Origin of the sequence: Pantoea rodasii, from assembly GCF_002095465.1 — a bacterium.
Classification (GTDB): domain Bacteria; phylum Pseudomonadota; class Gammaproteobacteria; order Enterobacterales; family Enterobacteriaceae; genus Pantoea; species Pantoea rodasii.
The window spans coordinates 1-57,287 of the sequence record NZ_MLFP01000011.1 but is presented as its reverse complement, the minus strand read 5'-3'; the positions used below and the strand labels follow the sequence as shown (position 1 = coordinate 57,287).

Genomic DNA, 57,287 nt, shown 5'->3' with positions numbered 1-57,287 from the left:
CTGCGCGATAGCGTGCAGCTGTCGGGTGGCATCAAGTTGGCGGCTTGGTTCAATAGCGGCGATCGTGTGACCAACCTCAGCGATCATCATACGTTGAGCCTGTATACCGCAGATGGCTACGACACCTGGCATAAAACCGAACACGGCTGGCGCAATGGTGGTGGACCGGACAGATTTTGTTTGATGCCTTCTGGCATTGAATCAACATGGGATCTGCGCGCGGATCTCTCATTTGTGCATCTTTACTGTACTGACGAGCATCTGCGCCATCTTGGCGAACAGATTTGGGATCGCAGTCCGGCACAGCTTAATCTGCATGAAAAATCTTTGCCGATGATGATCGCATCACGCAGCTTTATCGCCATTTTCTGTTGAGCGTGGACTGGCAGCAACCCGCCAACCAGCTGATGTTGAGCAGCGCCTCAACGTTGTTAATGACGCACCTTTTGCAGCGTTACAGCGAGGTGCAATGGCAGGCGCCACAGGTGCGCGGTGGATTAGCGCCAGCGGTGCTGCGCCGTGTGCTGGCGTTTATTGATGCTCAGTTAGATCAGCCTTTAACGCTGGCGCAATTAGCTGCAGAAGCTGCCTTGAGTGAGTATCACTTTGCGCGCATGTTCCGCAGCAGCGTGGGCGAAGCGCCCCATCAGTTCGTGATGCGCCGCCGTATGGACACTGCATTGCAACTGCTGAAGTTCAGTACTCTTCCGTTAACAGAAATCGCGCTACGCTGCGGTTTCCACTCGTCCAGTCACTTCAGTAACCGTTTCCGCCAGTTGCATGGCGTAACCCCTTCCGCATGGCGCCAAAACGCGCACCCGCTTTGATTTCACTGTAATTGCCTGGAACAGGCAGGTTCTAACTCCGAGAAACGTCTCAGATTCATTCACTCAATCGCTATTTATGGTGATTTCTTCTTCTATTTAGATAGAATTCCATCCATTAACATGTTGTTTTTAATGTGATAATTACATGTTCAGCTTATGCGGAGTGGTAACGATGGAAATGCGCGTGTCAAAGCTTGAAGCCGATGTATCTGAAATGAAGACAGATATTAAAACGTTGAAAACCGATATGGAAACGGTGAAAACCGACCTGGCGGTGATCAAGTCTAACTACGTAACGAAAGCCGATTTACATCAGGAAATCGCCAAAACGCATGTAGAGATCGCCAAAATTCATATAGAGATGACAAAACAAACCAAATGGATCTTGGGCGCAATAATGAGCGCAACTGGACTCAGCTTGGGTATAGCTCGCTGGCTGTTTTAAGGAGGGAGGAATGTCTGAACTGGTGTCCCCTGCAGGAATCGAACCTGCAACTAGCCCTTAGGAGGGGCTCGTTATATCCATTTAACTAAGGAGACGCGGCGCGCAGTATAGCGTACCAACCAGCAGAATTTAACCGCGTAAATCCTGTTTGCTCAATCTATCAACAATGTCGTGCCACATTTCACTGTTGTTTCTTCTGTGCTTTCTCTTTGCGCTTCTGCTCCGCCTTCGCTTTAGCCTTCGCCGCTTCGCTCATATCATTGCGAATTTGAGCATGGCTGATCAGCGCAAAAATCAACGTACCGCCGGTAATATTCCCCAGCAGCGTGGGAAGGGCGAACGGCCAGAGAAACTCCTGCCAGGGCAGGGTGCCGGCAAACACCAAATACAGCACTTCCACCGATCCGACCACAATATGGGCCAAATCGCCCAGCGCCACCAGCCAGGTCATCATCACAATCACCACGATTTTGCCGCGCCCGCATAAGGGAACATCCAAACCATGGTGGCGATGATCCAACCTGAAATAACGGCATTAGCAAACATCTCGCTGGGGGAGTTATCCATTACCTTCTCGCTGATCACGGTGAAGGCCTGCCGCGTCGCATCGTCAAAAATCGGCATGTGATTAAACGCCAATGCACCCAGCGCGGTGCCGATCAAATTTCCCGCCAATACCACGCCCCACAGGCGTAATAGCAGTAAGAAATTTCCACCGGTAGGTTTGTGCATAACCGGTAAAACAGCGGTGACGGTGTTTTCTGTGAACAATTGCTGACGCGCCATGATGACGATGACAAAGCCAAAGGTGTAACCCAGATTCTCTAGCAAAAAACCGCCCGGCACCTCTTCCAGATGCACATGGAAAATGCCTTTTGCCATCAGCGAAGCGCTCATCGAAAGCCCGGCCGCTATGGCAGACCACAATAAGGCCATACCATCACGCTCTAACTCCTTCTCCCCGTCCTGCCGAATCTCTTCATGAATCGCCGCAGCCCGCGAGGCAGGGCATCTTCATCCACTTCTATCTCTTTTCCCTGGTCCTTCTCATCGCTTTCAACATCGTTGTCATGTTCTGAAATGGATGGTGATTGCTTCATGTTTTCTCCCGGTGATAATGCCAGCGCGTAATAAGCGTAGACGGTTTTATCAAGGGCGAAATGTTACGAAGATTCAATTTAAGAGTAACAAGATTTTAACTGAGGCGATTTTTTGCGCAATTCCTTGATCTGATGCGCACGAATACCCCCTTTGAGGGAAGTGAGAGCCACCTCACAGACTTCGGCCCACAGATTCATTGTGGTATTATCCCCGCCTCTTTTCACTGCTGCGATTCCCTCTTTCATGCTCGAAGTCATTAATCTCTCATGCGTTCGTGATGAGCGAACCCTGTTTCATGGGCTGAGCTTCCATGTGCAACCGGGTGACATTGTGCAAATTGAAGGCCCTAACGGCGCAGGAAAAACCTCACTGTTGCGCCTGCTGGCCGGCTTAAGTCGGCCAGAAGAGGGTGATGTGATATGGCAATCGCAGCTGATTCGCCAGCAGCGCGAAATATGGCACCAAAACCTGCTTTATCTTGGCCATCATCCTGGCGTGAAGTCGGTACTCTCGCCTCTGGAGAATCTCCATTTCTGGCACGGTCATCGTGATGAAGAGGCCATTTTTGACGCACTAGAACACGTCAATTTGCTGGGATATGAAGAGGTGCCGGTTGCGCAGTTATCGGCCGGGCAGCAACGACGTGTGGCACTGGCGCGACTGTGGCTCAGCCCGGCAACGGTGTGGATCCTCGATGAGCCGCTCACCGCCATCGATAAAGGCGGTGTGGAAAAATTAATGGCGCGCTTTGCTGAACATGCCGATAACGGAGGCATCGTGATTTTGACCACTCATCAGGATTTGCCAGGTGACAATGGTCGCGTGCGCAAAATTCGTCTGACGACGGAGTGGGCTTAATGTTAGGCCGAGTGATTCAGCGCGAATTAAAAATTGCGTTCCGTAGCGGTGCAGAAGTGATTAATCCGCTGTGGTTTTTCCTGATTGTTATCACCCTGTTTCCGTTAGGTATCGGGCCGGATCCACAGCAACTGGCGCGCATTGCGCCGGGGATTGCATGGGTCGCTGCGTTATTAGCCTCATTGCTGGCCCTTGAACGACTGTTTCGTGACGATTTTCTGGATGGTTCGCTGGAGCAACTACTTTTGCTGCCAACGCCGCTACCGGTGACGGTGCTGGGAAAAGTGATCGCACACTGGCTGATCACCGGGCTGCCGCTGATTTTATTGTCACCGCTGGCGGCATTACTGCTGTCGCTGGATTTTCCCGGCTGGCGCGCGATGGCGCTAACCCTATTACTCGGCACGCCGACTTTGAGTTTCCTCGGTGCGATTGGCACCGGTCTGACCGTCGGGCTGCGGCGCGGCGGCGTACTTCTGAGTTTACTGGTATTGCCGTTGTCGATACCTGTCCTGATTTTTGCCAGCGCGGCGATTGATGCCGCCGGTCAGGGATTGCCGATCGGAGGTTATCTGGCAATTCTTGGCGCGATGCTGGCAGTGAGCGCAACACTTTCGCCGTTCGCAACTGCCGCGGCCTTGCGCATCAGTCTGCATTAATCCGTGCCGCCTCAGAGCAGCCGGAATCCGAATTCTTTTTATTGTGAGCTATGCAAATGTGGAAATGGTTACACCAGTGGGCAAAGCCTGAGCGGCTTTACCAGCTATGCGGTCGCTTAATTCCGTGGTTCGCCGTGCTTGGCGTGGCAACACTGCTGCTCGGTTGGGTGTGGGGCTTTGGCTTTGCTCCGGCAGATTATCAGCAAGGCAACAGCTTCCGTATTATGTACATTCACGTGCCTGCGGCGATGTGGTCAATGGGCGTTTACGCTTCCATGGCGATTGCGGCATTCATTGGCCTGGTGTGGCAGATGAAGATGGCCGATTTAGTGTCCACCGCGATGGCACCGATTGGTGCCGTGTTTACCTTTATCGCGTTGATCACCGGCTCCGCATGGGGCAAACCGATGTGGGGCACCTGGTGGATTTGGGATGCCCGCCTGACATCGGAACTGGTGCTGCTGTTCATCTATATGGGCGTGATTGCACTCTATCACTCGTTTGACGATCGCCGCACCGCCGGTCGTGCCGCCGGTATCCTGATTCTGGTCGGTGTAGTTAATCTGCCAATTATTCACTTCTCGGTGCAGTGGTGGAATACGCTACATCAGGGGTCGTCGGGCATTTTGCAGCAGGCGATTGCGCCAAGCATGCGAACGCCACTGCGCTGGGCCATTCTCGGTTATCTGCTGGTGTTTGGCGCTCTGACACTAATGCGCCTGCGTAACCTGATCCTGTTCACCGAGCGTCATCGTCCGTGGGCGATTGATGTGGCACAGGGAGGGCGCAAAGCATGACCCCAGCTTTCGCATCATGGAGCGATTTCTTCGCCATGGGCGGTTATGCCTTCTATGTTTGGCTCGCCGTTATCCTCACGTTAATCCCGTTGTTCGGTTTGGTGCTGCACACCGTGCTGTTCCGTCGCCGTTTGTTGGCTGAGATTCGCCAACGTCAATCCCGGGAGCGCCGCATCCGCGCGGCCAAATCGAAAAAACTGCCAGTGAAGCAGCAGGAGAATCCGTGTGAATATCCGTCGTCGTAATCGCCTGTATATGGTGGTGGCGATTTTGGTCGGCTTAGGCTTGGCCACATCGCTGGTGATGTATGCGCTGCGTTCCAACATCGATCTGTTTTACACCCCGAGCGAAATTCTGTACGGCAAAGGTGAAGCGCACCAGATGCCGGAAACCGGCCAGCGCCTGCGCGTCGGTGGCATGGTGATGCCGGGCAGCGTTAAACGCGATCCGAAGACCCTGGCGGTTTCTTTCAAACTGTATGACGCCAACGGCGTAATCAGCGTCAGCTACGAAGGCATCTTGCCGGATTTGTTCCGTGAAGGGCAGGGCGTTGTTGCTCAGGGCGTGCTGGAAGATGGCAACCTGGTCAACGCCAAAGAAGTGCTGGCGAAACATGACGAAAAATACACTCCGCCTGAAATTGAAGATGCAATGAAGCAAAACCACAAAGGACCTGCAGCGACATATCAGCAGGCAGGTGCCCAATCATGATGCCGGAAATTGGCAGCTTTCTGCTGTGCCTGGCGCTGGGATTAGCGCTGCTATTAAGTATTTACCCGCTATGGGGTGCAGCCCGTCAGGACGCGCGCTTGATGGCGATGGCTCGTCCGCTGGCCTGGGGCATGTTTACCTGTATCGTCGCCGCCTTCGTGTTATTAGTGCATGCGTTTATCGTTAACGATTTTAGCGTGGCCTACGTTGCCACCAACTCCAATACCCTGTTGCCGGTTTACTACCGTATTGCGGCCACATGGGGAGCGCACGAAGGATCACTGCTGCTATGGGTACTGCTGCTCAGCACCTGGACGGTAGCGGTGGCGATTTTCAGCCGCGGAATGCCGCAGGATGCGCTGGCGCGCGTGCTGTCGGTGATGGGGATGATCAATCTCGGTTTCCTGCTGTTTATCACGCTGACGTCTAATCCGTTCACCCGCACCCTGCCGAATTTCCCGGTTGATGGTAACGATCTGAATCCGATGCTGCAGGATATCGGCCTGATCTTCCATCCACCGTTGCTGTATATGGGCTATGTCGGTTTCTCTGTGGCGTTTGCGTTTGCTATTGCGTCACTGATGGCGGGGCGCCTGGATACTGCCTGGGCGCGTTGGTCACGTCCGTGGACCACGGCGGCCTGGGTATTTCTGACCATTGGCATCGTGCTCGGTTCGGCCTGGGCCTATTACGAACTGGGCTGGGGTGGCTGGTGGTTCTGGGATCCGGTAGAAAATGCCTCCTTTATGCCATGGCTGGCCGGCACCGCGCTGATGCACTCGCTGGCGGTAACGGAAAAACGCGGCAGTTTCAAATCGTGGACCGTACTGCTCGCCATCACCGCATTCTCGCTAAGCCTGCTGGGCACCTTCCTGGTGCGCTCCGGCGTGTTGGTCTCCGTGCACTCGTTTGCCTCGGATCCGGCACGTGGCATGTTTATCCTCGCCTTCCTGGTGATTGTGATTGGCAGCTCATTGCTGCTGTATGCGATTAAAGGTGGCAAGGTGCGCAGCCGCGTGCAGAGCGAAGCCTGGTCGCGTGAATCCTTCCTGCTGGGCAATAACGTGTTGTTGATTGCCGCCATGCTGGTGGTGCTGCTGGGTACGCTGTTGCCGCTGGTGCACAAGCAGCTTGGTTTGGGCAGCATCTCTGTCGGCGAACCGTTCTTCAACACCATGTTTACGTGGTTGATGGCACCGATGGCGCTGATGATGGGCATCGGTCCGCTGGTGCGCTGGCGTCGTGATGAGCCGCAAAAGTTGTGGAAACGCCTGGGTGTCGGCTTGCTGGTGACGTTGATTCTGTCTATCGCGCTACCGTGGCTGCTGCAGGATCGCATCGAAGCGATGACGGTGATTGGTTTGCTGATGGCGATCTGGGTGATTATGCTGACGTTGATGGAATTGCACGAGCGCGCGACCCATCGTCACAGTTTCTTCAAAGGCCTGCGCCATTTATCACGCAGCCACTGGGGCATGGTGCTCGGCCATCTTGGCGTGGCAGTCACCGTGGTGGGCATCGCTTTCAGCACGCAATACAGCGTAGAGCGTGATGTGCGCATGAAGTCCGGCGATACCGCAGATATTCACAACTATCACTTCATTTTCCGCGATGTGCACAACCTGCAAGGGCCGAACTACAGCGGCGGTGTGGCGGTTATTGACGTGACGCGCGACGGTAAATTTGAAGCGGTACTGCATGCGGAAAAACGCTTCTACACGGCGGCACGCACCATGATGACCGAGGCGGCAATCAGCGGCGGTTTCACCCGCGATCTCTATGCCGCGTTAGGCGAAGAGCTGGATGATGGTTCATGGGCGGTGCGCATTTACTACAAACCGTTTGTGCGCTGGATCTGGTTCGGCGGGGTGTTTATGGCGCTGGGTGGCTTACTGTGCCTGCTGGATCCGCGTTACCGCTCGCGTAAAAAAGTACCGCAGGAGGATCTGGCATGAGTAAGAAAATCCTGTTTATCCCGCTGGTACTGTTCTTGCTGTTGGCCGCGGCGCTGTTGTGGCAGCTGTCGCGCAATGCCAACGGTGACGATCCGACGCGTCTGGAATCGGCATTGATTGGTAAGCCAGTGCCGGTGTTCAAACTGGAAGCCCTCGACAAGCCGGGTAAAATCTACGATCAGCAAGTGCTGACCGACGGCAAACCGATCCTGCTCAACGTGTGGGCCACCTGGTGTCCCACCTGCCGTGCAGAGCATCAGTATCTCAACACGCTGGCCGAAAAGGGCATTCGCGTGGTCGGTCTGAATTACAAAGACGATCGTACTAAAGCCGTCACCTGGCTGAACACGCTGGGTAATCCGTACGCACTCAGTTTGTATGACGGCGACGGAATGTTGGGGCTGGATTTGGGCATCTACGGCGCTCCGGAAACCTTCCTGATCGATGGCCACGGCATTATCCGTTATCGCCATGCGGGCGATCTGAATGACCGCGTCTGGAACGAAGAAGTGAAACCGCTGTGGGATAAATACAACAAGGAGGCGGGCGCATGAAACGGCTGCTTCTTTTGTTAGCGGGCATTTTGCTCAGCACCAGCCTGTGGGCGGCGATTGACACTTATCAGTTCGACTCGGTGCAGCAGGAAGAGCAGTACCGCGATCTCACGGGCTCACTGCGCTGCCCGAAGTGTCAGAACAACAGCATTGCCGATTCCAACGCGATGATTGCCGCTGACATGCGCCTGAAAGTCTACGAGCTGATGAAGCAAGGTCAGAGTCGCCAGCAGATCATCGATTACATGGTGGCGCGCTATGGCAACTTCGTCACCTATGAACCGCCGGTGACGCCTTCAACGCTGATTCTGTGGGTCGGGCCTGCGCTATTCGTGGTGCTCGGCGCGCTGATTATTATTCTGCGCAATCGCAAAGGGAAAACCCGTAGCGATCTCGATGACGATGAACAACAACGCCTTGCGGCGATTCTAAAGCGTGACGGGAAGCCGTAATGACTGGATTCTGGATTACCCTGATTATTTTGCTGGTGGCGGCCTCAGCGCTGTTTCTCAGTGCGGGCTGGCGTCAACGTCAAGCCAGCAGCGGCGATCGCGATCGCCTGAATACCGACTTCTACCAGCAGCGTTTGCGCGAGCTGGAACGCGACGAAGAAGAAGGCGTGGTCGCCGAGCGCCCAGAGATGGTGCGTGAACTGCAACAAACGCTGCTCACCGATGTGCCGAATGAGCGCGCGGCGCGTATCCATCACAGTAGCCGTTGGGTGCTGTTACCGGGTTTAATCGTGTTGATTTTGGTGTCGGTGGGTTTTTACCTGAAAACCGGCGGTCTGGCGCAACTGGCGGGTTGGGTCAGCGTGCAGCAGGAGTATCCTCAACTGCGCGCGCGCGTGATGGATCCAAAAGCCGCGCCCTTAACCATGGAAGAGTTGGCGCGTTTACAGTTGGGCTTGCGGACTTCCCTGCAGGACGATCCGCAGAATCTGAATGACTGGACGATGCTAGGGCGCTTGGGCATGGTGCTGAACAACGCGACCAATGCCAGCCAGGCGTTCGAACGTGCATTGCAACTGGCACCAAACAATCTGGAACTGCAGCAGGATTATGCCGAAGTGTTAACGCGCTCCAGCGATCCGCAGGACAATCGCCAGGCCAATGTGATGCTGAAAGACCTGTTGAAACGCGAACACAGCAACGTGCGCACGTTGAGCTTATTGGCATTTAATGCTTTTGAGCAGCAGCAATATGATCAGGCAATTGGCGCCTGGCAGGTGATGCTGAAGCTATTACCCGCCGGTGATAAGCGTATCACCATGATCGAGCGCAGCATTGAACAAGCGAAAACGGATGCGGGACAGCAAAATAGTCATCTGGCATTGACGGTGAGTTTAGCCCCGCAGGCAGAAAAAATGTTACCGCAAGGCGGAGTGATGTATATTTCTGTGTCTGACGGTGTTTCACCGGTGCCCGTGGCTGTGAAGCGCTTACCGCTTAGCCACTTCCCGTTATCGCTCACGCTGGATGACAGCAACGCCATGATGCCCGATCGCCTGCTTTCGGCGCAGCATCAGGTGCAGGTCAGGGTGCGTATTTCGCGCGATGGTAGTGCTAATCCTCAGTCGGGTGACTGGTTTGGCTTAAGCGCGATTACCCCCTGGGATAGTCATCAGCAACTGGCTGTGGAAATTAATCAACAGCAGCCCTGAAGCGATACATTTTTCATCCGCACAGGGAGATAAGAATGAATAACCGCCTGACCGGTCTGGCGCTGGCCAGTTTGCTGTTAGTGGGTTGTGCCAGCTCGAAGCCGGCCGACCCAACACAGCCTGCACAGCGCAGCGATCCGCTCGAAGGCTTTAACCGCACGATGTTTAACTTCAACATGAACGTGCTGGATCCTTATGTGGTGCGCCCGGTTGCGGTTGCCTGGCGCGATTACGTGCCGGTGCCTGCGCGCAGCGGTATGAGTAACTTCCTCGGCAACCTGGACGAACCGGCGAGCATGTTGAACTCGATTCTGGTCGGTGAACCGCGCCAGGCCGGTATCCACTTCACACGCTTCTTCCTCAATACCGTATTGGGGCTGGGCGGATTTATCGATGTGGCAGGCAAAGCCAACCCAGAACTGGCGCGTGAAGTGCCGCACCACTTTGGCAGCACGCTGGGCCGTTATGGCGTGGGCTATGGTCCATATGTGGTGCTGCCAGGTTATGGCAGCTTCACCGTACGTCAGGATGGCGGCGACTATGTCGATACGCTTTATCCGGTGTTGAGCTGGCTCACCTGGCCGATGTCGATCGGTAAGTGGACGATTGAAGGCGTGGAAACGCGCGCGCAACTGCTGGATTCCGATGCCATCCTCAAACAGCAGCAGGATCCGTATGCGTTTATTCGTAATGCCTACTTCCAGCGCAATGACTTCCTCGCCAATGGCGGCAAGTTGAAGCCGGAAGAGAATCCAAATGCTGGTGCGATTCAGGACGATTTGAAAGACATCGATTCTCAGTAAAATTGAATGGCGGCTTTCTCAGCCGCCATTGTTTTATGCCTGCTTAACGGGCTGCTTAAGCAAAATCCCCACCACGATCGCGCATCCGAATGTGATGGCTGCCAGGCCATAAAGCAGTATCTGATACGCATGCTGCACGTTGAGTCTGAGCAGCGATGCAGAAATCTGCGGCAGTAATTCCTGTGCTTGATGAATATGACTTCCGGATAACCACACGGCAGCGTTGTCACGCGTGGCGCTATCCAGGTCAGGTAAGCGCTGCTGCAAACCAAAGCGATTGAGCAGTGCCAGCAGCGCCATGACGATTGCCAAAGCAATGCCTTCTCCGGCCACGCGCACCGTATTAAACAATCCCGCCGCCATGCCCGCACGATCCACGGATACCGCCGAGACGGCGAGGCCATCCATTAATCCCCACGGCAAGGCGGCTCCCGCACCGGTAATGGCCATAGAAACGGCAAGTAGAGTCAGTTCATTCAGAGTGATGGCATACGCCATGCCGATCAATCCCAGCGTGGCCAGCAACAGGCCTGCTACCGAGATTTTACCCGCGTCAAACCAACGCGTTAATCCAGCCGCACGCCCGGGAACAGCAACATCGGGGCCGTCAGAGACAGCAAAATAATTGCGCTCTGGGTTTCGCTGAGATTACGTGCGCCCATTAAAAAAAGCGGGATAACTATCAGCAAAACCACATAGCAATAGCAGGTTGCAACGGGCAACAGCAACACCCCAGCAAAGTGCGGCTGACGCAGCAATGCCAGGCTAAACACGGGATGGGCGACACGCTGCGTATGGCAAATGAAGCGCCAACCCGCCAGCAACGTCACGGCAATGCCGACGATCGCGGCTGAGGACGATACGCCATATTGGGGTAACAGGATCAGCGTGGTGGTGAGCGCAAAGAGGGCGAGGCTAAAAAGGGCCGTGCCGCGAATATCTGCCGGTGGGGAATGTGCCGCTGGCGCGGAGACCACACTGAACTGGCCCACCAAACCCACGATAGCCGCCAGAGCAGACAGCAGCGCATACACCCAACGCCAGCTAAGCGCATCGGTGATCACGCCCATTAACAGTGCACCAAACGCCAGCCCGACGCCAAACAGCGTACCAAGCAAACTAAATGCCCGCGTGCGTGCCGGTCCACTGTAAAGATGGGCCAGTGCCGTCGCTCCGCCGGCCAACGTGAGTGCCGCAGCGATGCCCTGTAATGCACGATAAATGCCGAGGGTAAACGTGCTGTCTGTCAGGGCAATCAGCAATGAGCTGAGGGAGAAAAGAGCCAGCCCTGCGATGAACACTCGCTTGTAACGCAGTTTGTCTGCCGCCACGCCCGCCGCCAGCAAACCGCTGCCGAAGGTCAACATAAAACCGTTGGTTAACCACGCCAGCGACAGTGGCCCGCCGTGCAATGCCTGGCTGATGGCGGGAGTGGTGACAACGCCGCCGGTAAACTCAAGGGGAGCAACAGCGCAGCCAACAAAATGGCCAGGGTTGCGCTGATTGTGACGCCTGAAACTGAGGGAGTGGTGATTTCCGCCATCGATTGTCTCGCAAAGAGTGGGATAGATGACGCCGCATATTATTGAGGATATAAAGGATGATAAATGGGCTAAGGCTCCATACTTTGCGGATGAAAGGTTTATTATCATGGACAGTCTCACCGCGTTAACTTCGTTTGTGCGCACGGCTGAAACACTCAGTTTTGTGCAGGCGGCGCAGCTGCTGGGAATTTCGGCCTCGGCGGTGGGTAAAAATGTCGCCCGGCTTGAACAGCAACTGGGCGTGCGGTTGTTCAACCGCAGCACACGCAGCGTGAGTTTGACGGCTGAAGGCGTACTGCTTCTGACGCGCACGCGCCCGATCCTCGAACAGTTGCGTGACGTCGAGGCGGAGATAACTCAAGCGGTGGCCCATCCGAGCGGTAAACTGCACGTGTCACTGCCGGTGGTGGGATATCGACTCATCACGCCACTGTTGCCACAATTTAGTCAGCTTTATCCTGATGTTGAACTGGATTGTGATTTCAGTGACCGTTTGGTCAATGTGATTGATGAAGGATTCGACGTGGCGATTCGCAGCGGCGAAATGCAGGATTCCCGGCTACAGGCACGAGCGTTGGGGCCTTTCCGCTTCGTGTTGTGTGCCAGCCCCGGCTATCTCGCCGCGCGTGGTGTACCCTTATCCAGCGCAGCGCTGATCACGCATCACTGCATCCTGTTCCGCTTTCCAGCAACGGGCTTGATTCAACACTGGGAACTGAACGATCTGCGTGTTACGGGAGATTTCCAACCGCTGAAAACACTGACGGTGAATAACATTGAAGCGATGGTGCAGAGTACGCTGGCCGGAATGGGGATCAGTTATGTGCCGGATTTCGTGGTATGGGATCTTCTGGATCAAGGCAGGCTGGTTGAGGTGTTGCCAGGAAGCTGCATCCGCGAAAGTGGATTTTCAGCAATTTGGCCCGGGCGCTATTTATCACCCCGCGTGCGCTGCTTTATTGATTTTCTGGCGGAGCATTGGCCGGTGTCGCGCCGGCAATAAAAACGGCGACATCACTGTCGCCGTTGTTCAAACTGCTTTTAGTATCAGAACTTGTAGTTAAAGTTCGCGCCGTACAGCCAGGCCTTACCTTCGGAGTTGAAGGTGTAAGGGCCTTCTTTCACCGTGACTTTCTGTCCGTGCATGTAAGAGATACCGAGGTCAACTGACGCATCTTCATTGAAGGCGTAAGAAGCACCGGCACTCAGCCACAGACGATCCTGGTCTGGAATCGAGATGGAACGCTTATCGGCAGGTACCGGGCTGTCATCAAAGGCGATACCGGTACGGAAGGTCCAGTTATCGTCGTAGAAATAAGTGGTACCCAGCGCGATGCGATACGCATCCTTGAAGCCTTCATCTTTATAGAACAGCGTCTGGCCGTTGCTGCCAGTGGCTTTCAGTTCCTGGAACTGGCTCCAGCTGGTGTAGGTCAGGCTGTAGTGCACGGCCCACTGCGGTGCCACTTTATGCCAGCCCGACAGTTCCCACATTTCTGGCAAGTTCAGCGTGAGTGAACCTGGAATGGTTTGGCCGCTGGTACCGTAAGGCAGACCTAAGGCAATCGCCTGCGGTGTGCCGTTGTAAGCGGTTGGGATGCTGCTCTTATAATCGCCGTCAAAGTCGATTTTCACTTCTGAACGATAGGTGAAGCCGAAGCGGTTGTTTTTATCCACTTCATACAGGATACCGGCATTCCAGCCGTAGCCCCATTCATCACCTTTCAAATGCGCAACCTGAGTATCGGCTGGCATGCCGACACGTGCCCCGGCTTCACCGGCGTAACGCTCGATTTTCGCTTTGGCATAAACCGCATCAAAGCCGACACCGAAGCTAAAATGCTCATTCAATCGATAAGCAGTGCTAAGGTTAAAGTTACCGGTCATCAGGTCGGTTTTACCGCCGTATCCGCCTGCGGCGTAACCGTCATTGAACTCCGTCGCCAGACCATAGTTGGAGGTGACAGATGCACCCACCCACCATTGGTCGTTAATCGGATGAACATAATGAAGGTTTGGAATCCACTGATTCGGTGCGATGTTTTTCGCATTGAGGCTGTTGCCGGTTGGGCTCTGGCCGCTGATATCCACTTCCGGATCAATATATACCGCACCGATGGAGAACGAAGGGCGATCCATCAATGCCATGGTGGCCGGGTTACGACTGGCGGATGCAGCGGTATCGCCCATTGCACCTTCACCTGAATAAGCGCGACCTAAACCAATTGCTGAGAATTCATTAAGTTGAAAGCCTGCGGCGTAAACTTGGGACGAAATGAGCGCTACTGCAGCTGCCACGGCTGACTTTGCAAACAGGTTTTTATGGTTCATGACCACAACCTCATCTAGATTTATTATTAAACGTTGTTACGTCGCGTAACAAAGGACGGCGGATTGTAGGGACTGATGACAAAGGCACATATCAGACCAGTGCGACGAGTATAGGTCCGACCTGTGTATTTGTTGCAATATTGTTTTTCAGATATTTCAAACTTGATCGATAAAATCAGATCTGCTTAACAAAATCTTGTCGATGCTCATCTAGCATAGCGGTCAAATTTGTTCTGGATCAATTTTTAGTGTGATATTCGTCACTTAGCAGCGGGGAGATAGATGCCAGGTCGCAGGGGGCGTACACTTTGCCTCAGAAAATGATCCGATTGTGTCGATTTATCGTCAGGAGAAAACAATGACTGATGCCATTAAAAAATGTAGTGCTAACGAAACGGCTGCTTGCTGCTGCGTGGATGTCGGCACCGTGATGGACAACACCGATTGTACCGCCAGCTGGTCGGGGGTATTTGCCGATCGTCATGCGGCTGAAGCGATGCTGAAGCACTTAACAGATAAAGCGCGTCAGGTTGAATCGGAACCCTGTGAGATCAGCGCTGACTTCGTTGAAGAAGCGCCAGGCGTGCGCCTCAATGTTGATTTCACTTTTTCCTGCCAGGCTGAGACCTTTATTTTCCAACTCGGCTTACGCTAATCCCGCTGCTGCCGAAAGCCCTTTCGGCAGCGTTATGCTTTTTTCGTGTCTTCCCTCGCACTTTTTTTTCTTCTGTTATTGGCGACTTAGCAACACCTGGTTAACACTGGTGATCAGGTCAGACCTGTTTGGCAATGATGCCACGGTCGTAAATTACAGGTGAGTGCAATGAGCAAAGCGCAGCCGCTGCTGACGCGTCAGGGCGAACGTATCGCCATAACCCACGGATTACGCACCCCTTTCGCCCGTCAGGCGAGTGATTTTCATGGCATCACGGCGCTGGAACTCGGGCGCATGGTGGTGTCTGAACTGATGGCGCGCAGCGAATTGCCGGTCGACGTTATCGATCAGCTGGTGTTTGGCCAGGTGGTGCAAATGCCGGAAGCGCCCAACATCGCGCGTGAAATCGTGTTGAGCAGCGGATTGAGCGTGCACACCGATGCGTACAGCGTCAGCCGCGCCTGCGCTACCAGTTTTCAGGCGGTAGCGAACGTGGCGGAGAGCCTGATGGCGGGCACCATTGATGCGGGCATTGCCGGTGGTGCAGACTCCTCTTCGGTGCTGCCAATTGGCGTCAGTAAAACGCTGGCGCGTGCACTGGTCGATCTCAATAAAGCGCGAACCTTCAGCAAAAAACTGCAAATTCTACGTCGCCTGCGCCCGCGCGATCTGTTACCGGTGCCGCCTGCGGTGGCAGAGTTTTCCACTGGCTTACGCATGGGCGATACGGCCGAGCAGATGGCGAAAACCCATGGCATCACGCGTGAGCAGCAAGACGCGTTGGCGTTGCGCTCGCATCAGCATGCTGCCCGCGCCTGGCAATCAGGCGTTCTGGCGCAGGAAGTGATGGCTGCCTTTGTGCCGCCATGGAAAGCACCGATTGAGCAGGATAACAATATCCGCTTTAATGCCAGTGCCAGCGACTACGCCAAACTGCGACCGGCCTTTGATCGCCGCCACGGTTCAGTCACGGCAGCCAATAGCACGCCGCTGACCGATGGCGCGGCTGCGGTGATTTTGATGCGCGAAGGGCGTGCACGAGAGCTGGGCATTACGCCGCTCGGCTATCTGCGCAGCTATGCGTTTACCGCGATTGATGTCTGGCAGGATATGTTATTGGGTCCCGCTTATGCCTCGCCGCTGGCGCTGGATCGTGCTGGCATCACCCTCAACGATCTCACGCTGATCGACATGCATGAAGCTTTCGCCGCGCAAACGCTGGCAAACCTGAAAATGTTCCGCGATGAACGTTTCGCTCGCGAGGTGCTAAATCGTCCCCATGCGCTGGGTGAAGTGAATGAAAAGCGCTTCAACGTGCTGGGTGGTTCGATTGCTTATGGGCACCCGTTTGCCGCCACCGGCGCGCGTATGATCACGCAAACGCTGCAGGAACTGCGGCGGCGTGGCGGCGGATTAGGATTGGTGACTGCCTGCGCAGCGGGCGGATTAGGCAGCGCAATGGTTCTGGAGGCCGAATAATGAGCGCATCTGCATTCCATTTACACATGCGGCTCGATCATGTCGGCATCATCACCATCGACGTGCCGGGCGAAAAGATGAACACGCTTAAGGCGGAGTTTGTCCCACAAATAAAAGCGGTGTTGGCTGAAGCGCGCAGCAATCCGAAGTTGGCGGGACTGGTGCTGATTTCGGGTAAAAGCGACAACTTTGTTGCCGGTGCGGATATCAGCATGATCGCCGAGTGTCAGACGGCAGAAGAGGCGGAAGCGTTAGCGCGTCAGGGGCAAGAAGTGATGGCGGAGATTGCCGCGCTGCCGTTTCCGGTGGTCGCAGCGATCCACGGTGCCTGTCTCGGCGGTGGGCTGGAATTGGCGCTGGCTTGCAGTGCCCGTATCTGCACGCTGGATGATAAAACCCGGTTGGGCCTGCCAGAAGTACAATTGGGTCTGTTACCTGGCTCAGGCGGTACACAGCGTCTGCCAAAACTGATTGGTGTGCCGCAGGCGCTGCCGCTGATCCTGAGTGGTAAACAGCTGCGCGCTAAACAGGCATTGAAGCTTGGCGTTGTTGACGATGCCGTGCCGCAGTCCATCCTGCTGGAAACAGCAATTGCTCGAGTACATAAAGGAAAGATCGTCCGCCGTGAACTGTCCCGCCGCGATCGCCTGATGCAAGCGCCGCTGGCGCGTTCTCTGCTGTTCACCATGGCAAAGCGCCAAACCGACAGCAAAACCCAGGGCAATTATCCGGCAGCCGAACGCATCTTACAGGTGGTGCGTATTGGGTTGGAGCAGGGCAGCCAGGCTGGACACGCGGCAGAGGCGCGCGCTTTTGGCCAGTTGGCAATGACACCTGAATCTGCGGCTCTGCGCAGTCTGTTTTTTGCGTCGACCGCGATCAAGAAAGAGGCGGTGGCTGAAGCAGAACCGCGTGCATTGAAGCATATCGGCGTACTCGGCGGCGGTTTGATGGGTGGCGGTATTGCCAGTGTTACCGCGCTGAAAGCCGGGTTACCGGTGCGTATCAAAGACGTTAACCTCAATGGTGTGAATCACGCGCTGCAGTACAGTTGGGATCTGCTGAGTCAAAAGGTCAAGCGACGCCAACTTAAGCCAGCGGAACGGCAGCAACAGATGGCACGCATCAGCGGTGGAGTCGATTATCAAGGCTTTAGCCAGCGTGACCTGGTGATTGAGGCCGTGTTTGAGGATTTGGCGTTGAAGCAGCAAATGGTGGCGGAAATCGAAAACCACTGCCAGCCACACACCATCTTTGCTTCCAATACTTCGTCGCTGCCGATTGGCGAGATTGCCGCTAACGCGCAGCGCCCCGAGAATGTAATAGGTCTGCACTACTTCAGTCCGGTGGACAAAATGCCGCTGGTGGAGGTGATTCCGCATGTGGGCACATCGGCAGAAACGCTGGCGACCACGGTGAAGCTGGCACGCCAGCAGGGAAAAACAGCGGTGGTCGTGGCCGATAAACCCGGTTTCTACGTTAACCGTATCCTTGCGCCGTATATAAATGAAGCCATGCGCTGCTTGCTGGAAGGGGAGCCGGTCGATCATATCGACCGCGCACTAGTGAAGTTTGGCTTCCCGGTCGGGCCATTGCAGTTGCTGGATGAAGTAGGTATTGATGTCGGCAGCAAAATCAGTCCGATTCTGCAGCAGGCGTATGGTGAGCGTTTCAGCGCCCCCGACGCGGTTAACGCCATCCTCGCAGATGGCCGCAAAGGGCGCAAAAACCAGAAAGGGTTCTACCTTTACAACGCCTCTCGCTGGCCGGGCAAACGCAAAGTCGATGCCTCAATTTATGGCCTGATTAACGTCAAGCCGCAGGCAAAGCAGAGTGAAGAACAGATCGCGCAACGTTGCGTGATGATGATGCTGAACGAAGCCGCACGTTGTCTGGATGAATCCGTGATTCGTACAGCACGGGATGGTGATATCGCGGCAGTATTTGGCATCGGTTTCCCGCCTTTTCTCGGCGGTCCGTTCCGCTATATGGATCAACGCGGCGCCAGCGAAATCGTCAATACATTACGTGTATTAATGCAGCAACATGGCGATCGTTTCACGCCTTGTGACGCTTTGATGGCAATGTCAGAAGCGCAAACGAATTTTTACACTTCTGCACAAATATGAATAGGCGCACAGATTCAGCGGGTTACTTATGGTGCTATGGAGAAGCGGGCGCGGCACCATTCTTAGATATGCTTATTTAATAAACAACCGGTTGACTATACTGAAGCCATTGGGGTAAAACACAGCGTTCATTCGCAGAATGAAGCGTCTGGTGCTGTGGTACCCGACGATATCGACAAACAACAGCGGTGCTTTATGCAAGTTTTTATCATGCGTCATGGCGACGCAGCTCTGGAAGCAGCGAGTGATTCAGTACGCCCACTCACAATCTGTGGCTGTGACGAATCGCGCCAGATGGCGAGCTGGCTAAACGGCCAGGCGCTGGATATCGAAAGGGTGTTAGTGAGCCCTTATCTCCGTGCAGAGCAGACGCTCGCCACGGTACGCGAGGCACTGAAGTTGCCAGAAGGGCAAGACGTGTTGCCGGAACTAACGCCAGGTGGCGATCCGGGCATGGTGGCCTGTTATCTGCAGGCGCTGGCGCAGCAAGGGGTCAAATCGGCTCTGGTGATTTCGCATCTGCCATTGGTGGGATATCTGGTTTCTGAACTCTGCCCGCAGGAAGCGCCACCGATGTTCGCGACCTCAGCAATTGCCTATGTGAATTTTGATGCAGATGCCAGTGAAGGCAAGCTGGAGTGGCAGGTCAGCCCGTCAAAACTGGCCAAAGCGATGTAATGTCGCCAAAAGTGACATCTCTATGGGCCGCACTCTGCGGCCCTTTCCTTTTTCTGCGTTAAGGCAATTCTGGCGGTTGCCACTCTTCGACTTCAATCAGCACCAGCAGCGCGGCATCGCCGCCAAACAGTTTAGGTGCCTGATGAAATGCCATCACATGCGGATGTTGTGCCAGCCACAAAGGTGTTTGCTGCTTGAGGATGTGTTTGCCGTGCCCGGTCATGACGCTGGCGCAGAACAGGTGTTCGCGGCGACAGGCCGCAATCAATGCCCCTAACTCTTGCTTGGCCTGCTGCTGTCTTAATCCATGAAGATCGAGAAAAATCTCCGGCGTATAGTCGCCGCGTCGCAATTTTTTCAATTCATAATGGCTGACATCGGCGCGCACGTAGCGCATCGGCCCTTCGCTGGAGAGCAGTGGCTGAAACTCATCAGAAAAGTAGTGGCTGTTGTCGGCCTGCTCGGAAAGCAGTCGCTTTAGCGGTACTTCACGGGTTTTCACCACCGGTTTGTGCACGATGGTGTCCTGTTTTAACTTGCGCGTTCCCGTCATCAATTCACGAAATAGCGACTGGTCGTCCTGGCTTAGCGGCGTCTTCTTACTCATGGCTCGGGATTGTGGTTAAGAGGCTGAGGAACAGCCGGTGCCATACCTTAACGCTAAGCGTCAACAAATGTCAGCTTTTTCGCCTTGCCGCGCTGAATTCTGCCCGGCTTCGTGGCAAACTATCGGCCGATTGTTTTAAGGCCTGCGGAGGGCTACGTGGACAAGATTTTCGTCGATGAGGCAGTGAGTGAACTGCACACTATTCAGGATATGCTGCGCTGGGCTGTCAGCCGTTTTTCGGCGGCAGGCATTTGGTACGGCCACGGCACGGATAATCCCTGGGACGAAGCCGTTCAACTGGTCTTGCCTTCGCTCTGGCTGCCGCTGGATATTCCCGAAGATATGCGCAATGCGCGCCTGACGGCCAGCGAGCGTCATCGTATCGTTGAGCGCGTGATTCGCCGCGTCAATGAGCGCATTCCGGTGGCCTATCTCACCAATAAGCCTGGTTCTGCGGTCACGAGTTCTATGTCGATGAGCGCGTGTTAGTGCCGCGCTCGCCGATTGGTGAACTGATTGAAAATCGCTTTGCGGGTCTGATTAGTGAACAACCGCATCACATTCTCGACATGTGTACGGGCAGCGGCTGCATCGCGATTGCCTGCGCATACGCCTTCCCGGAAGCGGAAGTCGACGCGGTCGATATCTCCACTGATGCGCTGGCAGTGGCAGAACAAAATATTGAAGAGCACGGGCTGATCCATCACGTCACGCCAATCCGTGCCGATCTGTTCCGTGGTTTGCCGCAGCTGAAATACGATCTGATCGTCACCAATCCACCGTACGTGGATGCGGAAGATATGGACGATCTGCCGAACGAATATCGCCATGAGCCTGAACTCGGCTTAGCGGCGGGCAGCGATGGTCTGAACTGGTGCGTCGCATTCTCTCCTGCGCGCCAGACTATCTCAGCGAGCAGGGCGTGCTGATTTGCGAAGTCGGCAACAGTATGGTGCACATGATTGAGCAGTATCCGGATGTGCCGTTTACCTGGCTGGAGTTCGATAACGGCGGTGACGGTGTATTCATGCTAACACGCGAGCAGATCGTCGCTGCGCAGCACCACTTCTCTTTCTACAAAGACTAAAAATGGGGCGAGCACTCGCCCGCCACATCGCAACAAGGAACCACAATGGCCGGTAACAGCATTGGACAAGTTTTTCGCGTAACCACTTTTGGCGAGTCGCATGGTATTGCGCTGGGCTGCATCGTTGATGGCGTGCCGCCTGGCATTCCACTCACGGAAGCGGATATTCAGCACGACCTTGACCGCCGCCGTCCGGGCACATCGCGCTATACCACACAGCGCCGCGAGCCCGATCAGGTGAAAATTTTGTCCGGCGTGTTTGAGGGCGTCACCACTGGCACCTCAATCGGCTTGCTGATTGAAAATACCGACCAGCGCTCGCAGGATTACGGCACCATTAAAGATCTGTTCCGTCCCGGCCATGCTGATTACACCTATGAGCAGAAATATGGCCTGCGCGATTATCGTGGCGGCGGTCGTTCGTCAGCACGTGAAACCGCGATGCGCGTGGCAGCGGGTGCAATTGCTAAGAAGTATCTGCAGATGAAGCACGGCATTCAGGTACGCGGCTATCTGGCGCAGATTGGTGATGTGGCTTGCGAACTCAAAGACTGGAGCATCGTCGAAGAGAACCCGTTCTTCTGTCCGGATGCCTCTAAGCTGGATGCGCTGGACGAACTGATGCGCGGCCTGAAGAAAGAGGGCGACTCGATCGGCGCTAAAGTCACAGTAATGGCAGAGAATGTGCCGCCAGGACTGGGCGAGCCGGTGTTTGATCGTCTGGATGCTGATTTGGCGCATGCATTGATGAGCATCAATGCGGTGAAAGGCGTGGAAATCGGTGACGGTTTCGCGGTGATTAACCAGCGCGGTAGCCAGCATCGTGATGAGATTCGCGCCGATGGCTTCCAGAGCAATCACGCCGGTGGCATTTTAGGTGGCATCAGCAGCGGCCAAACCATCAGTGCCAATCTGGCGATGAAACCGACCTCCAGCATCACCGTACCGGGCAAAACTATCACCCGCGAGGGTGAAGAAGTGGAGATGATCACCAAAGGTCGTCACGATCCTTGCGTGGGCATCCGAGCCGTTCCGATTGCCGAAGCAATGATGGCGATCGTGTTGATGGATCACCTGCTGCGTCAGCGTGCGCAAAACGGTGACGTCAACAGCACTGTGCCGCGCTGGTAAGCCACCGATGCGCCGCTTGCTCATCACCGTTGCCGCGCTGTTGTGCAGTGCGGCCGTGTTTGCTGCCACACCCTGGCAGCAAATCCATCAGCCGATCGCCGGCAGCCCGCAGTCGATTGGCGGTTTCGCCAACGGCTGTATTGTCGGCGCACAGCAACTGCCGCTCAGCTCGCCAAATTATCAGGTGATGCGTCAGGATCAGCGTCGTTATTATGGTCATCCCGATCTGATTGCCTTTATTCAACGTCTCAGTACTCAGGTGCATCAATTGCAGCTGGGGCAGGTGTTGATAGGTGATATGGGCATGGCGGCAGGCGGACGCTTTAGCAGCGGACACGCCAGCCACCAAACCGGTCTGGACGTCGATATCTGGCTGCAGCTGCCGCAAAACCGCTGGACGGCGCAGCAATTGCTGAAGCCACAGCCGCTGGATCTGGTGGCGCCGGATGACAAGCAAGTGATTGCGCGCCACTGGCAGCCGCAGATCGATAGCCTGATCAAGCTGGCGGCGAAAGATGATGAAGTGACGCGCATCTTCGTCAATCCGGCGATTAAAAAGCAGCTTTGTGCGGATGCCGGTAGCGATCGTGCCTGGCTGAACAAAGTCCGCCCGTGGTTTGCTCACCGTGCCCACATGCACGTGCGTTTGCGCTGTCCGGCTGGCAGTCTGGAGTGTGAAGAGCAGGCCGCACCACCGCCGGGTGATGGCTGTGGCGCGGAGTTAGACAGCTGGTTCCAGCCCAAAAAACCAGGCAGTACGCCGCCCGTTAAGAAAACGCCGCCGCCGTTGCCGCCTTCTTGTCAGGCTTTACTCGACCGCCATTTGTTATAACGGTAACGCTTTGTTGGGGCGCACCTCGGTGCGCCCGCTCTTGATTGCATTTTAAGGATTATCATGGAGTGGTTCGTTGTTAGCCCGTGGATTCTCTGCGTGCTGTTTCTGGTTGCGGTGCTGGCGGCGTTTATCGACTCCATCGCTGGCGGTGGGGGTTTACTCACCGTTCCTTCATTACTCGCTGCGGGGCTCTCTCCAGCGCAGGCATTAGCCACCAATAAATTACAGTCGGTGGGCGGCTCCTTCTCCGCCAGCCTCTACTTTGTTCGTCGCGGTGCGGTAAAACTGCGCGAACAGCGGCTGAACATCGCGCTGACCTTTATCGGTGCAGTCTGCGGCTCGGTGCTGATTCAGCATCTTCAAGCCGAGGTACTGCGTCAGATTCTGCCGATCCTGTTGATCAGCATTGGCTTATGGTTCCTGCTGATGCCGCGTCTGGGTGAAGCCGATCGTGAGCACCGGATGCAGGGGCTGGCTTACGCGTTGGTCGGTGGCGGTTGCGTTGGCTTCTACGATGGCTTCTTCGGGCCTGGTGCCGGTTCGTTCTATGCGTTGGCGTTTGTCACGCTGTGTGGCTTTAATCTAGCCAAGGCCACCGCCCACGCCAAAGTCTTAAATTTCACCTCTAACTTTGGCAGTCTGCTGTTCTTTATGTTCGGTGGAAAAGTGGTGTGGGGCACCGGCATCATTATGCTAATTGGCGCCTTTTTAGGGGCTCGTCTCGGCGCAACACTGGTGCTGAGCCGAGGGCAGAAACTGATCCGCCCGATGGTGGTGACGGTTTCGGCCGTGATGAGCGCCAAATTATTGTGGGATAGTCACGGCAGCGCACTGCTGGCATGGATGGCGACCCTGTAAACCAATACTCGTCAAGACCGGCTGCCAGTGCGACAATGGCGGCGGTTTATTTAAAGATTAAAATATTATGAGTACGGAACATCATTACCAGCAGCTAGTGGATATTTTTGATGGCTGTTTTGTTGAAGACTTTCAGACCCGTCTAATTAAAGGCGATGACGAACCTATTTATCTTCCAGCAGATGAGGAATCGCCGTGGAACCGCGTGGTGTTTGCTCACGGTTTCTACGCCAGCGCGCTGCACGAAATTTCTCACTGGTGTATTGCCGGTGAAGCGCGCCGCAAGCTGGTGGATTTTGGTTACTGGTATTGCCCAGACGGACGCGATGCGCAAACGCAAAATCAGTTCGAATCGGTGGAGATCAAACCACAGGCGCTGGAGTGGTTATTCTGCATGGCGGCAGATTTCCCGTTCAATGTCAGTTGTGACAACCTTGAAGGGGATTGTGAACCCGATCGCATCGCGTTTCAGCGTAAGGTCCATGCTCAGGTTATGACCTATTTTGAGCAGGGCATTCCGGCACGTCCGGCACGTTTTATTGATGCGTTAGCAAACTATTACGGTACGCCTGCGCTGACGGCGGCACATTTTCCGTGGCCGGAAGATCTGTGATTCGCCCCCCTAATATTTAAGGATTGAAAAGATGATCGTAGAGTTTGAATCCCGCATTCTGGCCCTGATTGACGACATGGTCGATCACGCCAGTGACGACGAGTTGTTTGCCGGTGGCTATCTGCGAGGTCATCTGACCCTGGCGGTGGCTGAGGTTGAAATCAGTGGTGAACATACCCCGGAAGCGTTGCAAATTCATGTCACCAACAGCCTGCAAAATGCGATTGCGGCCGGTGAGTTGTCGCCGCGCGACCAGGCGCTGGTGATCGGCATGTGGGACAACTTGTTCCAGCAGGCCCGTCAGACAGCCTGATAACTCGGGGCGATCGCTCGCCCCGTCATCTCAGCGTCCCGCCTTTTTTCCCTTCAGCAGTTTTCTCACCCAGTAACGATTTGGGTTCATTGCCGCCAGCGTGGCGATATCCAGCGGTTGCGGCTCGCCACTCATCTGCGCGGCCAGCACTTCAGCGGCCAGCGGCGCGCTGCACAAGCCGCGTGAACCGAGCGCACCCAGCACAAATAAACCGGCATGAACCGGTGCCCCGGCAATGGTTTCACCCCTTGCGCGCTGCTCTGGCAGGTCGGCGTATTGTGTTAGCGTCGCCGCGTAATCGGGCGCGCTGCCACTCATCGGTAAGTGATCGCGCGTGGCGCAGCGCACACCCACTCGCGCCTCGTTTTCACTGATATCCACCTGCTGCGGCCACTGCGCATCCGGCAGACAGCTCACCAGGCGCTGGCGGTTTTCCTGCTGATCGTCAGCACGGAAATCGGTTGTGGTATCGCCACGATGGTAGCTGGCCCCAATGCAGTGGGTGTTGAAGTTCGGGCTCACCGGCGTGAGATAGCCGTCGTAGCACAGCACGGTATTTAACGCGCCCAGTTCAGGATTGGTCGGTACATGACTGACCTGACCCGCCACCGCGTAAACGGGCAGATCTTTGGTATGCTCAATTTCCAAAAGCGCATGGCCATTGGCGAGCACTACTTGCTGATGTTTTGCCGAAGGCTGCTCGCTGAAGTTGAGGGTCCAGCCATCGGTCGTCGTTTCCAGTGTGGTCACGCGATGCAGCCAGTGCAGGCGTAAACCCATCGTTTGCGCGTACTCCAGCAGGTTGCTGGTCAGTTGCGATGGAGAGAGCCAGCCGCCCTGCGGATAGAAAATGCCACCAAAGCCAGTATCGACGCCCGCTAACTGCTGTGCATCTTCCTTGTTCACGCCGTACGCCACATCATGTGGCAATCCCATTTCCAGCATCTGGGTAATTTTATCGGCGCTTTTACTGTCCCATCCCAGTTGCAGTACGCCGCACCAGCGATGTTTAAACATCACCGGGAGCTGGTCGTACAAACGGCGGGCAAAGGTAAACGCCGCAGGGAAGAAGGTGGCGAGGGCCGGATCGTGCTGATTGAGCAGGGGATAAAGCGCGCCCTGACGATTGCCCGATGCGCCCAATGCAGGCGCTGCATCGGCGCAATAAAGCGTCACCTTCCAGCCACGACGTAATAGCGCCAGCGCCAGCACGGCACTCGCCACGCCACCGCCAATCAGCGCCACTTCCTGACTACGAGCCGCAGGGCGGGCGTACCACGGTTGGCTGTGGGGCAGGGCAGAAGCCTGCTCCATCACGCCCGTTAGCATTTCGCGTTTGTGACCAAAACCTTTGCGCTTTGCCACGGTAAAGCCTGCTTCCTGTAATCCCCGACGGACAAAACCTGCCGAGGTGAAGGTCGCCAGCGTCCCACCCGGCCGGGCCAGGCGTGCCATGGCGGCGAACAGTTCCGGCGTCCACATCTCCGGATTTTTAGACGGGGCAAAGCCATCTAAAAACCATGCATCCACCTGTGCGTTGAGACTGTCATCAAAGGTATTAATTAGCGCGTTAATATCTCCCAGCCAGAGATCGAGCGTGACTTTACCGCTATTGAACAGTAAACGCTGGCAACCCGGCAGCGCCTGTGGCCACTGTTGCTGCAATTGCTCGGCCCAGAGTGCCAGCTCAGGCCAGTGTGCGTGCGCCGCAACCAGATCGGTTTGCGTCAGAGGGAATTTTTCGCAGCTGATGAAATGCAGGCGTTTAAGTGTCGCGTCGGGATGTTCGCTGCAGAAGCGATCGAACGCTTGCCACAGGGTAAGAAAGTTCAGACCAGTCCCAAAACCGCTTTCCGCGACAATAAAAATATCGCGTGAATGTTGAGCAAAACGGACAGGAATTTGGTTGCCATTGAGGAAGACATAGCGCGTCTCCTCCAATCCATTGTCGTTGGAGAAATAGACGTCGTCGAATGCTCGGGAAACAGGTGTACCCTGATCATTCCAGTTTAATTGCGCGTGTTCAACCGGGGCTAATTTCACGGGAAAGGCTCGTTTTTCAGGCGGTGGCGCGATTTTAACGACTGCCGTGACATGACGCAAATTTACAAAAGGAAATGGCTGATCGGACTTGTTCGGCTTACAACTGTAAGCTAGAGTGCACGTCAATCCAAAAGAAGTGGAATGAGGACTATTGAATGAAACGTGCAGTGATTACTGGCCTGGGTATCGTTTCCAGCATTGGTAATAACCAGCAAGAAGTGCTGGCTTCTCTGCGTGAAGGCCGTTCGGGTATCACCTTCTCTGAAGAGATGAGAGATATCGGTATGCGCAGCCACGTATGGGGCAACGTCAAACTGGATACCAACGGGCTCATCGATCGCAAAATCGTGCGTTTCATGAGTGATGCTTCAATCTACGCTTACCTGTCTATGGCCGAAGCGATTCAGGATTCCGGCCTGACTGACGAGCAATATCAGAACAACCCACGCGTGGGTCTGATTGCCGGTTCAGGCGGTGGCTCGCCACGTTATCAGGTATTCGGTGCCGATGCGATGCGCGGTCCGCGTGGTCTGAAAGCGGTCGGTCCTTATGTGGTGACCAAAGCCATGGGTTCTGGTGTGTCAGCGTGTCTGGCAACGCCGTTCAAAATCCACGGTGTGAACTACTCCATCAGCTCTGCGTGTGCGACTTCAGCACACTGTATTGGTAATGCGGTAGAGCAGATTCAGTTGGGCAAACAGGACATCGTGTTTGCTGGCGGCGGCGAAGAGCTGAGCTGGGAAATGGCCTGTGAGTTCGATGCAATGGGCGCACTGTCGACCAAATACAACGAAACGCCAGAAAAAGCCTCTCGTACCTATGATGCGAACCGTGATGGTTTCGTGATCGCAGGCGGCGGCGGTATGGTTGTGGTTGAAGAGCTTGAGCATGCGCTGGCACGTGGTGCGCACATCTATGCAGAAATCGTCGGCTACGGCGCGACTTCTGACGGTGCTGACATGGTTGCTCCTTCAGGCGAAGGCGCAGTGCGCTGCATGAAGATGGCGATGCAGGGCGTTGATACCCCAATCGATTACCTCAACACCCACGGTACCTCTACGCCAGTCGGTGATGTGAAAGAGCTGGGTGCGATTCGCGAAGTATTTGGTGATAACTCGCCGTACATCTCTGCCACCAAAGCCATGACCGGTCACTCACTGGGTGCGGCGGGCGTGCAGGAAGCGATCTACACCTTGCTGATGCTGGAGCATAGCTTCATCGCGCCAAGCATCAACATCGATGAAATTGATGAAGCCGGTAAAGGCCTGAACATCGTGACGCAGCCAACTGAAAAAGCGCTGACCACCGTGATGTCCAACAGCTTCGGTTTCGGCGGTACCAACGCCACCCTGACAATGCGTAAGCTGCCAGCTTAATAGCGTGATCACAGTTTTCCAGGGGCCGGTCTATCCGGCCCCTGTTGTTTTTGACATTTCCCCCACCGCTTGCCTACACTCATCCCATCTTGCCTGAAATAAAATAATCGTTTGCGCACAATTTGAACCAAATAAGTCATTTCTGCCCGCGTGCAGCAAATGAACTGATAGCGCATGCCCTGAACAAGGAGTTCATACCATCATGACCACGGCTGCTGATACGCAGACGCAATCTGTGCTGCCTCTGGGCTGCATATCTTTTGCGGTGTTTCTCACTTACTTAACCGCAGGCCTGGCGCTGCCGGTTATTCCGCTTTATGTGCATCAGGAATTGGGCATGAGCAACCTGATGGTGGGTGTCGCGGTGGGGATTCAATTCTTCGCCACGCTGCTGACGCGCAGTTTTGCCGGACGCCGCGCCGATCAGCATGGCGCGAAGCTCACCACACAACACGGCATGCTCGCTATCGCGCTGGTGGGTGTGGCCTATCTGGCGGCGGCGCTATTGCCGGTTTCACCCTGGGGCAAGTTTGGCTTGCTGGCGGTAGGTCGCTTGCTGCTGGGCTTTGGTGAAAGCCTGCTGTTGACCGGCAATCTCACCTGGGGCATGGGGCTGGTGGGCAGCAAACGTTCCGGGTTGGTGATGTCGTGGAATGGCATGGCGATTTATGGATCGCTGGCGGCGGGTGCACCGCTGGGTTTATTGATCAATCAACATGGCGGATTTGCGGCACTCGGTGCCGTTGCATTGTTGCTGCCATTGCTCTCGCTGGCGATCAATAGCTGGGTGAGTAAAGTGCCGGTGGTGGGTGGTGAACGCCCTTCACTGTTTAGTGTAGTGAAAACCATTTTCCAACCCGGCGTGGCGCTGGCATTACAGGGTACTGGATTCGCGGTGATCGGGACGTTTACCTCGCTCTATTTTGCCGCAGAAAACTGGGGCAACGCCGGTTTTGCGCTAACTGCATTTGGCTGTGCTTTTGTATTGGTACGCGTGTTCTTTGGCGGTCTGCCGGATCGTCACGGTGGTGTGCGCGTCGCGATGGTTTCGCTGCTGGTGGAAACCGCCGGTTTGTTGGTGCTGGCCTGCGCAACCTCAGGCTGGATGGCGCTGATTGGCGCCGCGCTAACCGGTTGCGGCTGCTCGTTGATTTTCCCGGCGCTCGGCGTCGAGGTGATCAAGCGTGTCTCGCCGCAAATTCGTGGCACGGCGCTGGGCGGTTTTTCAGCCTTCCAGGATATCGCTTACGGTGCCAGCGGGCCGCTGACCGGGTTACTCGCCACCGCGTTGGGTTACGGCTCGGTCTATCTGGCCGGTGCATGCTGCGCCGCGTTGGGCATTCTCGTTACCTGGACGTTTGCGCGTGGCGCGTCAGCAGCGTAACCAGCTTATCGCAGGCGCTGATGATCTCGCCCGGCGTCAGCGCAGCAAAACCGAGCATCCAGCCAGATTGTGGCGGACTGCCTGCATATAAAGGTGACAAGCGCGGTAACAGCAGGCCAGCGTCAGCAGCCAACTGGGTTAATCGCGCTTCGTCGCCCTGACGCAACTGGACGGTCAACTGCAGTCCACCTGCCGCGTGTAAAGGCGTTAGCCACGGCTGCATGCGCGAAGTGATCTGCTCCAGCAATCGATCGCGCCGGCTGTGATAGAGCTGGCGCATTAGCCGCAGGTGGCTGGCAAAATGGCCCTGTTGCAAAAATTCGGCAGTGATTGCCTGCGGTAGCAGAGCGCTGTGCCCGTCCATCACGCTACGTGCGCGACCCAGCGCATCCACTAATTGCTCCGGCACCACCATCCATGCCAGACGCAGCGATGGAAACAGCGTTTTAGAGAAGGTTCCTAAGCAGATCACCCTGCTGTCGTTTTCCAGCCCCTGCAATGCAGGAGCTGGGCGTTCCTCATAGTGAAACTCGCTGTCGTAATCGTCCTCAATTAACCAGCTCTGATGTTGACGCGCCCACGCCAGCCAGCGTAAACGGCGTGGCAGACTCATCGGCGTACCCGTAGGATAGTGGTGAGCAGGTGTCAGATACACCAGCTTAGCGCGCCCGCTGAGCGGCACGGCACCTTCGCTATCCAGTGGCATCGCCCGGCAATGGGCACCTGCGGCGAGAAACGCGTTGCGCGCGCCCGGATAACCAGGCTCCTCCAGCCACACTTCATCACCGCTATCGAGAAACATCAGCGCCAGCAGTTGCAACGCCTGCTGCGAGCTGGTCAGCATCACCACTTGCTCAGCGCGACAACGCACTCCACGCGACAGCGCCAAATAATCCGCGACTGCCTGACGCAGCGGCCAATAGCCCAGCGGATCACCATAGCCCATGACCTGACTGCCGAGACGACGTTGCACGCTGTTGCTGATACGGCGCCACTGCGTGTGAGGAAATGCGCGTAACTCCGGTGAACCAGCCGCAAAAGCATGCGGGAATGGCGGATCTTGGCAACCGCCCGTCGCCAGCACCCGTTCACCGCGATCAGAGAAGTGCGGCGTATCATGCGTTACTGACGGCTGCGTCCGTTGTGGCATCGCTATAGAAACAAAGGTGCCACGTCCGGCTTGTCTCAGCAGGTAGCCCTCGCTCTCCAGCTGGGCATACGCGGCCTCAACGGTCACGCGGGACAGCGAGAGATCCCGCGCCAACTGGCGGCTGGATGGCAATCGCTGGTGATGGGATAAATGCCCTTGCGCGATCGCCTGTCGCAGCGTGGTGCACAGGCGTTCACGCAATCCACCCGTATTGTGATGATCGAACAGAGCCAAAAAAGTGTTGTTCATCGTGGTCTTATCGCTACAGCTAAAGTGGTATCAAATTACAGACCACTTTGCCGTAAACTCGAAGGAAATCACAACAGGAGAATGCCATGTCATCGGTCTTATTTTATCCGCCAGCCAGCCCGCAACAGAGCCTGGCCTATCTGCAGCACAAACTGAGTTATTACACCGATGCCTGGGATTTGGCTGAGGATCTGGCGCAGGGTATTAGCGCGATTGTGGTGATTGATGCGCGATCCTCCGAGGTGTATCAGGCAGGGCATATCAGCGGGGCGATCTCATTTCCGCATCGCACCATGGATGCGCAGTCCACCGCGCAGCTTGACCGCTCGAAGGTTTACATCACTTATTGCGATGGAATCGGCTGCAACGGCTCGACCAAAGCGGCGCTGAAACTGGCAGCGCTGGGCTTTCAGGTCAAAGAGTTAATTGGCGGATTGGATTTCTGGAAGCGTGATGGGCATCCACTTACGTGGGGAGCTGCACCGGGTGAATGGCCACAAGCCACACCCGGCGCGCATTGCGGTTGTTAAATTACAAGAACAGCCAGAGTAAAAAGAAGAACAGTGCCAGACCGAGGATCACCGTTAACGCCGGGCGCTGTGCCAGCGGACGTGGCAGCATCTCGATCCACGGCGACCAGATCGGCTGAGGCCGAATATCACTGGCGGCGAGCGGCTGCTCCAGGGTTTTCTCCACGCGACGGCTAAACAGCAGGTTGAGCAGATCCTGGGTTTGCGCGGACGTCAGCACCGTTTGCGGTGTGGCCTGGAAGCGCTGCTGAGAGTAATCCTCCAGCAAACGCTGTTCATCGTGCGTCAGCGGCTGTTTCAGCGAGGTTTCCAGCAATTGCAAGGTTGGGGCACTGTGCTGACCGAGCGTCTGACGCACCTGCAAATATTGTGTCAGCAGCGGGAAATGGCGCGATGGAACCGGATCGCCACTCTTCAGATTCACCAACTTCAGGGTATCAGCCAGCAGTTTGACCGGCGATTCTCCCGTGGTAGCGGCCAAACGCGTCACCTGCTGGTTCAGTGACTGCTGCTCGGCTGGCAGCAGCGTGCGATCGGAAACACGTGTCTGCTGCGGCTGCGGGATCGCCATCTGCCCATTTTGCAGCATGGTCAATACCTGACGCAGCTGGTCCTGAGACAGCGCGCTCAGCACCGTTTGGTTAAATTGCTGACGGATAAAGTCACTAACAGCCTGACGATTGTTACCCTGCGGCAATTTTTCCAAAAGTTGTTGCAACAGCTGGCGCGTCGCCAGGCTGTTCTGCACCTGGGTTAAACGTCCATTTAAATGCTGTTCGGCGACCGGGAAATGGCGCGATTGCAGTTCGGCATCGTTCTTCACACCCACTTCATGACGAACGCCAGCCCACAGTTCGGGCGCTTTCAGCGTACTGAGTGACATGATGCGCACAATCAGGCGCTCCAGCGTGGTGCGCTGGGCTGGAGACAACGGCTGTTCACCGGCGGGTCCGCCAGGACGTGTAGGGCCAGTCGCATGAGTGAGCGTTGAACGATCGCCCGCAGGCACACCGGGACCGCTGAGAGGTTGCATGGCGGAATCCTTGAAAAACGAGGTCAGATCCGGGTGCGCCGGAAAAAAGAGGACACATGATAGCAAAAGCCCCCGGGAAATCCACGGGGGCTGGGGCCTTTCGGGGCAATAAAGTCAGGCCGCGGGATCGGGGAGGGTCGTCGCGCGCGGTTTACGTAGCGGCGTTTTCAACCGTTGCGCCAGAATCACACCCACCAACGTCATCCCACCACCAATCCAGTGATAGGCATGCAGCTGTTCATGCAGGAACAACACGGCAATGATGGCAGTGAAAGCTGGCACGAAATTCATAAAAATGGTGGTGGTGCTGGCACCGAGACGTTGTACGCCAAGGATCCACAGGAATGGGGCAATAATGGATGCGAACAGCCCGGCAAACAGCACCAGCGGGATGTTAAGCAGATTGAGCGTCACGTCCGGTGCGCGCAGAAAACCGGGCAACAATAGTAATACGCCAAAGAAAATCTGCACATACAGACTCTGCCAGGTAGGCAGCGGAATCGCCCAGCGTTTGGTCAGCACACCGTAAAGCGCATACGAAGTTGAAGCCGCCAGCATCATCAACTCACCGTTGCCAAGACGCTGATTCAGCAGCTGTGTCGGGTTGCCTTCACTCACCAGCCATACCAGACCGGCAAAGGACAGCAGGCCGCCAATCAGGATGCCGCGCGTTGGCGCAAGGCGCAGAACGAACAGGCTGAGCAGGATGGTCAGCAACGGAATGGTCGCGCCCAAAATACCCATCATCACCGCCGATACACTGTGCGCGGCATAGTAGGCGAGACTCTGATACAGCACCATGCCCAGTAAGCCGAGGATCAATAGGCGCCACAGGTTGGCTTTGATGGCATGACGATGACGCCACACGCCCGGCAGGCAAAAGGGCGCCAACACTAGCAGCGCTAATAGCCAACGGTAAAAGGAGATGGCGGCAGGATCGATGCTCCCGGCAGAGAGTTTGCTGACGATAGTGTTGATCGACCAGATCATCACCGCTATCAGCGGAAACAGTAAATTCATCGTACGACTCTTGAGTTTAATCGCGAATAGTTTACATTTGACCGGTTTGAACCAGATAGTTAAAATCGGACAACATTCGTTAATGACCGGACAGAATGAATTTACAGATCGAGTATCAGCCGCCGATTGATGCGCCACTGCTGCGATTTTTTATGCGCTACGAGCAGACCAACGCCAGAACCGAATATTTGCCGCACCATCACAGTTGGGGCCAGGTGATTTTTGTGACCAGCCACGTTCTGGAGATGGAAGTGGAAGGCGAACGACTGTTAACCCCTGCCGAGATGCCGATCTGGATCCCTCCCGAACAGCGCCACAGCAGCTATAACCATTGTCAGGCGCAGTTTCGCACTTTTAATCTGGCCGCCGATCTTTGTCGGGGCATGCCGGATCACGCTTGTTTACTGCACGCCGATGCCATTGTGCACGCCATCATGAATGACTTTGCGCGCCGCGAGCTGGAGCAGCCCCAAACCGAAGCCGATTGGCGGCTATGCCAGGTCGTGATTGATCGTCTGCGTCTGGCGCCGGTACACACCAGTTATTTGCCGGTGTCAGATGATAAATTCCTCGCGCCCATTTTGCGCGCGCTGGAGGAGAATCCCGGCGATAACACCACGCTGGCACAATGGGCGAAGCGGGTTTTCACCACCGAGCGTACGCTGGCACGACGCTGTCAGCAGCAATTGAATATGCCGTTCAGCGAATGGCGGCAGCGCCTGCGTTTTCTGCGCGCGATCGCGCTGCTGGAGCAGGGCTGTAGCGTGCAGGGAATTGCGCACCAACTGGGCTACAGCTCCGCGTCGGCGTTGATTGTGATGTTTCAACAACAGGCCGGCACCACGCCGGATCGCTATCGCAGTCGGTTAGGTTAATCCCCGGCTTTATGTCAGAATACGCGCCTTAAAAACTTCAGCAGACAGGACCGCCGCAGTGAAAATTCTCGTCGATGAAAATATGCCCTACGCTCGTGAACTGTTCAGTCGCACCGGTGAAGTGGTAGCGGTGCCGGGTCGTCCGTTACCGGAAGCAGAATTGCAGGATGCCGCAGGGCTGATGGTGCGCTCGGTGACCAAAGTAAATGCGGCGCTGCTGGCGGGTACGCCAGTGAAGTTTGTCGGTACCGCAACAGCGGGCACCGATCACGTCGATGACGCCTCACTGGCGGCGGCCGGTATTGCTTTCTCAGCGGCGCCAGGCTGTAACGCGATTGCCGTCGTCGAGTATGTGTTCTCTTCCTTGTTGCTGCTTGCTGAGCGCGACGGCTTTGAACTTCGCGATCGTACCGTGGGCATCGTCGGCGTCGGTAATGTCGGTGGTCGTCTGCAAAAGCGTCTTGAAGCCTGGGGCGTAAAAACCCTGCTGTGCGATCCGCCGCGTGCCGATCGTGGCGATCAGGAAACGTTTCACTCGCTGGATCAGCTGGTGGCACAGGCTGATATTCTGACGTTCCACACGCCGCTGTTTAAAGATGGCCCTTATAAGAGCTGGCATTTGGCCGATCTGGCGCTGCTGATGGCGCTAAAACCTAACACCATTCTGATCAACGCCTGCCGTGGGCCGGTGGTCGACAACGCCGCGCTGCTGGAAGTACTGAGAATGCGTAACGATCTCAGCGTGGTGCTGGATGTGTGGGAACCGGAGCCGGATCTCAATCTTGATCTGCTGGATAAAGTCGATATTGCCACCGCGCATATTGCGGGCTATACGCTGGAAGGCAAGGCACGCGGCACCACTCAGGTGTTTGAGGCCTGGTGTGAGTTTATTGGCCAGCCGCAACAGGTGTCGCTGGACAGCCTGCTGCCTGCACCGGAATTTGGCACCATCACACTGCACGGCAAGCTCGATCAGCCTACGCTGAAACGACTGGTGCACCTGGTGTATGATGTGCGCCGCGATGATGCGCCACTGCGAAAAGTGGCTGCCAAACCGGGCGAGTTTGATCGCCTGCGCAAACAGTATGAAGAGCGTCGTGAATGGTCATCGCTGCAGGTGAAATGTGACGATGCGGATACGGCCGCGATGCTGGAAAAGCTCGGTTTCCGCGCCAGTTTGTAAAGTTAAATCAATCCCCTGCGTTTTCGCGCGGGAAAAGTCTTAAATGTCAGGCGGTGTAATCACCGCCTCTGTTTTTTATGTCATTGTCTGGAGTAAACCAACATGTCTGACGGCTGGAATATTGCGTTATTGGGCGCAACAGGCGCAGTAGGGAACGCTGTACTGGAACTGCTGGCGGAACGCCAGTTCCCGGTTGGTGAATTGTATCTGCTGGCGAGCGAAAACAGCGCCGGTGAAAATGTCCGTTTTGATGGACGCACCTTGTATGTGAAGGATGCGGCCGAGTTTGACTGGACGCAGGCGCAGCTGGCGTTTTTCACCGCCGGTCGTGAAGCCTCCGCCCGTTACGCGGATGAAGCTGCAAGCCAGGGTTGCCTGGTGATCGACAGTAGCGATCTGTTCGCGCTGGAACCGGATGTGCCGTTAGTGGTGCCAGACGTGAATCCACAGGTGCTGGCCGATTACCGTAATCGCAACATCGTGACGGTGGCGGATGCGCTGGTGAGCCAGTTGCTCAACGCCATCAAACCGCTGGTGGATGCTGCCGGATTGAGCCGTTTGCAGGTGACCAACCTGATCTCCGTTTCAAGCCACGGTAAAGCGGCAGTGGATGGCTTAGCCGGTGAGAGCGCGAAGTTGCTGAACGGTGTACCGGCGGATGAGCACTATTTTGGTCGCCAGCTGGCGTTTAACCTGCTGCCACAGCTTGCCGACAACCAGGGCAGCGTGGAGAGCGAGCGCCGTATGGTGGATCAGGTGCGTAAAGTGATGCAGGACGACGGTTTGCCGATTGCGGTCAGCAGCGTGCAGGCGCCGGTGTTTTACGGCAACACGCAGATTGTGCATGTGGAAAATTTACGTCCGCTGTCGGCGGATGAAGCGCGCGATGAACTGGATCGTGCCGAGGACATCAATCTCAGCGCAGACGGTGAATACCCTACGCCGGTGAGCGATGCTTCAGGCAGCGATGCGTTGAGCATTGGTAACGTGCGTAACGATTATGGCGTACCTGAGCTGCTGCAGTTCTGGTCGGTGGCGGATAACGTTCGTTTCGGCGGCGCCCTGATGGCGGTAAAAACTGCTGAGAAATTGGTGCAGGAGTACTTCTATTAATGTTGTCTGAAGAAACGACATTTAAGCTGGCGTTAGGGATTGAGTACGATGGCAGCCGTTATTACGGCTGGCAGCGACAAAACGAAGTGCGCAGCGTGCAGGAAAAGCTGGAGAAGGCGCTGACGAAAGTGGCGAACCATCCGGTGGTGGTGTTTTGCGCTGGCCGCACGGACGCCGGAGTCCACGGCACCGGGCAGGTGGTGCATTTTGAAACCACCTCACAGCGTGCCGACAGCGCCTGGACACTGGGCGTCAATGCCAACCTGCCGGATGACATCGCGGTACGTTGGGTGAAAGCGGTGCCGAATGAATTTCATGCCCGCTTCAGCGCCACAGCACGTCGTTACCGCTATGTGATTTTCAACCAGCGGCTGCGACCCGCGATTCTTGGCAATGGCATCACCCATTTTTATCATCCGCTTGATGTCGAGAAAATGCAGCGTGCCGGGCAGTGTTTGATTGGCGAGAACGACTTTACCTCGTTCCGCGCGGTGCAGTGCCAATCGCGCACGCCGTGGCGTAACGTAATGCATCTCAACGTCACGCGATACGGCTCATATGTGATTGTTGATATCAAAGCCAATGCGTTCGTGCACCATATGGTGCGCAATATCGTCGGCAGCCTGATGGAAATTGGCTGTGGCAATCAGCCGGAAAGCTGGATGGCTGATTTGCTGGCGGCAAAAGATCGTACTCTGGCGGCAGCGACCGCTAAAGCGAGGGGTTGTATTTGGTGGCGGTGGATTACCCATCCCACTTTGCGTTACCTCAGCCTGCGTTGGGACCGTTGTTCCTCGCGGATTAATTTAAATGAGTAAGGATGTTTGGGAGCCGGAACATTATGGAATTCATCCACTTTTTGATCGACTTTATCCTCCATATTGATGTGCATTTAGCCGAACTGGTGGCGCAGTACGGTGTCTGGATTTACGCCATTCTGTTCCTGATCCTGTTCTGCGAAACCGGTCTGGTGGTGACGCCGTTCCTGCCAGGGGATTCGTTACTGTTTGTTGCTGGCGCGCTGGCGGCACTGCCGGGTAACGACCTCAATGTCCATGTCATGGTCACGCTGCTGGTGATTGCTGCCATCCTTGGTGATGCGGTGAACTACACTATTGGTCGATTGTTCGGTGAGAAGCTTTTCAGTAATCCGAACTCGAAAATTTTCCGTCGCAGCTATCTGGATAAAACCCACGCGTTCTATGATCGCCACGGCGGCAAAACCATTATACTTGCGCGCTTTGTACCAATCGTGCGAACCTTTGCCCCCTTTGTGGCGGGGATGGGACATATGTCTTATCGCCACTTTGCGCTCTTCAACGTCACGGGTGCGCTGCTGTGGGTGCTGCTGTTCTCGTATGCCGGTTACCTGTTTGGTGACTTGCCGGTGGTACAGGAGAACCTGAAACTGCTGATTGTGGGCATTATTGTGGTCTCAATATTGCCAGGCGTGATTGAAGTATGGCGCCATCGCCGTCAGGCACGTCAGCAGAAGCCACAGTAAGCCCGTAACCAGATTTTTATCCACAGCGTGAACGGGTTGTGGTTTAATGAGCGACATTTACGGCCTGCTGAAGGTGATTTCAGCAGTAACAAGAAGACTGGACCAGGTCAGCATTAAACAGAAAGGTCATCAATGAGCTGGATTGAACGCATACTGAATAAAAGCACTACCACGCCAACGCGCAAAGCCAGTATCCCGGAAGGGGTCTGGACCAAATGCGATAGCTGTGGTCAGGTGCTGTACCGCGCCGAACTGGAGCGTAACCTTGAGGTCTGCCCGAAGTGCGACCACCACATGCGCATGCACGCCCGTGAGCGTCTGCACACCATGCTGGATGAAGGTTCTCTGGTTGAATTAGGCAGCGAGCTGGAACCAAAGGATCTGCTGAAGTTCCGCGATTCCAAGAAGTACAAAGATCGTCTGGTTGCTGCGCAGAAAGACACCGGTGAGAAAGATGCACTGATCGCCATGAAAGGTACGCTGCACGGTATGCCGGTGGTCGCTGTAGCCTTTGAGTTCTCCTTTATGGGCGGCTCAATGGGTTCGGTGGTTGGCGCGCGCTTCGTGCGTGGCGTTGAGCAGGCACTGGAAGATAATTGCCCGCTGATTTGCTTCTCCGCCAGTGGCGGTGCCCGTATGCAGGAAGCGTTACAGTCGCTGATGCAGATGGCGAAAACCAGCGCAGCGCTGGCGAAAATGCAGGAGCGCGGCTTGCCGTACATCTCCGTGCTGACCGACCCCACTATGGGCGGTGTGTCGGCTAGCTTTGCGATGCTGGGTGATTTGAACGTCGCGGAACCGAAAGCGCTGATCGGCTTTGCCGGTCCACGCGTAATCGAACAGACCGTGCGTGAAAAACTGCCACCAGGCTTCCAGCGCAGTGAGTTCCTGATTCAAAAAGGCGCGATCGACATGATCATCCGTCGCCCGGAAATGCGCTATAAGCTGGCAAGTCTGCTGGCGAAAATGATGAACCTGCCAGCGCCGCTGCAGGATGGTGATCAGCCTTCTGCGGCTGAGCCGGAGAGCAACGAGGCCTGACAGGCAACGAAAAGCTGTTTAAACGCTTTTCACCAATGAACCGTAAACACGAAATCATTCGAGTTGCAGCAAGGCGGCAAACGAATGAATCCCCGGAAGCTTACAGCAGTAAGAGACTGGGGTGATTGAGTGCAGCCCACGCCGCTGCGGCTTGAATGATGTTGTGTAAGATGAGTAAACGGGACACATGGACACTCTGCACCTTCCTCAAGCCACGTCGCCTTTGGCCACGTGGCTTCATTATCTTGAACACCTGCATTCTCAGGCCATTGAACTGGGCCTGGATCGTATTAAACGCGTCGCCGCACGCCTTGATCTGCTAAAACCCGCTCCGTTTATTTTCACCGTCGCCGGCACCAACGGCAAAGGCACCACTTGTCGCACGCTGGAAACGCTGCTCATGGCGGCGGGTTACCGTGTGGGCGTGTACAGTTCGCCGCACCTGGTGCGCTACACCGAGCGCGTGCGTATTCAGGGATCAGAGCTGGATGAAGCACTGCACAGCGCCAGCTTCGCCAGTATCGAAGCCGGACGCGGTGATATCTCTCTGACCTATTTTGAATTCGGCACGATCTCGGCACTGAATCTGTTCCGCGACGCCAATCTTGATGTGGTAATCCTCGAAGTGGGTCTGGGCGGTCGTCTTGATGCCACCAATATCGTGGATGCTGATGTGGCGGTGATTACCAGCATTGCACTGGATCATACCGACTGGCTGGGGCCCGATCGCGAAAGCATTGGCCGTGAGAAAGCCGGCGTATTTCGCGCAGGTAAACCCGCCGTGGTAGGTGAAGCTGATATGCCGCACACCATCGCCGATGTGGCAGCCGAGAAGGGCGCGCAACTGCTGCAAATCAATCGTGACTGGCAGTGGCAGAAGCAGGAAGACAGCTGGTCACTGCAGGACGCGCATGGCGAACTGCGCGATCTGCCGTTGCCGCAGGTGCCGTTGCCAAATGCCGCAACCGCACTGACTGCGCTGCGAGCATCGGGCCTTAACGTCAGCGAAGCGGTGATTCGCGAGCATTTGCCATTGGCGATTTTGCCGGGACGCTTCCAAACGGTGAGCGAAGCACCACGCGTGATTTTGGATGTAGCACATAATCCGCATGCCGCTTATTATCTGGCTTCACGTCTGGCTGAGTTGCCGAAACGCGGTAAGGTCTATGCGGTAGTCGGTATGTTGCATGACAAAGATATCGCGGGCACCCTGACGGCATTAGCGCCGCAGGTGGATGGCTGGTTCTGTGCACCGCTTGACGGTCCGCGTGGCGCGACTGCGGATGAGCTTATCGCCCATCTTGAAGGCGGCAACGCTTATGATAACGTCGATGCAGCATGGCAGGCAGCGCGTCAGCAGGCAGCACCCGAAGATGTGATTTTGGTGTGTGGTTCTTTCCACACCGTCGCACAGGTTATGGAATCGATGGCAGCGGAGAACGGCAGTGGCAAGTAAGTTTCAAAATCGCTTAGTCGGTACCGTCATTTTGGTGGCGATTGGCGTCATCGTGCTGCCGGGTCTGCTCGACGGCAAGAAGAAGCACTATAAAGAAGAATTCGCAGCGATTCCGCTGGTGCCGAAGCCGGACGATCAGCAGGACAGCGAAATGGTGCCGCCTGTCACACAACCGCTCCCGGCGCAGCCACCAGAAGGGGCGGGTACGGCACAAACCCCGGATAACGCTAAAGTTAGCGGCTCGGCCAGTAATGGCAGCGCGCAACCGGCGCAGAACAGCGAGCCTACGCTGGTGACGCCGCCGCCGGTGCATCAGCAGGCGAAGCCGACTGAGCAGCCGAAGCCAAAAGTGGTTGAACAGCCAAAACCTAAACCGGTAGAACAGCCGAAACCGAAACCTGTAGAGCAGCCAAAGCCGAAAGTCGTTGAAACGCCGAAGCAGGTTGAACAGCCGAAAGCGGTCGAAACACCGAAACAGAGCGAGCCAGAAGCAGCCCCTTCAGGGCAGGCGTTTGTGGTTCAGCTTGGCGCGCTGAAGAACGCGGCCAAGGTCAGTGAGATCGTGGCGCAACTGCGTCTGTCGGGATACCGTGCCTTCACCGTGCCATCCTCGCCGGTGCAGGGGCAAATCACGCGTATTTACGTCGGTCCGGATGCCTCCAAAGCGAAGCTGCAGAGTTCGCTGAGCGAGTTGCAAAGCATTTCGGGGCTGGGTGGAGTCGTCAAACCGTACGGTACGCGATAACGGCTTGATAAGCCGCGCCGATGGCAGTAAAAGGCGCGGTACAGCACAAGCTGCTTAGCAAAAATGTAATAAAAAATGGCTTTATATCAGTAGGTTAAATCGCTGATATCACTCCGGGCGAGGAAAGTTTTTTTCATCGCCCTTTTTATGGATACAGAACCGGAAAACCCTACGCAAACGTTTTCTTTTTCTGTTAGAATGCGCCCCGAACTGGATGCAGGGGTGCATAAGCACTGGGTTGGAAGCGTTCATGATCTGGATTGATTACGTCATTATTGCGGTAGTTGGTTTTTCGGCTCTGGTCAGCCTGATTCGTGGGTTTGTCCGGGAAGCCTTATCTCTCGTTACCTGGGGATGCGCGTTTTTTGTCGCCAGTCATTACTACACCTACCTTGCAGTCTGGTTTACAGGTTTTGACGACGAACTGGTTCGCAACGGCATCGCGATAGCGGTGTTATTCGTTGCCACCCTGATTGTGGGTGCCATCGTGAACTATGTGATCGGCTCGCTGGTGGAAAAACCGGCTTGTCGGGAACCGACAGGGTGTTGGGGGTCTGTTTCGGGGCGTTGCGTGGCGTGCTGATTGTTTCTGCTATGCTCTTCTTTCTCGATACATTCACCGGCTTTTCAAAAAGCCCGGACTGGCAACAGTCGCAACTCATTCCCCAGTTCAGTTATATCATCAGGTGGTTTTTCGATTACCTGAAAAGCACGTCCAGTTTTATACCCCGGTAACGCCACCGGGAGTGCGGCCAATGAGGAAATGACAACATGTGCGGTATTGTTGGTATCACCGGTTTTATGCCAGTAAACCAGTCGATTTATGACGCGTTAACGGTGCTGCAGCACCGCGGGCAAGATGCCGCCGGCATTTGTACCATCGATGCGCTTAACTGCTTCCGTCTGCGTAAAGCGAACGGCTTAGTGAGCGATGTTTTCGAAGCACGTCACATGCAGCGTTTGCAGGGTAACATCGGGATTGGCCATGTTCGCTATCCAACGGCGGGCAGCTCCAGTGCCTCCGAAGCGCAGCCATTCTATGTAAACTCCCCGTATGGCATTACGCTGGCGCACAACGGCAACCTGACCAATGCGCATGAGCTGCGCAAGCACCTGTTCGAAGTGGGTCGCCGTCACGTTAACACCACCTCAGATTCCGAAATCCTGCTGAACATCTTTGCGCAGGAACTTGATCGTTTCCAACATGATCCGCTGGAAGCTGACAACATTTTTGCTGCGGTGGCTGCAGTGCACCAACAGGTGCGCGGCGCTTACGCAGTGGTATCGATGATCATCGGACATGGCATGGTCGCTTTCCGCGATCCAAACGGCATCCGTCCTCTGGTGCTGGGCAAACGCGTAATCGCTGATGGCCGCACCGAATACATGGTAGCTTCCGAAAGCGTGGCGCTCGATACGCTGGGCTTTGAGTTTATTCGCGATGTCGCACCAGGCGAAGCGGTGTACATCACCGAGCAGGGTCAGCTGTCAACGCGCCAGTGTGCTGAGAATCCGAAAACCAATCCGTGCCTGTTCGAGTACGTTTACTTTGCGCGTCCTGACTCCTTCCTCGATAAGGTGTCGGTCTACAGCGCTCGCGTGCGCATGGGCACCAAACTCGGCGAGAAAATCGCGCGTGAGTGGGAAGATCTGGATATCGACGTGGTGATTCCGATTCCGGAAACCTCCACCGATTCTGCCCTGGAAATCGCACGTATCCTCGACAAGCCGTATCGTCAGGGCTTCGTGAAAAACCGCTATGTCGGCCGCACCTTTATTATGCCAGGCCAGCATCTGCGCCGTAGCGCGATTCGTCGCAAGCTCAACGCTAACCGCGCTGAGTTCCGTGGTAAGAACGTGCTGCTGGTGGATGATTCGATTGTGCGTGGCACCACGTCCGAGCAGATCATCGAAATGGCACGTGAAGCCGGCGCAAGGCGCGTATATCTGGCTTCTGCGGCACCGGAAATTCGCTTCCCGAACGTGTACGGTATCGATATGCCAAGCGCCACCGAACTGATAGCTCACGGTCGTGAAGTGGAAGAGATTCGCCAGCTGATCAAAGCCGATGCGCTGATTTTCCAGGACCTGGATGATCTGATCGAAGCGGTGCGTGAAGAGAACCCGGATATCGTGCAGTTTGAGTGCTCGGTATTTAACGGTATCTACGTGACCAAAGACGTTGATCAGCAGTACCTTGAGTATTTGCAGTCTCTGCGTAACGACGATGCGAAAGCGATTCAGCGTCAGAATGAAGTTGAAGGGCTGGAGCTGCACAACGAAGGCTAATTGCCGCGTAGTGCACATCTCAAACAGGGCGGGCGCAATCCCGCCCTGTTTGTTTTTGTATTTTTGTTCAGGTAGCAGCTATCATTGCCGCAATCTGAATAAGCAAGGCTGAATAATGAAACGATTGATCATTGGTATTTCCGGTGCCAGCGGCGCTATCTACGGCGTGCGACTGCTGCAAGTGCTGCAACCGCTGGCCGATGTGGAAACCCATTTGGTGATCAGTCCTGCCGCACGTCAGACCCTGGCACTGGAAACCGATTACAGCCTGCGCGGCGTGCAGGTGCTGGCCGATGTCGTGCATGACGTGCGCGATATTGCAGCCAGTATCTCTTCCGGATCGTTCAAAACGATCGGTATGGCGATTTTGCCCTGTTCGATGAAAACCCTGTCGGGCATTGTGCACAGCTACAGTGACAGTCTGCTGACCCGCGCCGCCGATGTGGTACTAAAAGAACAGCGTAAGCTGGTGTTATGCGTGCGTGAAACGCCGCTGCATCTTGGCCACCTGCGCATGATGACCACCGCGGCTGAACTGGGAGCGATCATTATGCCGCCAGTGCCTGCTTTCTATCATCGCCCGCAAAAAATTGAAGATTTAGTCGATCAAACCGTCAATCGGGTCATCGATCAGTTCGATATTGAGCTGCCTCAAGATCTGTTTACCCGCTGGCATGGCGCATAATGGTGCAAAAGTGCACTAATTGTGTGCAAATTCGCGCGCCCGATCACTCTTCGTGCATCTCGTGCACCAAAAGTTAACAATGTCGCTTTTTCTTCCTCACACCGCTGTTATATTTCCCTCACAAACTAGGTGCTTGCGCCCTTAACGCGCGCGGTACTTAGTGCGCCTGAGCACGCTTTCGCCGTTTTGCATAACTGGCATGAAACCTGCACATCATTCAGCGCAAACACACATCACGCACACATAACAATAAGCACTTCACTTGAGGGTTACCTATGAAAAAGCGAGTTCTGGCTCTTTCCCTGATGCTGGCAATGTCCAGCGCTGCGAGCGTGTTCGCTGCGGTACCAAAAACGCTGCGTATCGGGACGGATCCGACCTACCCGCCGTTTGAATCCAAGAATGCACAAGGCCAGTTAGTGGGCTTTGATATCGATCTGGCAAACGAAATCTGTAAGCGTATCGCGACCAAATGTACTTATGTGGAAAGCGACTTTGATGCGCTGATCCCGTCGCTGAAAGCGAAAAAGATCGATGCCATCATCTCATCCCTGTCGATCACCGAAAAACGTCAGGAAGAGATCGCCTTCTCTGAAAAACTCTATGCGGCAAATGCGCGTTTAGTGGCGAAAAAGGGCTCTAGCCTGCAACCGACCATCGAATCCCTGAAAGGCAAAAATATCGGCTTGCTGCAGGGCACCACTCAGGAAACCTACGCGAACGAAAACTGGCGTCCAAAAGGTGTCACCGTGACGCCATACGCCAACCAGGATCTGGTGTATCAGGATCTGGATGCGGGTCGTATTGATGCAGCATTCCAGGATGAAGTGCAGGCGAGCGAAGGCTTCCTGAAACAGCCTGTCGGCAAGAACTATGCATTTGCCGGCCCTGCGGTTAAAGATGACAAAATCTTTGGTGTGGGTACCGGTATGGGCTTGCGCAAAGATGATGCCGATCTGAAAGCGGCTATCGACAAAGCGTTCGGCGAAATGCGCAAAGACGGAACTTACGACAAGATTGCGAAGAAGTACTTTGATTTCAATGTGTACGGCGATTAAATGTCCTGTTTTCTGACCTTGATGATTGATTTGCAGCAGGGTTGGTCATAACTATTCACTCCGGGCGCTTACTTATGTAAACTCCCGGGGTTCATACGCTTGCCGCCATCTACCCTGTGATTCAAATCCTGGTCAGGACTGTCCGTTAGTTGGGCAGCGTTTGTTATTTTCCTTCACGACAGGATCGAACCCATGCTGTATGGCTATTCTGAAGTAATCATAAAAGGCACTTTGGTGACCCTTGAACTGGCCCTCAGCTCGGTGGTACTGGCTGTAGTGCTCGGCTTGATGGGCGCTGGCGCCAAACTCTCCCGTAATCGCCTGCTGGCGATGATTTCTGAAGGCTATACCACGTTAATCCGCGGTGTGCCTGATCTGGTTCTGATGTTGCTGATCTTCTACGGTCTGCAAATCGCCCTCAATACCGTGACGGATGCGCTGGGTGTTAGCCAGTTTGATATCGATCCGATGGTCGCGGGGATTATCACGCTCGGCTTTATTTACGGCGCTTACTTTACTGAAACCTTCCGTGGTGCCTTCCTTGCGGTGCCAAAAGGGCAGATCGAAGCGGCCACCGCCTTCGGTTTCACCGGCTCGCAAACTTTCCGTCGCATTTTGTTCCCGGCGATGATGCGTTTTGCATTGCCTGGCATTGGCAACAACTGGCAGGTGATTCTCAAAGCGACCGCTTTGGTCTCGCTGCTGGGTCTGGAAGATGTGGTGAAAGCCACGCAGCTGGCAGGAAAAAGCACCTGGCAGCCGTTCTACTTCGCGATTGTTGCCGGGGTGATTTATCTGGTGTTTACCACGCTGTCCAACGGCGTGCTGTGGTGGCTTGAACGTCGCTACACGGTGGGTGTGAAAAGGGCAGAGCTATGATCGAAATTATTCAGGAGTATTGGAAACAGCTGCTCTGGACCGATGGTTACCGTTTTACCGGCGTTGCCATTACGTTGTGGTTGTTGATTCTTTCCGTGGTCATCGGCGGCTGTATGGCGGTGTTCCTCGCGATTGCACGCGTATCGCCAAATCGCTACATTTCCACGCCCGTCTGGCTGTTCACCTATGTGTTCCGCGGAACGCCGCTTTATGTGCAGCTGCTGGTGTTCTATTCAGGCATGTACACGCTGGAAGTGGTCAAAGGCTCGGAGTTGCTGAACGCCTTCTTCCGTAGCGGACTCAACTGTACGCTGCTGGCCTTTACGTTGAATACCTGCGCTTACACCACGGAAATCTTTGCCGGAGCTATTCGAGCCGTACCGCACGGTGAAATTGAAGCGGCGCGTGCTTATGGCTTCTCGCCATTTAAACTGTATCGCTGCATCATCATGCCGTCGGCACTGCGCACCGCGTTGCCGGCCTACAGTAATGAAGTGATCCTGATGCTGCACTCCACCGCGCTGGCCTTTACTGCCACGGTGCCGGATCTGTTAAAAATCGCGCGTGATATTAACTCGGCAACTTACCAGCCGTTTACCGCGTTTGGCATCGCTGCGGTGCTGTATTTGATCATCTCTTACGTGCTGATTAGCCTGTTCCGCAAGGCGGAACGCCGCTTCCTGGCGCACGTGAAACCTTCATCATCGCATTGAGTATCACTATGGCTGACAACAAATTAAGCGTTACCGAACTGCACAAGCGTTACGGTGAACATGAAGTTCTGAAAGGCGTATCACTGCAGGCCAACGCCGGCGATGTGATCAGCATTATTGGCTCGTCCGGTTCCGGGAAAAGTACTTTCTTACGCTGCATTAATTTCCTCGAAAAGCCGAGCGAAGGCACCATCTCGGTGAATAATGAGCAGATTACCCTGGTACGTGACACCGATGGTCAGCTGAAAGTGGCCAACAAAGAGCAGCTGCGCTCGCTGCGCACTCGTCTGACTATGGTGTTCCAGCACTTTAATCTGTGGAGCCACATGACGGTGCTGGATAACGTCACCGAAGCGCCAATTCAGGTTTTGGGCTTGAGCAAAGCCGAAGCGCGTGAACGTGCGATCAAGTATCTGGATAAAGTCGGCATTGACGCGCGTGCGCGTGCCAAATATCCGGTGCATCTGTCCGGTGGTCAGCAGCAGCGCGTTTCCATTGCCCGTGCGCTGGCGATGGAGCCGGAAGTGCTGTTGTTCGATGAGCCGACTTCCGCGCTCGATCCGGAACTGGTTGGCGAAGTGCTGCGTATCATGCAGAAGCTGGCTGAAGAGGGAAAAACCATGGTGGTGGTAACCCATGAGATGGAGTTTGCACGCCATGTCTCCAATCACGTGATTTTCCTGCATCAGGGCAAAATTGAAGAGCAGGGCACGCCGGATGAGCTTTTCGGCAATCCGAAAAGCCCTCGCTTGCAGCAATTCCTGTCGGGATCGCTAAAGTAAACGACCCGATCGCCATAAATGGCGTAAGGCCGATCGGTTATGCCATGAACGGGTTAACCACACTCACGGTAGCGGCGGGATTTATCGCGCATGAGTGGCTGTGATAAGCGCAATAAATTGCGCCGCTACTGAAGAGTGTGATCATTAAAGGGTTAACTGACGAGTATCGCGCCATCAATGCGCACCCTACAGATGTAGGGGGCGCATTGATGCGCAATGGGCCGATACCCGCATGGGCGAGAAAGACATTGATGCGCCCGCGGGTTAGTCCCGCAACAGCTTCAGCGCGGTATCTTCGTCGGTCACCAGTCCCGATATCCATCCTCCCTGCAACGCGGCACGAATCGCCGGGTACTTACGCTCGCTGCCGGAAAAACCAATAATCTTGCGTTGGGTCTGGCTCTCCAGCAATACGCTGGTCAGCAGCTCATCGGTTTCGCCCCACACGCGTTCACCTTGCTGATTGAAAAAGTGGCCAAGCATTTCGCCCACCACGCCACGTCCATTCAGCGCTTCGACCTGTGCATCGGTGATAAAGCCTTCGGCATTCAACGGACAGCCCGGCATCACTTCTCCAATGCCGACAAAAGCCACGTCCGCCCGTAATGCACGATCGGTGACGCGTTGGTATACCTGATGCTGCACCCACATCGCCTTATCTTGCGGCGTGTCGGCATACAACGGTGCGGGAATAAAGTAATACTTGCCCTGCATTTTTTCGGCCATTTTCAGCGGCACGTCGTAACGTGTGCCGGAATCATCACGCGCAATCGCGCCAATCATTGAGACACACTGATGCTGTGGGCGATCTACCCACGGCAACGCATCGATCATCGAGCGCAGGGTTTTCCCGGAACCAATGCCGAACACCTGTGGCGTTTCTTCACTGATAAACTGCGACATCACCGCCGCGCCTTCTACCGCCAGCATCTGTTGAATCGCATCATCATTCAGGTTGGCGGAAGGCACCACGCGGCACAGATCCAGACCAAACTTATCCTGCACTTCGCGCGCCAGCTGCAAACAGTGCGTCACGGGATGATCGATCTTCACACTCACCATGCCCATCTCGCGTGCGCTGGAGACCAAACGCTGCGCGACCTGGCGTGACAATCCTAATGCCTGCGCAATCTCTTGCTGCGTGACGCCTGCTACGTAATACATCCACGCAGCGCGCGCCGCCAGCTCCTGTTTCTTCTCTTCTCTGCTCATCACGCCGTTCCGTCAAAATCAATGCGCCATATTAGCGCGTGTTTGACGAAAAGCCCTAACTGAGCAAAAGCCCTAAAAAAGAGCAAAAGTATTATTTGTGATAAGGCTCGCAGAACGATCCTCACCACGAGCACTATGCTAGACGTCATCGGGCAAATGCCCTGTCTTATGGCAAATATTTAAATTGAGGCGACTATGACTAATCAATCAGTGTGGATGCACATCGGCGCGGGATCTTTCCATCGGGCACATCAGGCGTGGTATCTGCACAAGCTGCGTGAGCAGGGCGATGAAAGCTGGAGCATCGCGCTTGGCAATATCCGCAATGACGCCGTACCGCTGCTGAATCAGTTAGCGGCACAGGACGGAGAATATGTGCTGGAAACCGTGACGCCTGAAGGCGAGCGCGATTATGAAACCATCACCTCGCTGCGTAAAATCTTGCCGTGGGACAGTGAAATCAGCGCGCTGGTTGAGCAGGGAGCCAATGCGGAAACCCGGGTGATTGGCTTTACCGTGACCGAAGCAGGCTACTACCTGACGCCAGAGTTCACCCTGGATCTTAACCAGGCCGATGTGAAAGCCGATCTTGGCGGTGATACCCGCACCCTTTATGGCGCTCTCAGCCGCATCCTGACGCAGCGTGTTGCTCAAGGCGGTGCGCCGGTCACACTGCTTAACTGCGACAACCTGCGCCACAACGGCGATCGTTTCCGTGATGGCTTCCTCGCGTTTCTCACGGTGAAAGGAGATACCGTGCTGGCCGAGTGGGTGCGCACGCAGACCACTTCACCGAATACCATGGTGGATCGCATTACACCGCGTCCTACGCCGGATGTGGCGGAGCGCGTGCAAGCGGCGACGGGTAAGCAAGATGGCGCGGCGGTCATGGCCGAATCCTTTATTCAGTGGGTGATAGAGGATGACTTTATTGCCGGGCGTCCGGCTCTGGAACAGGTCGGCGTTGAGCTGGTGGAATCGGTGCTGCCGTGGGAAGAGGCGAAAATTCGCATCCTCAATGCCACGCATGCGGCCATTGCCTGGGCGGGCACTCTGATAGGGCTGAACTACATTGACGACAGCACGCGCCAGCCGGCGATTTATCAGTTGGCTTATGACTATGTTACGCAGGATGTGATTCCTTCCCTGTCGCCCAGCCCGCTCGATCTCGCCGATTACCGCGACGTGGTGCTGGCGCGTTTTAGCAATCCCTACATCAAAGATACCAACCAGCGGGTCGGCGCGGATGGCTTATCAAAAATTCCTGGCATGGTGACACCAACCTTGCGTGATTGTTATCAGCGCGGTACGGAACCAACGGCAACTGCGGTGGTACCGGCACTGTTCTTCCTGTTTATGCAGCGCTGGGCAAAAGACGATCTGCCGTATTCCTATCAAGACGGCGTATTACAGGCCGATGCGCTGCGTAAACAGTTCGCCAGCAGCGATCCGCTCCAGGCCTTCCTGAGTGATAGCGCGCTGTTTGCGGATCTGGCATCTGATAATGCCTTTCACGAGTTGGTGACTCGCCGTGTCGCGAGCTTACAGCAGTGGCTGAAACAGCCCGAACTGGCGGCGGTGTAATCATGTATCTCGGCATCGATATTGGCACCTCAGAACTCAAAGGGCTGATCCTCAACCCGCAAGGTGAAATTGTAGCCTCGCAGCATGCCACGCTGAGCGTGCAACGACCGCATCCGCACTGGGCGGAGCAAGATCCTGAGCGCTGGTGGCAGGCCTGCACCGAGGTGCTGGCGGGTTTGCGCCAGCAGGCACCCGAAGCATGGTCAGCATTACGGGCCATCGGCCTTTCCGGCCAGATGCACGGCGCGGTGCTGCTGGATGCCGAAGGCAAAGTACTGCGTCCTTGCATATTGTGGAATGACACTCGCAGTGCACCACAGTGCGATGTGCTGCGTCAGTGCTATCCGCAGATGATGGAAATCAGCGGCAACATGATCATGCCCGGCTTCACGGCGCCCAAATTGCGCTGGGTGGCCGAGCACGAACCGGACATCTTCCAGCGCATCGATAAAGTGCTGCTGCCCAAAGATTACCTGCGCTGGCGCCTGACCGGGCGCATGGTGAGTGAACCCTCCGATGCGGCTGGCACGTTATGGCTGGACGTAGCACGGCGCGAGTGGTCGGACGAACTGCTGGCGATCACCGGCCTGACGCAGGCTCAAATGCCGGCCTTAGTGGAAGGCAGCGCCGTGAGCGGCCAGTTGAAACCTGATCTGGCCAGCGAGTGGGGCTTATCGACGGCGGTAAGTGTGGCCGGAGGTGGCGGTGATAATGCCGCATCGGCGGTGGGTGTGGGTGCGGTCAATCCTGGCGATGCTTTTATCTCGTTGGGCACCTCTGGCGTGATTTTTGTGGTCAACGATCGTCTGCAAGCCGATCCGCAATCTGGCGTGCATGCTTTCTGCCACGCATTGCCGGGTCGCTGGCATCAAATGAGCGTGATGCTTAGCGCCGCCAGCTGTTTGCGCTGGCTGTGCAATTTACTGTCGGTGAGTGAAAGCCAGCTGATGGAAGAGATGGCACAGCTCAATGATGAGCAACGGCGTAGTGCTCCAGTTTTCCTGCCTTATCTGTCCGGTGAGCGCACGCCGCACAACGATCCCGATGCGTCAGGATCGTTCTTTAATCTGCGCCATGAAACCCCGCGCGCCTTGCTCGGCTTCGCAGTGATTGAAGGCGTGGCCTTTGGTTTGGCGGATGGCCTGGCCGTGCTGGGTGACGCGCAACATCAAATCCAGCAGTGCAGCCTGACCGGCGGAGGCGCGCGCAGCACGCTGTGGGCACAACTGATTGCCGATGTGCTGCAACTGCCGATAGTGACCCATCCGGCCAGCGCATCTGGTGCACTAGGTGCAGCACGTCTGGCATGGCTAAGCGAGGGCGGCGAGGAGCAGCACGTCTGCCTGAAACCACCGGTGCAGGCACGATATCAACCGGATGCCACGCGCGGTGCGGTGCTGCAACAGCGGCTGCGTCTGTTCCGTGAACTCTACATCCAACAACAACAGGTGCGCAGCTTGCTGCCTGCATAACGGCTTACCGAACAGAGGATGATTGTGATGCAATCGAACGAATACTGGTTTGGCTTACCAAAAAAGATGTTCTGGGGCTTCCTGGCTATCGCCATTTTCATGGCAGGCGATGGCTTCGAAATGGCATTCCTGTCGCGGCATATCACTGATCTGGGCTTTACACCTACGCAGTCTGCGGTGGTGTTTACCTTCTACGGCCTGGCGGCAGCGCTGGCGGCGTGGGCTTCCGGCGTGGTGGCAGAGCTGATCACCCCACAGCGCGCGATGATGATTGGTTTCGTCCTGTGGATCGTGATGCACACGTTGTTTATGTCATTGGGGCTGGGCATGCGCAACTATCCGTTGATGGTGTTGTTCTACGGCATACGTGGGCTGGCTTATCCCTTGTTCATCTACTCGTTTATGATGATGCTGGTGCAGGTCTTACCGCGCGAAAAACTGGCGGCGGCGACCGGCTGGTTCTGGGCGATGTATTCCGTCGGCATCGGCGTGGTCGGCAGCTATCTGCCAAGTCTGACCATCCCGATGCTGGGGGAAACCGGAACGCTGTGGCTGGCGATCATTTGGGTGGCCTGCGGCGGTATTCTCGCGTACTTCAGCCTGCGCAACGTGCCAGTGGATCGTTCGCGCGTGAATCTGCCGATGCGCGATAAAATGACCGAGATGTCACGTGCGGTCACCATTCTGTTCACCAACCAACACGTGTTTTATGCGTGCCTGATTCGCATCATCAATACGCTGTCGCTGTTTGGTTTTGCCATCATCATGCCGCTGCTGTTCGTTGACCGACTTGGCTTCACCATCTCGGAATGGTTGCAGATTTGGGCGGTGTTCTTCTTCGTCACCATTTTCACCAACATCTTCTGGGGCATCACCGGCGAGAAACTGGGTTGGATCCGTCAGGTACGCTGGTTTGGTTGTCTGGGCATGGCGATCTCCAGCCTGATGTTCTATTACCTGCCGATGTATGCCGGGCATAACTTCTGGGTGGCGTTGATTCCGGCAGTGATGCTGGGGATTTTTGTTGCCGCGTTTGTGCCGATGACCGCTGTCTTCCCGACGCTGGAGCCACATCATAAAGGCGCGGCGGTCTCGATTTACAACCTGTCTGCTGGCCTGAGTAATTTTGTGGCACCGGCCATTGCCTCGGTGATGTTGCCGTTCTTCGACATCGTCGGAGTGGTGTGGGCCTATACCGCGCTGTATGTGTTTGCGGGCGTGCTGACCTTTATCATTCGTGTGCCGCAGCCGGGACATACGCCAGAGGAGAAGGCGCTAAAATCACGTGTGGCAGAGCAGCGTAGCTAAATGAAAAAACGGCGGCTCGCAGCCGCCGTCTATTTAGCCCACCACATCCTGCAGTGCTTCCTGCAAATCGAACCAGCGGAAACCAAATCCTGATTCCTCTAGCCGTTTCGGTAATACGTGCTGTCCACCCAGCACCAGTACTGCTGACTCACCCATCATCAATTTGATCGCACTGGCGGGCGTGCGCATAAACGCCGGGCGGTGCATAACATGCCCCAGCGTGGCGGCGAACTGCTCATTGCGCACGGCATAAGGCGCAACCATATTAAACGGCCCGCTGAGGTGGCTATTGTCGATCAGCCAGATAATGGCATTCACCAGATCGTCGATGTGGATCCACGGCAGATACTGCTTGCCGCTGCCGATTGGACCGCCGACACCCAATTTGAACGGCATCTTCATTTTCGCCAGTGCGCCGCCATCTTTTGCCAGCACCACGCCGGTGCGTAACAAACACACACGGGTGCGATCGCTTTCGGCTTTCAGCGCCAGCTGTTCCCAGCGTGCGCACAGGGCGTGCGTAAATTCATCGTGACCGGGATCGTCTTCTGTCAGAACCAAATCACCCGTATCACCGTAAAACCCCGTTGCGGAGCCGGAGATGAATAAATGCGGTGGATTGCTGCTGGCGTGGATCAGCGAAACAATCTGTTCGGTGATCTGCCAACGACTTTCACACAGCCGCTGTTTCTGCTGTTCGGTCCAGCGTTTATCGGCGATCGGCTCGCCCGCCAGATTGATGACCCCATCAATGCCGTTGAGGTCGGACTGCTGATTAATACCAGACCATAATGAAACGCGCGGGTCGAGCTTATCGCGTGCCGCCGCGACATCACGCGTCACCACATTCACCTGATGCCCGAGCAACAGCAGGCGCGGAATCAGGTGACGACCTATCAGGCCGGTGCCGCCGGTGATAAGCAGGTGCATATTGAGCCTCCTTGTAATTTGTTTTTTGCTCAGAATTGATCATAGAAGAGAAGTGCACAGCTGGCGTGACAGGGCTTACGCTTATGAAGAAAAAGGGAAAGTCAGAGCGGGCCTAACGGCTAAAGATCCGACCAGCTCACCATTGCCTTAATAAAAAAAAGTCGGTAAATAGAAAGCACACCTGATGCTTATTGAGGCAGCCGATGAATTATCCCACCATCACTTTATGGTCCGATGCATCCTTTTTCAGCCCTTATGCTATGTCGGTTTACGTCGCGCTCACCGAAAAGGGGATTCCCTTCACGCTGAAGCGCGTGGACTTGTCGCAGAACGCCCAGCACGACGACGCGTATCGCGCCTTGTCGCTGACATGTCGCGTTCCCACGCTGCAAATTGATGACCTGATCCTCAATGAATCTTCGGCGATTGCGGAGTACCTCGAAGAGCGTTTCCCAGCCCCTGAATTTGAGCGTCTTTACCCGCGTGACCGCGAAAAGCGCGCGCATGCCCGGGAAGTGCAGGCGTGGCTGCGCAGTGATTTAATGGCGCTGCGTGCTGAGCGTCCGACCGAGGTGCTGTTTGCCGGCGAACAATTCGCGCCGTTGACTGCCGCAGGCGAACAGGCCGCCACCAAACTGATTGCAGCCGTGCAGCGTTTGTTGCCGGACGGGCAGCAAAATCTGTTTGGCGAATGGTCAATTGCGGACACCGATCTGGCGGTGATGATTAATCGTCTGGCTCTACATGGCGACATGTTGCCAGTGAAATTACAGCACTACGCCGAGTTCCAGTGGCAGCGAGCCTCAGTACAATTGTGGTTGTCTGAATCAGGCAAAACGCGCTAAGCACGAAGAGCCTTGCGGAGGCGAAAAGAACGCTTTACCTTACCGCACATTCTAATAAGGCATCGCAAACAGGCGCGTGCTGGGCACGCCGAAAACAGAAAAGGGTTACGGATGGTGGATCAAACGGCAGGTGACGGTATCGAGTGGGTTGATATCGTTAGTGAAGAGAACGACGTCATTGCGCAGGCCAGCCGTGCGCAGATGCGCGCGCAGAATTTGCGTCACCGTGCCACCTACATTGTGGTGCACGATGGCATGGGAAAAATTCTGGTGCAGCGCCGCACTGAAATCAAAGACTTCATGCCGGGAATGCTGGATGCAACCGCGGGCGGCGTAGTACAGAGCGGTGAAGACCTGCTGGAATCCGCGCGTCGTGAAGCGGAAGAAGAGTTAGGTATCGCCGCCGTTCCGTTTGCTGAACATGGTCAATTCTACTTCGAAGATCAGCACTGCCGCGTCTGGGGCGGGCTGTTCAGTTGTGTTTCTCATGGCCCGTTTGCCATGCAGGAAGAGGAAGTGGACGAAGTATTCTGGATGACCCCAGAAGAGATTACCGCGCGCTGCGACGAATTCACTGACGACTCACTGAAAGCCGTTTCACTGTGGCTGAGCCGTAACAGCGATGCAGCCCGCCGCAAGCAGAGCAGCGAATCCTGAGTGTATGCTGCCAACAAACAAGGCGCCGAAAGGCGCCTTTGTTATTTAATGTTCGCGCAAAACGGCGCTAAGCAGTTGTAAAGCACGATCGAACTGCACCTGTGGGATGGTGAGCGGATAAAGAAAGCGAATCACATTGCTGTGCACGCCGCAGGTCAGCAAAATCAGCCCTTGTGCCAGCGCCTGCAACTGAATGGCTTTGGCAATCTCTGCGGATGGCCTGCAAGAAGCATCCTGAAACTCTGCCGCTATCATCGAACCGTAACCGCGCACCTCTGCAAGCGACGTGCAGCCTGCATCACGCAAGGTGGCGCTGAGTTGTTCCCCCAGTTGGTTCGCGCGTGCGCACAACTGCTCCTCATCAATAATATCCAGCACCGCATGCGCGGCTGCTATCGCGGGTGGACTACCCGCGTACGTTCCGCCCAAACCTCCCGGCTCGGGCGCATCCATGACCTCAGCACGCCCGGAAACCGCCGACAGCGGAAATCCACCGGCCAGGCTTTTCGCCAGGGTAATCAAATCCGGCTGCACATCGTAGTATTCGCTGGCGAACAACTTACCGGTACGGGCAAAGCCGGTCTGGATCTCATCGGCGATTAACAAAATGCCGTGGCGATCGCACAAGGCGCGCAACGCAGAGACAAACTCCGGTGGTGCAACATAAAAACCGCCTTCGCCCTGCACAGGCTCGAAAATAATCGCCGCCACCTGCTGCGGACTAATATCGCTGCGGAAAATCGCCTCCAGACTCTCCAATGCCTGATGCACGCTCACATTGTGCAGCGCATTAGGGTAGTGGGCATGAAACACCGAACCGGCGAACGGTCCAAAACCGGTTTTGTAAGGCACGACTTTGCCCGTCAGCGACATCGTCATATTGGTGCGCCCGTGAAACGCGCCTGTGAATGCGATAATCCCAGGGCGACCGGTCGCCGCGCGGGCAATTTTAACCGCATTCTCCACCGCTTCCGCGCCGCTGGAGAAAAAGGTGGTTTTTACTTCGCCGCCAATCGGTACACGCTGATTAAGCCGCTCAGCGAGATGAATATAATTCTCGTAAGGGATGACCTGAAACGCGGTATGGGTAAAACAATCCAACTGCTGCTGCACGGCCGCTATCACTCTCGGATGACGATGTCCGGTATTCAGCACCGCGATACCTGCCGCGAAGTCTATATATTCGCGTCCATTCTGATCCCAAACCGTGGCATTTTCCGCCTTCACCGCATAGAAATCACACATCACACCCACACCGCGCGGCGTGGCCTTCAATCGACGACTGTGCACATCACTGTTACTCATCATTCACCTCGCAATTCACGGGAGCCTGACATCAGTGTGAGCGGCGGGGTGTTTTTTCGCCAGTGAACCACTGCGTGAAAGTCGCCACGTTACACAAGGTTTGAATGCGGAGGTATGCACCCCCGAAAAGCGATGAACATGTTTGATGGGCGAGGAAGGAGAGTTTTAACAGAAACGTACGACATAGCCCTCTATGACAAACAGTGAGAATGGTGGAGGTGTGCACCATAAAA

50 protein-coding genes, 1 tRNA gene and 7 pseudogenes (1 of these 58 running past the window's edge) are annotated in these 57,287 nt (G+C 55.5%); 46 read left to right on the top strand and 12 right to left on the bottom strand.

All coding sequences use genetic code 11. From position 1 onward, the window contains the following. Together HA45_RS14975 and HA45_RS14970 are read left to right on the top strand one after the other, a co-directional pair. A pseudogene (locus tag HA45_RS14975) lies at positions 1–827 on the top strand (helix-turn-helix transcriptional regulator); it begins 48 nt to the left of the window's first position. 178 nt (positions 828–1,005) lie between these two features. After that, positions 1,006–1,272 (top strand): hypothetical protein, encoded by a 267-nt coding sequence (locus tag HA45_RS14970; protein WP_240629195.1) that lies wholly within the window; start codon positions 1,006–1,008, stop codon positions 1,270–1,272. A 20-nt stretch (positions 1,273–1,292) separates the two neighbouring features. Here the strand turns inward: HA45_RS14970 and HA45_RS14965 are convergent. Then, positions 1,293–1,367, bottom strand: a tRNA-Arg gene (locus tag HA45_RS14965). A gap of 86 nt (positions 1,368–1,453) precedes the next feature. Next, positions 1,454–2,372, bottom strand: a pseudogene (locus tag HA45_RS14960) (formate/nitrite transporter family protein). A 244-nt stretch (positions 2,373–2,616) separates the two neighbouring features. Between HA45_RS14960 and ccmA the strand changes: the two are divergent. The 10 genes and pseudogenes from ccmA to mlaA all read left to right on the top strand — a co-directional run bounded on the left by ccmA (position 2,617) and on the right by mlaA (position 10,373). Continuing rightward, complete coding sequence (gene ccmA, locus HA45_RS14955; protein WP_100701162.1) at positions 2,617–3,231, top strand: cytochrome c biogenesis heme-transporting ATPase CcmA; 615 nt, start codon at positions 2,617–2,619, stop codon at positions 3,229–3,231. Continuing rightward, entirely contained in the window at positions 3,231–3,890 is a 660-nt protein-coding gene (gene ccmB / locus HA45_RS14950) for a heme exporter protein CcmB (RefSeq protein WP_100701161.1), read from the top strand. The genes ccmA and ccmB overlap by 1 nt, the downstream gene beginning before the upstream one ends. A gap of 56 nt (positions 3,891–3,946) precedes the next feature. Continuing rightward, a complete protein-coding gene (locus tag HA45_RS14945) occupies positions 3,947–4,687 on the top strand; it encodes a heme ABC transporter permease (RefSeq protein WP_100701160.1) in 741 nt (246 codons plus the stop codon). After that, positions 4,684–4,916: pseudogene (gene ccmD / locus HA45_RS14940) on the top strand (heme exporter protein CcmD). The gene HA45_RS14945 and the pseudogene ccmD overlap by 4 nt, the downstream one beginning before the upstream one ends. Then, a complete protein-coding gene (ccmE, locus tag HA45_RS14935) occupies positions 4,913–5,398 on the top strand; it encodes a cytochrome c maturation protein CcmE (protein WP_100701158.1) in 486 nt (161 codons plus the stop codon). Before ccmD ends, ccmE begins: the two are co-directional and overlap by 4 nt. After that, the gene (locus HA45_RS14930) at positions 5,395–7,353 is read left to right on the top strand and encodes a heme lyase CcmF/NrfE family subunit (RefSeq protein WP_100701157.1); all 1,959 of its coding nucleotides are present in this window, start codon (positions 5,395–5,397) and stop codon (positions 7,351–7,353) included. Before ccmE ends, HA45_RS14930 begins: the two co-directional genes overlap by 4 nt. Then, positions 7,350–7,907: a DsbE family thiol:disulfide interchange protein gene (locus HA45_RS14925; protein WP_100701156.1), complete on the top strand. Its 558-nt coding sequence runs from the start codon at positions 7,350–7,352 to the stop codon at positions 7,905–7,907. The genes HA45_RS14930 and HA45_RS14925 overlap by 4 nt, the downstream gene beginning before the upstream one ends. Continuing rightward, on the top strand, positions 7,904–8,359 hold the full coding sequence (locus tag HA45_RS14920; RefSeq protein WP_100701155.1) for a cytochrome c-type biogenesis protein: 456 nt from the start codon (positions 7,904–7,906) through the stop codon (positions 8,357–8,359). The genes HA45_RS14925 and HA45_RS14920 overlap by 4 nt, the downstream gene beginning before the upstream one ends. Next, positions 8,359–9,570, top strand: a complete 1,212-nt coding sequence (gene ccmI / locus HA45_RS14915; RefSeq protein ID WP_100701154.1) for a c-type cytochrome biogenesis protein CcmI — start codon at positions 8,359–8,361, stop codon at positions 9,568–9,570. The genes HA45_RS14920 and ccmI overlap by 1 nt, the downstream gene beginning before the upstream one ends. A 35-nt stretch (positions 9,571–9,605) precedes the next feature. After that, the gene (gene mlaA, locus HA45_RS14910) at positions 9,606–10,373 is read left to right on the top strand and encodes a phospholipid-binding lipoprotein MlaA (protein WP_100701153.1); all 768 of its coding nucleotides are present in this window, start codon (positions 9,606–9,608) and stop codon (positions 10,371–10,373) included. Between the two features lie 33 nt (positions 10,374–10,406). Here mlaA and HA45_RS14905 read toward each other — a convergent pair. Beyond that, a pseudogene (locus HA45_RS14905) lies at positions 10,407–11,916 on the bottom strand (MFS transporter). Between the two features lie 107 nt (positions 11,917–12,023). Between HA45_RS14905 and HA45_RS14900 the strand changes: the two are divergent. Further along, positions 12,024–12,920: a LysR family transcriptional regulator gene (locus tag HA45_RS14900; RefSeq protein WP_100701369.1), complete on the top strand. Its 897-nt coding sequence runs from the start codon at positions 12,024–12,026 to the stop codon at positions 12,918–12,920. Between the two features lie 44 nt (positions 12,921–12,964). Here the strand turns inward: HA45_RS14900 and fadL are convergent, their stop codons facing one another. Then, complete coding sequence (fadL, locus tag HA45_RS14895; RefSeq protein ID WP_100701151.1) at positions 12,965–14,248, bottom strand: long-chain fatty acid transporter FadL; 1,284 nt, start codon at positions 14,246–14,248, stop codon at positions 12,965–12,967. Positions 14,249–14,606: 358 nt separating this feature from the next. Here fadL and HA45_RS14890 point away from each other — a divergent pair, with 358 nt between their 5' ends. From HA45_RS14890 to sixA, 4 genes are all read left to right on the top strand, one after another. Then, on the top strand, positions 14,607–14,903 hold the full coding sequence (locus HA45_RS14890) for a YfcZ/YiiS family protein (protein WP_100701150.1): 297 nt from the start codon (positions 14,607–14,609) through the stop codon (positions 14,901–14,903). A gap of 168 nt (positions 14,904–15,071) precedes the next feature. Further along, entirely contained in the window at positions 15,072–16,382 is a 1,311-nt protein-coding gene (gene fadI / locus HA45_RS14885; protein ID WP_100701149.1) for an acetyl-CoA C-acyltransferase FadI, read from the top strand. Next, complete coding sequence (fadJ, locus tag HA45_RS14880) at positions 16,382–18,511, top strand: fatty acid oxidation complex subunit alpha FadJ (RefSeq protein WP_100701148.1); 2,130 nt, start codon at positions 16,382–16,384, stop codon at positions 18,509–18,511. Before fadI ends, fadJ begins: the two co-directional genes overlap by 1 nt. Before the next feature lie 195 nt (positions 18,512–18,706). Further along, a complete protein-coding gene (sixA, locus tag HA45_RS14875; protein ID WP_100701147.1) occupies positions 18,707–19,189 on the top strand; it encodes a phosphohistidine phosphatase SixA in 483 nt (160 codons plus the stop codon). 58 nt (positions 19,190–19,247) lie between these two features. Here the strand turns inward: sixA and smrB are convergent, their stop codons facing one another. Next, positions 19,248–19,796: an endonuclease SmrB gene (smrB, locus tag HA45_RS14870; protein WP_100701146.1), complete on the bottom strand. Its 549-nt coding sequence runs from the start codon at positions 19,794–19,796 to the stop codon at positions 19,248–19,250. Between the two features lie 156 nt (positions 19,797–19,952). Here smrB and prmB point away from each other — a divergent pair. The 6 genes and pseudogenes from prmB to HA45_RS14840 all read left to right on the top strand — a co-directional run bounded on the left by prmB (position 19,953) and on the right by HA45_RS14840 (position 24,633). Further along, positions 19,953–20,883 (top strand): annotated as a pseudogene (gene prmB, locus HA45_RS14865) (50S ribosomal protein L3 N(5)-glutamine methyltransferase). Between the two features lie 45 nt (positions 20,884–20,928). Then, entirely contained in the window at positions 20,929–22,014 is a 1,086-nt protein-coding gene (gene aroC / locus HA45_RS14860) for a chorismate synthase (protein ID WP_100701144.1), read from the top strand. A 7-nt stretch (positions 22,015–22,021) separates the two neighbouring features. Continuing rightward, complete coding sequence (mepA, locus tag HA45_RS14855) at positions 22,022–22,846, top strand: penicillin-insensitive murein endopeptidase (RefSeq protein ID WP_100701143.1); 825 nt, start codon at positions 22,022–22,024, stop codon at positions 22,844–22,846. Positions 22,847–22,909: 63 nt separating this feature from the next. Next, complete coding sequence (locus HA45_RS14850) at positions 22,910–23,707, top strand: sulfite exporter TauE/SafE family protein (RefSeq protein WP_100701142.1); 798 nt, start codon at positions 22,910–22,912, stop codon at positions 23,705–23,707. Between the two features lie 67 nt (positions 23,708–23,774). Continuing rightward, entirely contained in the window at positions 23,775–24,320 is a 546-nt protein-coding gene (locus tag HA45_RS14845) for an elongation factor P hydroxylase (RefSeq protein ID WP_100701141.1), read from the top strand. A 31-nt stretch (positions 24,321–24,351) separates the two neighbouring features. After that, positions 24,352–24,633 (top strand): YfcL family protein, encoded by a 282-nt coding sequence (locus HA45_RS14840; RefSeq protein ID WP_100701140.1) that lies wholly within the window; start codon positions 24,352–24,354, stop codon positions 24,631–24,633. 30 nt (positions 24,634–24,663) lie between these two features. On the opposite strand, the gene mnmC is transcribed toward HA45_RS14840, so the two are convergent. Next, complete coding sequence (gene mnmC, locus HA45_RS14835; protein ID WP_100701139.1) at positions 24,664–26,676, bottom strand: bifunctional tRNA (5-methylaminomethyl-2-thiouridine)(34)-methyltransferase MnmC2/FAD-dependent 5-carboxymethylaminomethyl-2-thiouridine(34) oxidoreductase MnmC1; 2,013 nt, start codon at positions 26,674–26,676, stop codon at positions 24,664–24,666. Between the two features lie 155 nt (positions 26,677–26,831). On the opposite strand from mnmC, the gene fabB reads away from it, so the two are divergent. Beyond that, positions 26,832–28,052 (top strand): beta-ketoacyl-ACP synthase I, encoded by a 1,221-nt coding sequence (gene fabB / locus HA45_RS14830; RefSeq protein ID WP_100701138.1) that lies wholly within the window; start codon positions 26,832–26,834, stop codon positions 28,050–28,052. Positions 28,053–28,254: 202 nt separating this feature from the next. Then, positions 28,255–29,436, top strand: coding sequence for an MFS transporter (locus tag HA45_RS14825; RefSeq protein ID WP_100701137.1), 1,182 nt, complete (start codon positions 28,255–28,257; stop codon positions 29,434–29,436). On the opposite strand, the gene pdxR is transcribed toward HA45_RS14825, so the two are convergent. Then, positions 29,399–30,835, bottom strand: coding sequence for a MocR-like pyridoxine biosynthesis transcription factor PdxR (pdxR, locus tag HA45_RS14820; RefSeq protein WP_100701136.1), 1,437 nt, complete (start codon positions 30,833–30,835; stop codon positions 29,399–29,401). The two genes, HA45_RS14825 and pdxR, sit on opposite strands and share 38 nt — an antisense overlap. An 86-nt stretch (positions 30,836–30,921) precedes the next feature. On the opposite strand from pdxR, the gene HA45_RS14815 reads away from it, so the two are divergent. Continuing rightward, positions 30,922–31,365, top strand: a complete 444-nt coding sequence (locus HA45_RS14815; RefSeq protein WP_100701135.1) for a rhodanese-like domain-containing protein — start codon at positions 30,922–30,924, stop codon at positions 31,363–31,365. A gap of 1 nt (position 31,366) precedes the next feature. Here HA45_RS14815 and flk read toward each other — a convergent pair whose 3' ends face one another. Together flk and HA45_RS14805 are read right to left on the bottom strand one after the other, a co-directional pair. After that, positions 31,367–32,398: a flagella biosynthesis regulator Flk gene (gene flk, locus HA45_RS14810; RefSeq protein ID WP_100701134.1), complete on the bottom strand. Its 1,032-nt coding sequence runs from the start codon at positions 32,396–32,398 to the stop codon at positions 31,367–31,369. A 114-nt stretch (positions 32,399–32,512) separates the two neighbouring features. Next, entirely contained in the window at positions 32,513–33,418 is a 906-nt protein-coding gene (locus HA45_RS14805; RefSeq protein WP_100701133.1) for a DMT family transporter, read from the bottom strand. Positions 33,419–33,513: 95 nt separating this feature from the next. On the opposite strand from HA45_RS14805, the gene HA45_RS14800 reads away from it, so the two are divergent. The 15 genes and pseudogenes from HA45_RS14800 to hisP all read left to right on the top strand — a co-directional run bounded on the left by HA45_RS14800 (position 33,514) and on the right by hisP (position 47,741). Further along, positions 33,514–34,293 (top strand): AraC family transcriptional regulator, encoded by a 780-nt coding sequence (locus tag HA45_RS14800; protein WP_100701132.1) that lies wholly within the window; start codon positions 33,514–33,516, stop codon positions 34,291–34,293. A 58-nt stretch (positions 34,294–34,351) separates the two neighbouring features. After that, positions 34,352–35,476, top strand: a complete 1,125-nt coding sequence (gene pdxB / locus HA45_RS14795; protein ID WP_100701131.1) for a 4-phosphoerythronate dehydrogenase PdxB — start codon at positions 34,352–34,354, stop codon at positions 35,474–35,476. Positions 35,477–35,578: 102 nt separating this feature from the next. After that, a complete protein-coding gene (locus HA45_RS14790; protein WP_100701130.1) occupies positions 35,579–36,589 on the top strand; it encodes an aspartate-semialdehyde dehydrogenase in 1,011 nt (336 codons plus the stop codon). After that, positions 36,589–37,394, top strand: a pseudogene (truA, locus tag HA45_RS14785) (tRNA pseudouridine(38-40) synthase TruA). Before HA45_RS14790 ends, truA begins: the two are co-directional and overlap by 1 nt. Before the next feature lie 36 nt (positions 37,395–37,430). Continuing rightward, on the top strand, positions 37,431–38,093 hold the full coding sequence (locus tag HA45_RS14780) for a DedA family protein (protein WP_100701129.1): 663 nt from the start codon (positions 37,431–37,433) through the stop codon (positions 38,091–38,093). Positions 38,094–38,225: 132 nt separating this feature from the next. Then, positions 38,226–39,134, top strand: a complete 909-nt coding sequence (accD, locus tag HA45_RS14775) for an acetyl-CoA carboxylase, carboxyltransferase subunit beta (protein WP_100701128.1) — start codon at positions 38,226–38,228, stop codon at positions 39,132–39,134. Positions 39,135–39,321: 187 nt separating this feature from the next. Further along, positions 39,322–40,590 carry a bifunctional tetrahydrofolate synthase/dihydrofolate synthase gene (folC, locus tag HA45_RS14770; protein WP_100701127.1) on the top strand — a complete coding sequence of 423 codons (1,269 nt, stop codon included), beginning with the start codon at positions 39,322–39,324 and terminating at the stop codon, positions 40,588–40,590. Continuing rightward, positions 40,580–41,335 (top strand): cell division protein DedD, encoded by a 756-nt coding sequence (gene dedD / locus HA45_RS14765; RefSeq protein ID WP_100701126.1) that lies wholly within the window; start codon positions 40,580–40,582, stop codon positions 41,333–41,335. Before folC ends, dedD begins: the two co-directional genes overlap by 11 nt. Positions 41,336–41,585: 250 nt before the next feature. Further along, positions 41,586–42,070 (top strand): annotated as a pseudogene (gene cvpA / locus HA45_RS14760) (colicin V production protein). A 36-nt stretch (positions 42,071–42,106) separates the two neighbouring features. Then, positions 42,107–43,624, top strand: coding sequence for an amidophosphoribosyltransferase (gene purF / locus HA45_RS14755; protein ID WP_100701125.1), 1,518 nt, complete (start codon positions 42,107–42,109; stop codon positions 43,622–43,624). A 115-nt stretch (positions 43,625–43,739) separates the two neighbouring features. Next, positions 43,740–44,309, top strand: a complete 570-nt coding sequence (locus HA45_RS14750) for a UbiX family flavin prenyltransferase (protein ID WP_100701124.1) — start codon at positions 43,740–43,742, stop codon at positions 44,307–44,309. A gap of 275 nt (positions 44,310–44,584) precedes the next feature. Then, on the top strand, positions 44,585–45,367 hold the full coding sequence (gene argT, locus HA45_RS14745) for a lysine/arginine/ornithine ABC transporter substrate-binding protein ArgT (protein WP_100701123.1): 783 nt from the start codon (positions 44,585–44,587) through the stop codon (positions 45,365–45,367). A 192-nt stretch (positions 45,368–45,559) separates the two neighbouring features. Beyond that, positions 45,560–46,246 (top strand): histidine ABC transporter permease HisQ, encoded by a 687-nt coding sequence (locus HA45_RS14740; protein WP_100701122.1) that lies wholly within the window; start codon positions 45,560–45,562, stop codon positions 46,244–46,246. Further along, entirely contained in the window at positions 46,243–46,959 is a 717-nt protein-coding gene (locus tag HA45_RS14735; protein ID WP_100701121.1) for an ABC transporter permease, read from the top strand. Before HA45_RS14740 ends, HA45_RS14735 begins: the two co-directional genes overlap by 4 nt. A gap of 8 nt (positions 46,960–46,967) precedes the next feature. Beyond that, entirely contained in the window at positions 46,968–47,741 is a 774-nt protein-coding gene (gene hisP, locus HA45_RS14730) for a histidine ABC transporter ATP-binding protein HisP (RefSeq protein ID WP_100701120.1), read from the top strand. 264 nt (positions 47,742–48,005) lie between these two features. On the opposite strand, the gene HA45_RS14725 is transcribed toward hisP, so the two are convergent. Continuing rightward, positions 48,006–48,953 (bottom strand): sugar-binding transcriptional regulator, encoded by a 948-nt coding sequence (locus tag HA45_RS14725; protein WP_100701119.1) that lies wholly within the window; start codon positions 48,951–48,953, stop codon positions 48,006–48,008. Between the two features lie 195 nt (positions 48,954–49,148). Here HA45_RS14725 and dalD point away from each other — a divergent pair, with 195 nt between their 5' ends. The 3 genes from dalD to HA45_RS14710 are packed head-to-tail and all read left to right on the top strand — an operon-like array spanning position 49,149 to position 53,317. Next, complete coding sequence (dalD, locus tag HA45_RS14720) at positions 49,149–50,537, top strand: D-arabinitol 4-dehydrogenase (RefSeq protein ID WP_100701118.1); 1,389 nt, start codon at positions 49,149–49,151, stop codon at positions 50,535–50,537. Between the two features lie 2 nt (positions 50,538–50,539). After that, complete coding sequence (gene xylB / locus HA45_RS14715; RefSeq protein WP_100701117.1) at positions 50,540–52,009, top strand: xylulokinase; 1,470 nt, start codon at positions 50,540–50,542, stop codon at positions 52,007–52,009. A 27-nt stretch (positions 52,010–52,036) separates the two neighbouring features. Continuing rightward, positions 52,037–53,317, top strand: a complete 1,281-nt coding sequence (locus HA45_RS14710) for an MFS transporter (protein ID WP_100701116.1) — start codon at positions 52,037–52,039, stop codon at positions 53,315–53,317. Positions 53,318–53,350: 33 nt separating this feature from the next. On the opposite strand, the gene HA45_RS14705 is transcribed toward HA45_RS14710, so the two are convergent. Further along, the gene (locus tag HA45_RS14705) at positions 53,351–54,247 is read right to left on the bottom strand and encodes a TIGR01777 family oxidoreductase (RefSeq protein WP_100701115.1); all 897 of its coding nucleotides are present in this window, start codon (positions 54,245–54,247) and stop codon (positions 53,351–53,353) included. A gap of 203 nt (positions 54,248–54,450) precedes the next feature. Here HA45_RS14705 and yfcF point away from each other — a divergent pair, with 203 nt between their 5' ends. After that, positions 54,451–55,092 (top strand): glutathione transferase, encoded by a 642-nt coding sequence (gene yfcF, locus HA45_RS14700; protein WP_100701114.1) that lies wholly within the window; start codon positions 54,451–54,453, stop codon positions 55,090–55,092. Positions 55,093–55,203: 111 nt separating this feature from the next. Next, positions 55,204–55,749, top strand: a complete 546-nt coding sequence (yfcD, locus tag HA45_RS14695) for an NUDIX hydrolase YfcD (RefSeq protein WP_100701113.1) — start codon at positions 55,204–55,206, stop codon at positions 55,747–55,749. Between the two features lie 45 nt (positions 55,750–55,794). Here the strand turns inward: yfcD and HA45_RS14690 are convergent, their stop codons facing one another. Beyond that, positions 55,795–57,054: a 4-aminobutyrate--2-oxoglutarate transaminase gene (locus tag HA45_RS14690; RefSeq protein ID WP_100701112.1), complete on the bottom strand. Its 1,260-nt coding sequence runs from the start codon at positions 57,052–57,054 to the stop codon at positions 55,795–55,797. Positions 57,055–57,287: the final 233 nt, after the last annotated feature.

Excerpts from the sequence above, each read along its gene's own strand:
- hisP (WP_100701120.1), top strand. The coding sequence starts at position 46,968 with ATGGCTGACAACAAATTAAGCGTTACCGAACTGCACAAGCGTTACGGT.
- HA45_RS14815 (WP_100701135.1), top strand. The coding sequence starts at position 30,922 with ATGTCATCGGTCTTATTTTATCCGCCAGCCAGCCCGCAACAGAGCCTG.
- HA45_RS14850 (WP_100701142.1), top strand. The coding sequence starts at position 22,910 with ATGGAGTGGTTCGTTGTTAGCCCGTGGATTCTCTGCGTGCTGTTTCTG.
- HA45_RS14705 (WP_100701115.1), bottom strand. The coding sequence starts at position 54,247 with ATGCACCTGCTTATCACCGGCGGCACCGGCCTGATAGGTCGTCACCTG.
- HA45_RS14845 (WP_100701141.1), top strand. The coding sequence starts at position 23,775 with ATGAGTACGGAACATCATTACCAGCAGCTAGTGGATATTTTTGATGGC.
- HA45_RS14740 (WP_100701122.1), top strand. The coding sequence starts at position 45,560 with ATGCTGTATGGCTATTCTGAAGTAATCATAAAAGGCACTTTGGTGACC.
- HA45_RS14900 (WP_100701369.1), top strand. The coding sequence starts at position 12,024 with ATGGACAGTCTCACCGCGTTAACTTCGTTTGTGCGCACGGCTGAAACA.
- pdxR (WP_100701136.1), bottom strand. The coding sequence starts at position 30,835 with ATGAACAACACTTTTTTGGCTCTGTTCGATCATCACAATACGGGTGGA.
- mlaA (WP_100701153.1), top strand. The coding sequence starts at position 9,606 with ATGAATAACCGCCTGACCGGTCTGGCGCTGGCCAGTTTGCTGTTAGTG.
- purF (WP_100701125.1), top strand. The coding sequence starts at position 42,107 with ATGTGCGGTATTGTTGGTATCACCGGTTTTATGCCAGTAAACCAGTCG.
- HA45_RS14970 (WP_240629195.1), top strand. The coding sequence starts at position 1,006 with ATGCGCGTGTCAAAGCTTGAAGCCGATGTATCTGAAATGAAGACAGAT.
- xylB (WP_100701117.1), top strand. The coding sequence starts at position 50,540 with ATGTATCTCGGCATCGATATTGGCACCTCAGAACTCAAAGGGCTGATC.
- HA45_RS14945 (WP_100701160.1), top strand. The coding sequence starts at position 3,947 with ATGTGGAAATGGTTACACCAGTGGGCAAAGCCTGAGCGGCTTTACCAG.
- ccmB (WP_100701161.1), top strand. The coding sequence starts at position 3,231 with ATGTTAGGCCGAGTGATTCAGCGCGAATTAAAAATTGCGTTCCGTAGC.
- HA45_RS14750 (WP_100701124.1), top strand. The coding sequence starts at position 43,740 with ATGAAACGATTGATCATTGGTATTTCCGGTGCCAGCGGCGCTATCTAC.
- fabB (WP_100701138.1), top strand. The coding sequence starts at position 26,832 with ATGAAACGTGCAGTGATTACTGGCCTGGGTATCGTTTCCAGCATTGGT.
- HA45_RS14725 (WP_100701119.1), bottom strand. The coding sequence starts at position 48,953 with ATGAGCAGAGAAGAGAAGAAACAGGAGCTGGCGGCGCGCGCTGCGTGG.
- sixA (WP_100701147.1), top strand. The coding sequence starts at position 18,707 with ATGCAAGTTTTTATCATGCGTCATGGCGACGCAGCTCTGGAAGCAGCG.
- flk (WP_100701134.1), bottom strand. The coding sequence starts at position 32,398 with ATGCAACCTCTCAGCGGTCCCGGTGTGCCTGCGGGCGATCGTTCAACG.
- HA45_RS14890 (WP_100701150.1), top strand. The coding sequence starts at position 14,607 with ATGACTGATGCCATTAAAAAATGTAGTGCTAACGAAACGGCTGCTTGC.
- yfcD (WP_100701113.1), top strand. The coding sequence starts at position 55,204 with ATGGTGGATCAAACGGCAGGTGACGGTATCGAGTGGGTTGATATCGTT.
- accD (WP_100701128.1), top strand. The coding sequence starts at position 38,226 with ATGAGCTGGATTGAACGCATACTGAATAAAAGCACTACCACGCCAACG.
- HA45_RS14790 (WP_100701130.1), top strand. The coding sequence starts at position 35,579 with ATGTCTGACGGCTGGAATATTGCGTTATTGGGCGCAACAGGCGCAGTA.
- fadL (WP_100701151.1), bottom strand. The coding sequence starts at position 14,248 with ATGAACCATAAAAACCTGTTTGCAAAGTCAGCCGTGGCAGCTGCAGTA.
- HA45_RS14825 (WP_100701137.1), top strand. The coding sequence starts at position 28,255 with ATGACCACGGCTGCTGATACGCAGACGCAATCTGTGCTGCCTCTGGGC.
- HA45_RS14800 (WP_100701132.1), top strand. The coding sequence starts at position 33,514 with ATGAATTTACAGATCGAGTATCAGCCGCCGATTGATGCGCCACTGCTG.
- argT (WP_100701123.1), top strand. The coding sequence starts at position 44,585 with ATGAAAAAGCGAGTTCTGGCTCTTTCCCTGATGCTGGCAATGTCCAGC.
- folC (WP_100701127.1), top strand. The coding sequence starts at position 39,322 with ATGGACACTCTGCACCTTCCTCAAGCCACGTCGCCTTTGGCCACGTGG.
- aroC (WP_100701144.1), top strand. The coding sequence starts at position 20,929 with ATGGCCGGTAACAGCATTGGACAAGTTTTTCGCGTAACCACTTTTGGC.
- mepA (WP_100701143.1), top strand. The coding sequence starts at position 22,022 with ATGCGCCGCTTGCTCATCACCGTTGCCGCGCTGTTGTGCAGTGCGGCC.
- fadI (WP_100701149.1), top strand. The coding sequence starts at position 15,072 with ATGAGCAAAGCGCAGCCGCTGCTGACGCGTCAGGGCGAACGTATCGCC.
- yfcF (WP_100701114.1), top strand. The coding sequence starts at position 54,451 with ATGAATTATCCCACCATCACTTTATGGTCCGATGCATCCTTTTTCAGC.
- fadJ (WP_100701148.1), top strand. The coding sequence starts at position 16,382 with ATGAGCGCATCTGCATTCCATTTACACATGCGGCTCGATCATGTCGGC.
- HA45_RS14710 (WP_100701116.1), top strand. The coding sequence starts at position 52,037 with ATGCAATCGAACGAATACTGGTTTGGCTTACCAAAAAAGATGTTCTGG.
- HA45_RS14780 (WP_100701129.1), top strand. The coding sequence starts at position 37,431 with ATGGAATTCATCCACTTTTTGATCGACTTTATCCTCCATATTGATGTG.
- ccmA (WP_100701162.1), top strand. The coding sequence starts at position 2,617 with ATGCTCGAAGTCATTAATCTCTCATGCGTTCGTGATGAGCGAACCCTG.
- smrB (WP_100701146.1), bottom strand. The coding sequence starts at position 19,796 with ATGAGTAAGAAGACGCCGCTAAGCCAGGACGACCAGTCGCTATTTCGT.
- HA45_RS14925 (WP_100701156.1), top strand. The coding sequence starts at position 7,350 with ATGAGTAAGAAAATCCTGTTTATCCCGCTGGTACTGTTCTTGCTGTTG.
- dalD (WP_100701118.1), top strand. The coding sequence starts at position 49,149 with ATGACTAATCAATCAGTGTGGATGCACATCGGCGCGGGATCTTTCCAT.
- HA45_RS14930 (WP_100701157.1), top strand. The coding sequence starts at position 5,395 with ATGATGCCGGAAATTGGCAGCTTTCTGCTGTGCCTGGCGCTGGGATTA.
- HA45_RS14920 (WP_100701155.1), top strand. The coding sequence starts at position 7,904 with ATGAAACGGCTGCTTCTTTTGTTAGCGGGCATTTTGCTCAGCACCAGC.
- HA45_RS14735 (WP_100701121.1), top strand. The coding sequence starts at position 46,243 with ATGATCGAAATTATTCAGGAGTATTGGAAACAGCTGCTCTGGACCGAT.
- HA45_RS14805 (WP_100701133.1), bottom strand. The coding sequence starts at position 33,418 with ATGAATTTACTGTTTCCGCTGATAGCGGTGATGATCTGGTCGATCAAC.
- HA45_RS14840 (WP_100701140.1), top strand. The coding sequence starts at position 24,352 with ATGATCGTAGAGTTTGAATCCCGCATTCTGGCCCTGATTGACGACATG.
- ccmI (WP_100701154.1), top strand. The coding sequence starts at position 8,359 with ATGACTGGATTCTGGATTACCCTGATTATTTTGCTGGTGGCGGCCTCA.
- HA45_RS14690 (WP_100701112.1), bottom strand. The coding sequence starts at position 57,054 with ATGAGTAACAGTGATGTGCACAGTCGTCGATTGAAGGCCACGCCGCGC.